This window comes from Nocardia sp. NPDC005366, from assembly GCF_040606855.1.
Classification (GTDB): Bacteria; Actinomycetota; Actinomycetes; order Mycobacteriales; family Mycobacteriaceae; genus Nocardia.
Map to the genome: position 1 here is coordinate 1 of NZ_JBEXFQ010000010.1, position 57,671 is coordinate 57,671.

At 66.9% G+C, this 57,671-nt stretch carries 55 protein-coding genes, 4 tRNA genes and 1 pseudogene (1 of these 60 running past the window's edge); 18 read left to right on the forward strand and 42 right to left on the reverse strand.

What is annotated here, in order from left to right; genetic code table 11:
* Positions 1-523, reverse strand: a pseudogene (locus ABZS43_RS13715) (protein translocase subunit SecD); the annotation flags it as partial.
* 179 nt (positions 524-702) lie between these two features.
* Entirely contained in the window at positions 703-1,080 is a 378-nt protein-coding gene (gene yajC, locus ABZS43_RS13720; protein WP_355036203.1) for a preprotein translocase subunit YajC, read from the reverse strand.
* A gap of 242 nt (positions 1,081-1,322) precedes the next feature.
* Here yajC and ABZS43_RS13725 point away from each other — a divergent pair, with 242 nt between their 5' ends.
* Positions 1,323-1,991 carry a hypothetical protein gene (locus ABZS43_RS13725; RefSeq protein ID WP_355036204.1) on the forward strand — a complete coding sequence of 223 codons (669 nt, stop codon included), beginning with the start codon at positions 1,323-1,325 and terminating at the stop codon, positions 1,989-1,991.
* A 58-nt stretch (positions 1,992-2,049) separates the two neighbouring features.
* Here ABZS43_RS13725 and ABZS43_RS13730 read toward each other — a convergent pair whose 3' ends face one another.
* On the reverse strand, positions 2,050-3,561 hold the full coding sequence (locus tag ABZS43_RS13730) for an NAD(P)/FAD-dependent oxidoreductase (RefSeq protein ID WP_355036205.1): 1,512 nt from the start codon (positions 3,559-3,561) through the stop codon (positions 2,050-2,052).
* Positions 3,562-3,611: 50 nt separating this feature from the next.
* Between ABZS43_RS13730 and ABZS43_RS13735 the strand changes: the two genes are divergently transcribed.
* The gene (locus ABZS43_RS13735) at positions 3,612-4,277 is read left to right on the forward strand and encodes a TetR/AcrR family transcriptional regulator (protein ID WP_355036206.1); all 666 of its coding nucleotides are present in this window, start codon (positions 3,612-3,614) and stop codon (positions 4,275-4,277) included.
* A 141-nt stretch (positions 4,278-4,418) separates the two neighbouring features.
* Positions 4,419-4,988, forward strand: a complete 570-nt coding sequence (locus tag ABZS43_RS13740; RefSeq protein WP_355036393.1) for a DivIVA domain-containing protein — start codon at positions 4,419-4,421, stop codon at positions 4,986-4,988.
* Between the two features lie 7 nt (positions 4,989-4,995).
* On the opposite strand, the gene ABZS43_RS13745 is transcribed toward ABZS43_RS13740, so the two are convergent.
* The 9 genes from ABZS43_RS13745 to ABZS43_RS13785 form a co-directional block, all read right to left on the reverse strand.
* Positions 4,996-5,511: a GtrA family protein gene (locus ABZS43_RS13745; RefSeq protein ID WP_355036207.1), complete on the reverse strand. Its 516-nt coding sequence runs from the start codon at positions 5,509-5,511 to the stop codon at positions 4,996-4,998.
* Between the two features lie 108 nt (positions 5,512-5,619).
* On the reverse strand, positions 5,620-6,702 hold the full coding sequence (gene ruvB / locus ABZS43_RS13750) for a Holliday junction branch migration DNA helicase RuvB (protein ID WP_355036208.1): 1,083 nt from the start codon (positions 6,700-6,702) through the stop codon (positions 5,620-5,622).
* A gap of 12 nt (positions 6,703-6,714) precedes the next feature.
* Positions 6,715-7,317: a Holliday junction branch migration protein RuvA gene (ruvA, locus tag ABZS43_RS13755; protein WP_355036209.1), complete on the reverse strand. Its 603-nt coding sequence runs from the start codon at positions 7,315-7,317 to the stop codon at positions 6,715-6,717.
* Entirely contained in the window at positions 7,314-7,907 is a 594-nt protein-coding gene (gene ruvC / locus ABZS43_RS13760) for a crossover junction endodeoxyribonuclease RuvC (protein ID WP_355036394.1), read from the reverse strand. The genes ruvA and ruvC overlap by 4 nt, the downstream gene beginning before the upstream one ends.
* Positions 7,908-8,016: 109 nt before the next feature.
* A complete protein-coding gene (locus tag ABZS43_RS13765) occupies positions 8,017-8,436 on the reverse strand; it encodes an MmpS family transport accessory protein (RefSeq protein WP_355036210.1) in 420 nt (139 codons plus the stop codon).
* A 46-nt stretch (positions 8,437-8,482) separates the two neighbouring features.
* On the reverse strand, positions 8,483-8,998 hold the full coding sequence (locus ABZS43_RS13770; protein ID WP_355036211.1) for an O-acetyl-ADP-ribose deacetylase: 516 nt from the start codon (positions 8,996-8,998) through the stop codon (positions 8,483-8,485).
* Between the two features lie 96 nt (positions 8,999-9,094).
* A complete protein-coding gene (locus ABZS43_RS13775; protein WP_355036212.1) occupies positions 9,095-9,850 on the reverse strand; it encodes a YebC/PmpR family DNA-binding transcriptional regulator in 756 nt (251 codons plus the stop codon).
* A gap of 171 nt (positions 9,851-10,021) precedes the next feature.
* Positions 10,022-10,621, reverse strand: coding sequence for a pyridoxal 5'-phosphate synthase glutaminase subunit PdxT (pdxT, locus tag ABZS43_RS13780; protein WP_355036395.1), 600 nt, complete (start codon positions 10,619-10,621; stop codon positions 10,022-10,024).
* A gap of 129 nt (positions 10,622-10,750) precedes the next feature.
* A complete protein-coding gene (locus ABZS43_RS13785) occupies positions 10,751-11,572 on the reverse strand; it encodes an acyl-CoA thioesterase II (protein ID WP_355036213.1) in 822 nt (273 codons plus the stop codon).
* 142 nt (positions 11,573-11,714) lie between these two features.
* Between ABZS43_RS13785 and ABZS43_RS13790 the strand changes: the two genes are divergently transcribed.
* Complete coding sequence (locus tag ABZS43_RS13790; RefSeq protein ID WP_355036214.1) at positions 11,715-12,335, forward strand: hypothetical protein; 621 nt, start codon at positions 11,715-11,717, stop codon at positions 12,333-12,335.
* A gap of 35 nt (positions 12,336-12,370) precedes the next feature.
* Here ABZS43_RS13790 and ABZS43_RS13795 read toward each other — a convergent pair whose 3' ends face one another.
* The 12 genes from ABZS43_RS13795 to ABZS43_RS13850 all read right to left on the reverse strand — a co-directional run bounded on the left by ABZS43_RS13795 (position 12,371) and on the right by ABZS43_RS13850 (position 25,968).
* Positions 12,371-12,868 carry a hypothetical protein gene (locus ABZS43_RS13795; protein ID WP_355036215.1) on the reverse strand — a complete coding sequence of 166 codons (498 nt, stop codon included), beginning with the start codon at positions 12,866-12,868 and terminating at the stop codon, positions 12,371-12,373.
* A gap of 237 nt (positions 12,869-13,105) precedes the next feature.
* Positions 13,106-14,026, reverse strand: a complete 921-nt coding sequence (pdxS, locus tag ABZS43_RS13800) for a pyridoxal 5'-phosphate synthase lyase subunit PdxS (protein ID WP_355036216.1) — start codon at positions 14,024-14,026, stop codon at positions 13,106-13,108.
* Positions 14,027-14,509: 483 nt separating this feature from the next.
* On the reverse strand, positions 14,510-15,553 hold the full coding sequence (locus ABZS43_RS13805; RefSeq protein WP_355036396.1) for an NUDIX domain-containing protein: 1,044 nt from the start codon (positions 15,551-15,553) through the stop codon (positions 14,510-14,512).
* Entirely contained in the window at positions 15,553-16,677 is a 1,125-nt protein-coding gene (locus ABZS43_RS13810) for a glycosyltransferase family 4 protein (protein ID WP_355036217.1), read from the reverse strand. The genes ABZS43_RS13805 and ABZS43_RS13810 overlap by 1 nt, the downstream gene beginning before the upstream one ends.
* Positions 16,674-17,645, reverse strand: coding sequence for a phosphatidylinositol mannoside acyltransferase (locus ABZS43_RS13815; protein ID WP_355036218.1), 972 nt, complete (start codon positions 17,643-17,645; stop codon positions 16,674-16,676). Before ABZS43_RS13815 ends, ABZS43_RS13810 begins: the two co-directional genes overlap by 4 nt.
* A gap of 52 nt (positions 17,646-17,697) precedes the next feature.
* Entirely contained in the window at positions 17,698-18,393 is a 696-nt protein-coding gene (pgsA, locus tag ABZS43_RS13820; protein ID WP_355036219.1) for a phosphatidylinositol phosphate synthase, read from the reverse strand.
* Positions 18,394-18,469: 76 nt separating this feature from the next.
* Positions 18,470-19,066, reverse strand: coding sequence for an HIT domain-containing protein (locus ABZS43_RS13825; protein WP_355036220.1), 597 nt, complete (start codon positions 19,064-19,066; stop codon positions 18,470-18,472).
* Complete coding sequence (thrS, locus tag ABZS43_RS13830) at positions 19,063-21,123, reverse strand: threonine--tRNA ligase (protein ID WP_355036221.1); 2,061 nt, start codon at positions 21,121-21,123, stop codon at positions 19,063-19,065. Before thrS ends, ABZS43_RS13825 begins: the two co-directional genes overlap by 4 nt.
* A gap of 238 nt (positions 21,124-21,361) precedes the next feature.
* Positions 21,362-22,000, reverse strand: coding sequence for a (2Fe-2S)-binding protein (locus ABZS43_RS13835; RefSeq protein ID WP_355036222.1), 639 nt, complete (start codon positions 21,998-22,000; stop codon positions 21,362-21,364).
* Positions 21,994-22,419 carry a TIGR02611 family protein gene (locus tag ABZS43_RS13840; RefSeq protein WP_355036223.1) on the reverse strand — a complete coding sequence of 142 codons (426 nt, stop codon included), beginning with the start codon at positions 22,417-22,419 and terminating at the stop codon, positions 21,994-21,996. The genes ABZS43_RS13835 and ABZS43_RS13840 overlap by 7 nt, the downstream gene beginning before the upstream one ends.
* 184 nt (positions 22,420-22,603) lie before the next feature.
* Positions 22,604-24,835: a SulP family inorganic anion transporter gene (locus tag ABZS43_RS13845; RefSeq protein WP_355036224.1), complete on the reverse strand. Its 2,232-nt coding sequence runs from the start codon at positions 24,833-24,835 to the stop codon at positions 22,604-22,606.
* Between the two features lie 311 nt (positions 24,836-25,146).
* The gene (locus ABZS43_RS13850) at positions 25,147-25,968 is read right to left on the reverse strand and encodes a SigB/SigF/SigG family RNA polymerase sigma factor (protein WP_355036225.1); all 822 of its coding nucleotides are present in this window, start codon (positions 25,966-25,968) and stop codon (positions 25,147-25,149) included.
* A gap of 856 nt (positions 25,969-26,824) precedes the next feature.
* Here ABZS43_RS13850 and ABZS43_RS13855 point away from each other — a divergent pair.
* Positions 26,825-28,282 (forward strand): aldehyde dehydrogenase family protein, encoded by a 1,458-nt coding sequence (locus tag ABZS43_RS13855; RefSeq protein WP_355036226.1) that lies wholly within the window; start codon positions 26,825-26,827, stop codon positions 28,280-28,282.
* An 81-nt stretch (positions 28,283-28,363) separates the two neighbouring features.
* Here the strand turns inward: ABZS43_RS13855 and ABZS43_RS13860 are convergent, their stop codons facing one another.
* The 10 genes from ABZS43_RS13860 to ABZS43_RS13905 all read right to left on the reverse strand — a co-directional run bounded on the left by ABZS43_RS13860 (position 28,364) and on the right by ABZS43_RS13905 (position 36,597).
* Positions 28,364-28,522 (reverse strand): hypothetical protein, encoded by a 159-nt coding sequence (locus tag ABZS43_RS13860; RefSeq protein WP_355036227.1) that lies wholly within the window; start codon positions 28,520-28,522, stop codon positions 28,364-28,366.
* A 23-nt stretch (positions 28,523-28,545) separates the two neighbouring features.
* Entirely contained in the window at positions 28,546-28,920 is a 375-nt protein-coding gene (locus ABZS43_RS13865; protein WP_355036397.1) for a carboxymuconolactone decarboxylase family protein, read from the reverse strand.
* A gap of 501 nt (positions 28,921-29,421) precedes the next feature.
* Complete coding sequence (locus tag ABZS43_RS13870) at positions 29,422-30,057, reverse strand: sigma-70 family RNA polymerase sigma factor (RefSeq protein ID WP_355036228.1); 636 nt, start codon at positions 30,055-30,057, stop codon at positions 29,422-29,424.
* Positions 30,058-30,426: 369 nt separating this feature from the next.
* A complete protein-coding gene (locus ABZS43_RS13875) occupies positions 30,427-31,236 on the reverse strand; it encodes an ABC transporter permease (protein ID WP_355036229.1) in 810 nt (269 codons plus the stop codon).
* Entirely contained in the window at positions 31,233-32,159 is a 927-nt protein-coding gene (locus ABZS43_RS13880) for an ATP-binding cassette domain-containing protein (RefSeq protein ID WP_355036230.1), read from the reverse strand. The genes ABZS43_RS13875 and ABZS43_RS13880 overlap by 4 nt, the downstream gene beginning before the upstream one ends.
* 620 nt (positions 32,160-32,779) lie before the next feature.
* The gene (locus ABZS43_RS13885; RefSeq protein WP_355036231.1) at positions 32,780-33,901 is read right to left on the reverse strand and encodes a site-specific integrase; all 1,122 of its coding nucleotides are present in this window, start codon (positions 33,899-33,901) and stop codon (positions 32,780-32,782) included.
* Entirely contained in the window at positions 33,901-34,119 is a 219-nt protein-coding gene (locus ABZS43_RS13890) for a helix-turn-helix domain-containing protein (protein ID WP_355036232.1), read from the reverse strand. The genes ABZS43_RS13885 and ABZS43_RS13890 overlap by 1 nt, the downstream gene beginning before the upstream one ends.
* Positions 34,120-34,178: 59 nt before the next feature.
* Entirely contained in the window at positions 34,179-35,882 is a 1,704-nt protein-coding gene (locus ABZS43_RS13895) for a replication initiator (protein WP_355036233.1), read from the reverse strand.
* A complete protein-coding gene (locus tag ABZS43_RS13900; RefSeq protein ID WP_355036234.1) occupies positions 35,879-36,181 on the reverse strand; it encodes a hypothetical protein in 303 nt (100 codons plus the stop codon). The genes ABZS43_RS13895 and ABZS43_RS13900 overlap by 4 nt, the downstream gene beginning before the upstream one ends.
* The gene (locus ABZS43_RS13905; protein WP_355036235.1) at positions 36,181-36,597 is read right to left on the reverse strand and encodes a hypothetical protein; all 417 of its coding nucleotides are present in this window, start codon (positions 36,595-36,597) and stop codon (positions 36,181-36,183) included. Before ABZS43_RS13905 ends, ABZS43_RS13900 begins: the two co-directional genes overlap by 1 nt.
* 121 nt (positions 36,598-36,718) lie before the next feature.
* Between ABZS43_RS13905 and ABZS43_RS13910 the strand changes: the two genes are divergently transcribed.
* Positions 36,719-37,561 (forward strand): sigma-70 family RNA polymerase sigma factor, encoded by an 843-nt coding sequence (locus ABZS43_RS13910; RefSeq protein ID WP_355036236.1) that lies wholly within the window; start codon positions 36,719-36,721, stop codon positions 37,559-37,561.
* Positions 37,562-38,332: 771 nt separating this feature from the next.
* Here the strand turns inward: ABZS43_RS13910 and ABZS43_RS13915 are convergent.
* Positions 38,333-38,404, reverse strand: a tRNA-Val gene (locus ABZS43_RS13915).
* A 349-nt stretch (positions 38,405-38,753) separates the two neighbouring features.
* On the opposite strand from ABZS43_RS13915, the gene ABZS43_RS13920 reads away from it, so the two are divergent.
* From ABZS43_RS13920 to ABZS43_RS13940, 5 genes are all read left to right on the forward strand, one after another.
* A tRNA-Gly gene (locus ABZS43_RS13920) sits at positions 38,754-38,826 on the forward strand.
* 46 nt (positions 38,827-38,872) lie between these two features.
* Positions 38,873-38,943: transfer RNA gene (locus ABZS43_RS13925), tRNA-Cys, on the forward strand.
* A 1-nt stretch (position 38,944) separates the two neighbouring features.
* Positions 38,945-39,019: transfer RNA gene (locus ABZS43_RS13930), tRNA-Val, on the forward strand.
* Positions 39,020-39,549: 530 nt separating this feature from the next.
* Positions 39,550-41,067, forward strand: coding sequence for an FAD-binding oxidoreductase (locus tag ABZS43_RS13935; protein WP_355036237.1), 1,518 nt, complete (start codon positions 39,550-39,552; stop codon positions 41,065-41,067).
* An 87-nt stretch (positions 41,068-41,154) separates the two neighbouring features.
* Entirely contained in the window at positions 41,155-42,354 is a 1,200-nt protein-coding gene (locus ABZS43_RS13940) for a sigma factor-like helix-turn-helix DNA-binding protein (RefSeq protein WP_355036238.1), read from the forward strand.
* Positions 42,355-42,407: 53 nt separating this feature from the next.
* Here the strand turns inward: ABZS43_RS13940 and ABZS43_RS13945 are convergent, their stop codons facing one another.
* Positions 42,408-43,364, reverse strand: coding sequence for a hypothetical protein (locus tag ABZS43_RS13945; RefSeq protein ID WP_355036239.1), 957 nt, complete (start codon positions 43,362-43,364; stop codon positions 42,408-42,410).
* 494 nt (positions 43,365-43,858) lie between these two features.
* On the opposite strand from ABZS43_RS13945, the gene ABZS43_RS13950 reads away from it, so the two are divergent.
* A complete protein-coding gene (locus tag ABZS43_RS13950; protein WP_355036240.1) occupies positions 43,859-44,959 on the forward strand; it encodes a hypothetical protein in 1,101 nt (366 codons plus the stop codon).
* 7 nt (positions 44,960-44,966) lie between these two features.
* Here ABZS43_RS13950 and ABZS43_RS13955 read toward each other — a convergent pair whose 3' ends face one another.
* Both ABZS43_RS13955 and ABZS43_RS13960 read right to left on the reverse strand, forming a co-directional pair.
* Entirely contained in the window at positions 44,967-45,896 is a 930-nt protein-coding gene (locus ABZS43_RS13955; RefSeq protein WP_355036241.1) for a LysR family transcriptional regulator, read from the reverse strand.
* A gap of 213 nt (positions 45,897-46,109) precedes the next feature.
* Positions 46,110-47,807, reverse strand: a complete 1,698-nt coding sequence (locus ABZS43_RS13960; RefSeq protein ID WP_355036242.1) for an NAD(P)/FAD-dependent oxidoreductase — start codon at positions 47,805-47,807, stop codon at positions 46,110-46,112.
* Positions 47,808-47,870: 63 nt separating this feature from the next.
* Here ABZS43_RS13960 and ABZS43_RS13965 point away from each other — a divergent pair, with 63 nt between their 5' ends.
* Positions 47,871-49,088: an MFS transporter gene (locus ABZS43_RS13965; RefSeq protein ID WP_355036243.1), complete on the forward strand. Its 1,218-nt coding sequence runs from the start codon at positions 47,871-47,873 to the stop codon at positions 49,086-49,088.
* Positions 49,089-49,093: 5 nt separating this feature from the next.
* A complete protein-coding gene (locus ABZS43_RS13970; RefSeq protein ID WP_355036398.1) occupies positions 49,094-49,624 on the forward strand; it encodes a GNAT family N-acetyltransferase in 531 nt (176 codons plus the stop codon).
* Between the two features lie 21 nt (positions 49,625-49,645).
* Here ABZS43_RS13970 and ABZS43_RS13975 read toward each other — a convergent pair whose 3' ends face one another.
* Both ABZS43_RS13975 and zapE read right to left on the reverse strand, forming a co-directional pair.
* Complete coding sequence (locus ABZS43_RS13975) at positions 49,646-50,443, reverse strand: tyrosine-protein phosphatase (RefSeq protein ID WP_355036244.1); 798 nt, start codon at positions 50,441-50,443, stop codon at positions 49,646-49,648.
* Between the two features lie 86 nt (positions 50,444-50,529).
* Complete coding sequence (zapE, locus tag ABZS43_RS13980; RefSeq protein WP_355036245.1) at positions 50,530-51,549, reverse strand: cell division protein ZapE; 1,020 nt, start codon at positions 51,547-51,549, stop codon at positions 50,530-50,532.
* A gap of 35 nt (positions 51,550-51,584) precedes the next feature.
* On the opposite strand from zapE, the gene ABZS43_RS13985 reads away from it, so the two are divergent.
* From ABZS43_RS13985 to msrB, 4 genes are all read left to right on the forward strand, one after another.
* Complete coding sequence (locus tag ABZS43_RS13985; RefSeq protein ID WP_355036246.1) at positions 51,585-52,346, forward strand: pyrimidine reductase family protein; 762 nt, start codon at positions 51,585-51,587, stop codon at positions 52,344-52,346.
* Between the two features lie 80 nt (positions 52,347-52,426).
* Positions 52,427-53,977, forward strand: a complete 1,551-nt coding sequence (locus tag ABZS43_RS13990; RefSeq protein WP_355036247.1) for an alpha/beta hydrolase — start codon at positions 52,427-52,429, stop codon at positions 53,975-53,977.
* A gap of 70 nt (positions 53,978-54,047) precedes the next feature.
* Complete coding sequence (locus tag ABZS43_RS13995) at positions 54,048-55,400, forward strand: glycosyltransferase family 87 protein (protein ID WP_355036248.1); 1,353 nt, start codon at positions 54,048-54,050, stop codon at positions 55,398-55,400.
* On the forward strand, positions 55,397-55,840 hold the full coding sequence (msrB, locus tag ABZS43_RS14000) for a peptide-methionine (R)-S-oxide reductase MsrB (RefSeq protein WP_355036249.1): 444 nt from the start codon (positions 55,397-55,399) through the stop codon (positions 55,838-55,840). Before ABZS43_RS13995 ends, msrB begins: the two co-directional genes overlap by 4 nt.
* Positions 55,841-55,952: 112 nt before the next feature.
* On the opposite strand, the gene hemQ is transcribed toward msrB, so the two are convergent.
* The gene (gene hemQ, locus ABZS43_RS14005; protein ID WP_355036250.1) at positions 55,953-56,648 is read right to left on the reverse strand and encodes a hydrogen peroxide-dependent heme synthase; all 696 of its coding nucleotides are present in this window, start codon (positions 56,646-56,648) and stop codon (positions 55,953-55,955) included.
* Between the two features lie 110 nt (positions 56,649-56,758).
* Positions 56,759-57,671, reverse strand: the 3' portion of a protein-coding gene (locus tag ABZS43_RS14010) for a globin domain-containing protein (RefSeq protein WP_355036251.1). The gene runs 323 nt beyond the window's last position; only the last 913 of its 1,236 coding nucleotides appear in the window; its start codon lies off the right edge, out of view; the stop codon is at positions 56,759-56,761.

The following is a 57,671-nucleotide window of genomic DNA, read 5'->3' on the forward strand; positions in this document are numbered from 1 at the left end:
CCGCGGGGACGTCGCCCGCGGGCGGGACGTCGGCGGGCGGCGGAACGTCGGCCGCCGGGGGCGCGGCCGGATCGGTCTGCACCGTGCCGGGTATCTGCGGGGTGCCCGTTCCCCCGGTACCCGTCACGACCTTCCCGTTCGCCGTCTGCGCGGCCTCGACCACCGGGCGGATGTACAGCTTGGCGGTGGTCGCCAGCGACCTGGCCTGCTGACTGTCGTCGCCCGGCACCGTGATCACCAGGTTGTCGCCGTCGATCAAGACCTCGGAGCCGGAGACACCGAGGCCGTTGACGCGGCTCTCGATGATTTCCTGCGCTTTGCGCAGACTGTCCTGGCTCGGCTTGCTGCCGTCGGGCGTGCGGGCCGTCAGCGTGACTCGGGTTCCACCCTGTAGGTCGATGCCGAGTTTGGGCGACGGCGAGTTGTCACCGGTGAAGAACACCAGCGCATAGATCACGGCCAGCACTGCGGCGTAGATGCCGAGCAACCGGAGCGGATGCGCCGATCCCTGAGAAGGTGGCACAGTAGGTATCTCCTAGGCGGGAAGTCGAGGGTGGAACAGGCGGGCGCACATCGACGCCGCGGGAACGAATTACCCGGCGGGGACATCGGGTGCGGGAGGCTCCGGGAGGCGCGCCCGCGAAGGCCGCGGGTCGGGTACCCCCGCGGCGGCGTCCGGCACGAGACGGCCGGAGCCGACGATCAGTCCTTGGTCAGCCGGGTTTCGGTCTGGGCGCTGGACTCCTCGACGGCGGCGGCCGAGGTGTCATCGCCGTCGCCGGTGGTGTCGCTGCTGTTTACTTCGTCGGCGGTCTCGTCGGTCGCTTCCGCGGTGCGCACATCACGGATGGCCTGACGCAACCAGGTGGTGACGACGTCTTCGGCGATCTCCAGATCGACGGTGTCGTCATCCAGGTCGACGATGGTGCCGTAAAGACCCGACGTGGTGGTGACCGAGTCGCCGATCTTCAGGCTCTCCTGCATCGATGAGACCTTCTCGGCCTCCCGCTTCTGACGGCGGACGCCGAGGAACATCGGCACGAGCAGGGCTACCAGCAGCAGCGGAAACAGGAGTTCCATCGTCGAAGTCAGTCCCTAGTGTTGGTGGGGATGGGCAGGTACCCCCACAGTCTGCCAGTTCGTATCGCCACCGCCACACCCGCACACCCTTCGACCTCCCGATGCTCGGGGCGGTCCGAGCCGGAACACCCTGGTTCCGCACCGGCCCGGTCTGTGACAACCGGACCCGGGTGGTGTCTACTCGGCACCGGATACCGCGGACGCCATTCGGCGTCGGCGGCACCGGAGGAGAGGGTGGATCGTTGTTGCGTAAGTTCCTCGATCGAGGCGCCGTGTCGCTGATCGACCGTGCTGTACACGCGCAGGCGCCGCTGGTCGACAAATACACCGGCTGGGTGCGCCGGACCAACCCCGGCGCCTCTGCCGAACAGATCATCGACCGTATGGAACGTCACTATTTGATCGCCGTCACGAGTAGCGGCGTACTTGTCGGCCTCACCGCGGCGGTGCCCGGAATCGGGACGCTGGTCGGACTCGCTGCGGCAGGCGCGGATTCGGTGTTCTTCCTCGAGGCGTCGGCGGTGTTCACCCTGGGCGCGACGTCCGTGCGGCGGGTCACGACCGCCACCGCGCTCGACGAGCACATGGTGACGGCGGTGGTTCTCGGTCAGGCCGGCGCCAAAGCGCTCGGCAGCGGCGCGAGCCGGTCGGCGCGACAGTGGGATCTGGAACTCGCCCGGCGACTGCCCGGCCTGTCGGATGTGCGGGAGTCGCCGGTCAAGCGCTTCGTCGTCCAATTCGTCATCCGCCGCACCGTCCTGGGATTCGGCAAGGTGGTCCCCGCCGGTATCGGCGCGGTGATCGGCGGCGTCGGCAACAACGCCATGGGCAGGGCGATCGTCGCCGCGGTCCACCGGTCACTCGAACATGGCGCGTCCGAGGCACCCGAGGCCGGACTTCCGGTGCACTGACACATTCCGTGTCGAGGGCCTGACCTGTCGTCGTCCGGACCGTGGACCGGAGGGGACCTCAGACGGACTCGGATCGCGACGCCCGCGCCGTACCGAAGGTGTAATCCTCGAGTGAGAATCCGACCGCACGCCGATGAGTGCTGACGGTGCTGTTGGGACGCAGCAGCGCGGCCTCGCCGTGCGGGTTGAAGTAGTAGCTGCGGGCGGTGGAGCAGTCGCCGCTGTAGAAGACCGAGGCCCCGAGGCGTTCGGTGACCTCCGCGAGGAACCGGGAGTTGGCCGCTTCGGTGACCTCGAAGGTGGTTTCGCCGCGGCGCAGCATTTCGCCGAAGAGGCGGCCGATGTGCTTCATCTGCGCCTCGATGGTGGTGAAGTAGGACAGGCCGCTGTAGGAGTACGGGCTGTTGAGGCTGAGGAAATTCGGGAATTTCGGCACGGTGATGCCCTCGTAGGCCTGGAAACGGTTGTCGCGCCACCACTTTCCGAGATTCGATCCGTCCCGTCCGATGATCTCGATGGCGGGAAAGTTCACATCCCACAGGTTGAAGCCGGTAGCCAGGATCAAGGTGTCGATCTCGGTCTTGCGCCCGTCGGCGGTGACGATGCCGTCGGCCTCGATGTGGTCGACGGAGTTGGTCTCCAACCGCACGTGGGGCCGGTTGAACACCTTGAAGTACTGATTCGAGAAGGTCGGCCGCTTACAGCCGAAATCGTAGTGCGGCGTGAGCTGCCTGCGAATCTCCTTGTCGCGCACCTGCGCTCGCAGATGGGCTTTGGCCAGCGCGCTCGCCGCCCGGTTCAGCGGCTTGGCCTGCTCGAAATGCAGCACACCCACCACCATCAGCGCCTCGAGCAGGCCGGTGTTGACCATCCGCGCGACCTTCTGCGTCGCGGGCACCTTGGCGAACAGTTTCTGCACCGGGGCCGGAATCGCCATATCGAGCTTCGGAACCACCCAGATCGGGGTGCGTTGGAAAACGGTCAGCTCGGCGACCTTGTCCGCGGCCTCCGGCACCAACTGGACCGCCGTCGCGCCGGTGCCGATGATCGCGGCCTTGCGTCCGGTGAGGTCGAAATCGTCCTCCCACGCCGTGGTGTGGATGATCTTGCCCGCGAACGATTCGATTCCGGGGAAGGGCGGGGTATAGGGCTGAGACAGGAAGCCGGTCGCGGTGAGCAGATAGCGGCCGGTGACCGATTCACCGCCCGCCAGTGTGACCACCCACTGCGCGCGTTCCTCGTCCCAGCGAGCGCCGTCGACGACCGCGCCGAAACGCATCCGGCGACGTAGGCCGTACTTGTCGGCCACGTGTTCGGCGTACTTCTTGAGCTCAGCGCCGGGCGCGAACAGCCGCGTCCAGTACGGGTTGGGCTCGAAGGAATACGAGTAGGTCACCGAGGCGATGTCGACGGCGAGCCCCGGGTAGTGGTTGACGTGCCAGGTGCCGCCGAGATCGTTCTCGCGTTCCAGGATCACGTAATTGCCCAGGCCGAGACGGTCGAGCTCGATGCCCGCCCCCATTCCGCCGAACCCCGCACCGACCACGACCGCGTCGTACTGAGGCGCCACGCCGAACCTCCAGCTTGTGAAGTAGCTATCACAGAATCACTTATCACAGAATGACACATCATTCCGTTAATGACGACTGTATCATCGTCCAGGTGACGAAGGCATCGACGCGGACCGAACGACGCAAGGCCGAACTGCGTCAGGACATCATCGACACCGCCTTCGCCTGTTTCGCGGAGAAGGGCTACCACGCCACCGGAATCGCTGATATCGCAGTCGAACTCGGCATCGGACACGGCACGTTCTACCGCTACTTCAGCAATAAGCGCGACATCATCGATCACGTCATCGACGATCTGTCCGCCCGTATCATCGGTGCGCTCGGTACCGAGAACGCACCGGACGCCGCGACGACACTGGACGAATACCGCGACCAGATCGACCGGATCGGCGTCGCGCTGACCCGCATCCTGCTCGAGGACCGTCGCGTCGCCCAGCTGTTGCTCTTCCACGCGACGGGTATCGACGACGAACTGACCGCCCGCCTGTATGGGCTACTGGACACCGCGGACACCCTCACCGCGGGCTATCTCGAACACGGTGTCGACCTGGGTTATCTGCGACAGGATCTCGACACGCTGAACACCGCACGGGCCGTCACCGGCATGTTGCTGGCAGGGGTCGTGCACGGACTGCGCGATCCGGACGAGGCGGCGATCGCGGCGCTCAGCGAGGCCATCCGCCGATTACTCGTCGACGGTGTCCGCAAGGACTGAATACCCCTGGGTGCGAGACCTACCAGTGTGCGCACAAGGACCGGTTCGTAAGGGAGCGAAGTGTTCACGAGCGACCGTGCGGTACCGAATACGGGTAACCGACCGGCCTCGAATGGCGAGCCTGACACAATATCGCGGGTGATGACTCCCGAGGACGTGAGCCGGATTCATTTCGCCATGCCATCGGTTGGCCATCGCGGGTACGACGCGGACGAGGTGGACGCCTTCCTGGAGCTGGTCGCGGCGACGCTGGACGGACGAGGCTCGATGACCGCCGACACCGTGCGCCGTGCCGTCTTCGACGCGCCCCGGTTCGGCGAGCGCGGATATCAGGCGGATCAGGTCGATGAATTCCTCGACCGCGTACACGTCGAACTCGAATACCGCCAGCGCGGCATCCGCCCCACGCCCGCGGGCGGGAGCGGATCGGGTCCGGCCCCGCTGCTCACCCCCGACGACGTGCGTCGGATGCGATTCACCCGGGCGCCGGTCGGACATCGGGGTTACCACGAGGAAGAGGTGGACGCCTTCCTCGATCTCGTGGCGGCCACGCTGGTACACGGCGGGCCGGGCAGTTTGACCATCCCCGACGTGCGGGCGGTGCAGTTCACCGACGCGCGATTGGGCACGCGAGGATATCAGCGCGACGAGGTCGACGCCTTCCTCGACCTGGTCGTCACCGCGCTCGAATACATGGGACCTCGTCGCTGAGGCGAATTCAGCCCTGAATGCTGTGTAGTTCCGCTTCGCGCAGGTCGTCGGGGAAGACGAAGCGCCGGAACGCCCAGAAGCGGAAGACCATCGCCAACAGGACGCCGAGGATCTGGCCGGTGATGAAATTCGCCACCGCCTGGGTGACGGGGCCGACATGCGGTACGCGAATATCGAAGATATAGAGCGAAATCGCCTGCGGGAGCAGGGTGACGCCGATACCGAGCGCGCTGACGGCGAAGAACAGCGCGGCCTCGTGGTGGCGTTGTCTGCCGCCCCTGGTACGGAACGACCACTCGCGGTTCAGGACGTAGGACGCGATAGTGGCGATCAATACACCGAGAAGTCGTGCGGTCAGCGGCTTTTCGCCCAGCACGGTCAACTTCGTCGCATACACCACTCCGGTATCGATGAACCAGGTCAGTGCGCCGACCACGGCGAACTTCAGCTTCTCCCGATGCAGGATCAGCTGGGAACGATACGGCTCGGGAACTCGCGCGAGAACTGTCTGGACCACGGCCACCCGATCGACTCTATCCCGCCGAGACCGACTCGGCCGCCCGGAGTGCGCACGCCGCCATCGAGTCCGACCGGAAACGACCTCGAAGCCACGCGGTGGCGCGCCACTCGATCAGTCGAACAGGTCGAGGGTCGGGTGGGGTTCGCGACCGCGTACCTCGATGGCGCCGAAGACGAGATCCGGGGGCGCGACCAGGCCGAGATGTTCCCAGGCGGCGGCGGTCGCGACCCGGCCACGAGGGGTGCGCGCGACCATGCCCGCGCGCACCAGGAATGGTTCGCACACCTCCTCGACGGTGGCGGACTCCTCGCCGACGGCGACCGCCAGCGTGGAGACGCCGACCGGTCCGCCGCCGAAACTGCGCACGAGCGCGCCGAGTACGGCGCGGTCCAAACGGTCGAGACCGAGGGAGTCCACGTCGTACACCTCGAGCGCGGCCCGCGCGATCGCGCGGTCGACGCGCCCGTCCGCGCGGACCTCGGCATAGTCGCGGACCCGACGCAGCAGGCGGTTGGCGATACGAGGGGTGCCGCGGGAACGGCCCGCGATCTCGGCAGCGGCCTCGAGATCGATCTCGACGCCGAGGATATGGGCCGAGCGCTGCAGAATCCGGAGCAGTTCGCTCGGCTCGTAGAAGTCCATGTGGCCGGTGAAACCGAAGCGGTCACGCAGCGGACCGGTCAGCGCACCCGAGCGCGTCGTGGCTCCGACCAGTGTGAACGGTGCGATATCCAACGGAATCGAGGTGGCGCCTGGCCCCTTGCCGACGACGACGTCGACCCGGAAATCCTCCATCGCCAGGTACAGCATCTCTTCCGCGGGCCGGGCGATGCGGTGGATCTCATCGATGAACAGCACGTCGCCATCGACCAGATTGCTGAGCATCGCGGCCAGATCTCCCGCGCGTTCCAGCGCCGGACCCGAGGTGATACGCAGCGCGGTACCCAATTCGGCGGCGATGATCATCGCCATACTCGTCTTGCCGAGGCCGGGCGGGCCGGAGAGCAGCACGTGATCGGGCGTGCTGCCACGCATTTTGGCGCCGCGCAATACCAGCGAGAGCTGTTCGCGGACTCGCGGCTGGCCGATGAAATCGTCGAGCGATTTCGGGCGCAGACTCGCCTCGACCTCCCCATCCGACCGCAGATAGCTCGCGGTGACCTGGGATTCGGCCGATTCTTCTTCGTGATCCATATCCATGGCGGCCTAGCGATTCTTGCCGAGCAGGCTGAGCGCGGCGCGCAGCGCGGTGGAGGTGTCGGCGGCGGGCTGTTCGGCCAGCACACTGTCCACGGCCTGTTCGGCCTGTTTGAGCGGGAAGCTCAGACCCGTCAGCGCGTCGACCACCTGATCGCGTACGGGGGCGATCGCCGGGGTCACCGCTCCGGGCGGACCCGCCTGCACCGGAACGAGATTCACCTTGTCGCGCAGCTCGACCACCATGCGTTCGGCGCCGCGCTTGCCGATGCCGGGCACGCGGGTCAGCGCCGCCACATTGCTTTCCGCGAGCGCCTTGCGCAGCGCCTCGGGTTCGAGGACGGCGAGCACCGCCATCGCCAGTCGGGGCCCGACCCCCGATACCGTCTGCAACAGGCCGAACAGATCGCGGGCTTCGGTATCGGCGAAACCGAACAGCGTCATCGAATCCTCGCGGACGATCATCGCCGTGTACAACCGGGTTTCCTCGCCACGGTTCAGCGTGGCGAGAGTGGCGGGAGTGGCGTTGAGCCGGTAGCCGACCCCTGCCGCCTCGATCACCGTGTGGTCGAGCGCGACCTCGAGCACCTCACCGCGTACCGACGCGATCACCCGCGCACCGCCTTCCGTTGTTCGGCGAGCCGCTGTGCCCGTTGCGCGGCGAGCCGTTCGGTGTACCGCCGCTGTGCCGCGGCGGCCTGCGCCTCGGCCGCGGCCATCCGCTCCAGCAGAGGCGCCCGCCAACAATGACAGATCGCCAAAGCCAGCGCATCGGCCGCATCCGCGGGCTTCGGTGCCACGGCCAGCCCGAGTATCCGGGTGACCATCGCCGTCACCTGCGCCTTGTCCGCCGTGCCGTTGCCGGTGACCGCCGCCTTCACCTCGCTGGGGGTGTGGAATACCACCCGAATCCCCCGGCGTGCGGCGGCGAGCGCGATCACTCCGCCCGCCTGCGCGGTACCCATCGCGGTCCGCACATTGTGCTGCGCGAACACCCGCTCGATGGCCACCGCCTCCGGTTCATGGGTATCCATCCAGAGCTCGGCGGCATCGGCGACCTGGAGCAGGCGGTGCGCCAGATCCAGGTCGGGCGGCGTGCGCACCACGTCGACGGCGATCGCGGTGACCTTGCGCCCGACTCCGCCGTCAACCACGCTGAGCCCGCATCGGGTGAGCCCGGGGTCGACGCCCATCACCCGCACGAAAACCCCTCTCGCAGACACGAACAACTGTTCGAGAGTCTAGTGGATGGGGTGCGCGACGGTCACCCGCGACACGGAGACGTCCTGGTCGCCCCGTGGACTACCGCGCTCAGTCCGCGTAGGAGCACGAGGCGAAACCGACGGCGGTCTCCTGGTCGACCACTTTGCCGTCCAGCAGAAGTCGGCAGGTGATGGTTCCGCCGCCGGTACCGGAACTGACGCTGATACTGGCCCACTGGGCAGATCCGGTGACCGATTTCTGCCACGGTAGCGGCGCGTCTTCGACCCTGCTGAGACCCGAGGGCCCGAGGTTGTACGAGATATCGGCCGTCGCGCCGACGCCGGTCACTTCGTAGACGAAGGTGACCTCGTCGTCCGCCCCGCCCGAGACGGCGAGATAGATGCCGAAGGCCGCGATCACGAGGACGATCGGCACCATTACCGCGGCGATCACGACCCCGCGCGATAGTGGTTCGCGCGGAGGGTCTCCCGCCTGTCCGAGTGGATGCGGCGGCTTGCGATTCTCCATCGAGTTCCTCCCTGGCTCACTCGATCGAGGCGACTGTACCCCAGCACTACGATGCCGACAGGCGATCTTCGAATATTCGAAAGGCGTTGTCGTCGAACAAAATAAAGTGAACTTCTCGCACCGCGGTCGGGGTGGATCGGACCGTGTCGACGGCGATGCGGGCGCCGTCGTCGACGGGCCAGCCGTAGATGCCGGTGGAAACGGCCGGGAACGCGACCGTCTCGGCGCCCAATTCGTCTGCCACGCGCAGGGCTTCGCGATAGCAGGAAGTGAGCAGGCCGGAACGGTCCTCGGTGGCCGACCAGACCGGGCCGACGGTGTGGATCACCCATCGCGCGGGCAGTCGTCCCGCGGTGGTCGCGACCGCCTGTCCGGTCGGTAACCCCTTGCCGTAGTGGGACGCTCGCAGTGCGCGGCACGCCGCGAGGATCTCGGGACCGCCCTTCCTGTGGATCGCGCCGTCCACTCCCCCGCCGCCGAGCAGCGAAGAGTTGGCGGCATTGACCACCGCGTCGACGGCCTGTTCGGTGATGTCACCGCGGACCAGCGTCAGGGAGACCATGTCTCCATTGTGCGGAAATCTCCATCGTGCGGAAATCGGGGTAGAACGCGATCAGGGGCGGTCCGCACGTCGCGGACCGCCCCTGATCGGTGCGAATCAGTCCTCTTCGAGCTGCGCGAGCACCTCGTCGGACAGGTCGACGTTGGTGTAGACGTTCTGCACGTCGTCGCTGTCCTCCAGCGCGTCGACCAGCTTGAAGACCTTGCGGGCCGCGTCGACGTCCACCGGCACGCTCACCGAGGGCTGGAAACCCGATTCGGCGGAGTCGTAGTCGATACCCGCGGCCTGCAGGGCCTTGCGGACCGGGATCAGGTCGGTCGGCTCGCTGATGACCTCGAAGGTGTCGCCGAGATCGCTGACCTCTTCGGCCCCCGCGTCCAGCACCGCCATCAGCACGTCGTCCTCGGAGAGACCGTTCTTCTCCAGCGTGACGATGCCCTTGCGGTGGAACAGGTAGGCGACCGAACCCGGATCGGCCATATTGCCGCCGTTACGGGTCATCGCGACACGGACCTCGCCCGCGGCGCGATTGCGGTTATCGGTGAGGCATTCGATCAGGACGGCGACGCCGTTCGGGCCGTAACCCTCGTACATGATGGTCTGCCAGTCGGCGCCGCCCGCCTCTTCACCACCGCCACGCTTGCGGGCGCGTTCGATGTTGTCGTTCGGGACCGACGATTTCTTCGCCTTCTGGATGGCGTCGTACAGCGTCGGGTTGCCATCCGGGTCACCGCCACCGGTACGAGCGGCCACCTCGATGTTCTTGATCAGCTTCGCGAAGAGCTTGCCTCGCTTGGCATCGATGGCGGCCTTCTTGTGCTTGGTGGTGGCCCATTTGGAGTGGCCGCTCATTCCCTACTTCCTTCAGGTCGTTGGCGCGTCTGGACGTGAGTACGTTACCCGCGGCGCAGCGGCGAACCCGGAGGGCTTCGGCCGCGACGGCCGAACGGACAACTCCACCAGCCTAATGGACGCGCCCGAACGCGATCCGCCCGCCGCCCACAGCGGGGGTGGCAGCCGCCGTCAGTCGCCCGACAGCGCGGCGCGCACGATATCGACGAACATCCGGTGCACCCGCAGGTCGCCGGTCACCTCGGGGTGGAACGAGGTCGCCAGGACATTGCCCGCGCGCACGGCGACGATACGTCCCGCGCACGGCCCGCTCGGCACCGTCGCGAGGACCTCGACCCCCGGCCCCGCCCGCTCGACCCACGGCGCGCGGATGAACACCGCACGCATCGGACCGTCGTCCAGACCGGCGAAATCGAGATCGGTCTCGAACGAGTCGACTTGGCGTCCGAAGGCGTTGCGGCGCACCGTCATATCGATGCCGGACAGATGTTCGGCATCGGGCCTGGTATCGAGCACCTCCGAGGCGAGCAGAATCATGCCCGCACAGGAACCGAAGGCGGGCATACCGTTTCGCAGCCGGGCGCGCAACGGCTCGAGCAGTTCGAAGGCCGTGAGCAGTTTGCTGATGGCGGTGGATTCACCGCCGGGCAATACGAGTCCGTCGACGGCGGCCAACTCCGATTCCCTGCGCACCAGTACGGGACGCGCGCCGCACTCGGTCAATGCCGCGATATGTTCGCGCACGTCCCCCTGCAGGGCAAGCACGCCGATGGTGGGGCGCGCGTGCTCCGCGGCGGTGTCGGCGGCGGTGTCGGCGGCGGATTCGGCGACCGAGGATGCGTTCACCCCGCAGAGCTTACGAGCCGCACCGCTGTGGCCCCGCTCACGGTGGCCGGGGATTCACTCCTCGCGAAGCTTGCGGATCAGACCTTCCTGGACGACGGCCGCCACCATTTCGCCCTTGCGGTTGAAGATCTTGCCGCCGGTGAGTCCGCGGCCGAAACTCGCCGACGGGGAGGACTGGTCGTAGAGGAGCCAGTCGTCGGCGCGGAACGGCCGCAGGAACCACATGGCGTGATCGAGCGAGGCGTTCTGGGTCCGTTCGTCGGGGTGGATGACCTTGGAGGAGCCGAGCAGCGTCATATCGCTCATATAGGCGAGGGTGCAGACGTGGAACAGCGGATCGTCGGGCAGCGCGTGCCGGTAGCGGAACCACACCTGCTGCGGCGAGACGACGCCGTCGCGCACCGGCACATCCTCCTGCGGCACCGGGCGGACATCCCAGTGCTCCCATTCCCGCATCGCCCACAGCCGCTCGGGACTCAGTCCGAATTGCACATCGGAGAGATCGTCGGGCAGTTTCACCACGGGCATCACGTCCTGATGCGTCGGACCCTCGTCGCCGACGTGGAAGGAGGCCGACATGGTGAAGATCGCGGCCCCGTCCTGCACACCGGTCACCCGGCGAGTGCAGAAGGAACGGCCGTCGCGGATCCGTTCCACCAGGTACACCGTGCGTTCCTGCGGGTTACCCGGTCGCAGGAAGTATCCGTGCAGGGAATGCACCTGGTAGCGAGGTTCGACGGTGCGCACCGCCGCCACCAGTGCCTGGCCGGCAACCTGACCGCCGAACGTGCGCTCCAACTGGGTCTTCGTGGACGCACCACGGAAGATGTCGCGCTCCAGCCGTTCGATCTCGAGCGCCTCTTCGATTGTCGCCATGGGCAGAGATTAACCCGCCGCGCCGGATTCACCCCGGTCGGCCGGTAGGTCGGCGATCACACCGCTACCCCGGAGCGCGGCCGGTCGGCGGCACGGGGTTGCCGCCCGACCCACTCGCGGATCGCTTTGCTGTGATGGACCGGTGCCGAATTTCGTCGCGATCACCCCGGACCGGCTCGCCGAGTCGATCGCCGCCGCCGTCCTCGACCGCACCGGGCACACCGTGATCGCCGTCGACGGGGCGGATGCGGCCGACCCGGTCGCGCAGGCCAGGCGTTTCGCCGACGCTCTGCGCGAGGTCGGCCGCAGCGCCCACGTGGTGGCGCTACACGATTTCATACGCCCGGCGTCATTGCGCCTGGAATTCGGCCGCAGCGACGAAATGTCCTACCGCACCGCGTGGTTCGACTATTCCGCAGTGCGAAGGGAAGTTCTCGACGCACTCCGCGATGGCGACCGCTGGCTGCCCGCGCTGTGGGACGAGCACGACGACAGATCCGCACGGGCGGCGATCCGGCGGGCACACCCCGGCACCGTGCTGATCGTCGCGGGCCCGATGCTGCTCGGACGAGATCTGGCGTTCGACCTGACCGTGCGGCTCGACATGTCCGAAGCCGCGCTACGCCGCCGGACCCCGGAACAGGAGCGCTGGACGATCGAGGCATTGCTCCGTCATCGGCGGGAACACCCGGCCGACGCGGATTTCTCGGTGCGGTGGGATCACCCGGACCGACCCGCGCTCCTGGATCGGACCGACGGATAGTGACTATCGACCTGTCCTCCCCCGCCGCATGTCGATCAGCTACAGGCGGCCGACTGTTGTCCCAGCGTCGTCAGCATCTGGCAGGCCCACGCCTTCTGCACCTTCCATTTACCGTTCTCCGCGACGAACGGCACGTCGGCGATGTTCTCCTGGCCGTTGAAGACCAGTTTCGCCTTGGCGTTGATGGTGTCGCCGAACGCGGTGACCTCGGTGATCTCCACCTTCGCGTCGGTGCTCTTGTAGGCCTCGGCCAGGCGGTTGGGTAGGTCGGGGTCGGCGTCGGCCCCCTGCACCATGTCCAGCTTCTCCGACGACGGGATACTCGGATCGAGCGCCTTCTGCAATTGCGCGTTCACATCGGCGGCGGTCGGTACCGGCGGCAGGTCGGCGGTCGCGGTGGCCTTCGCGCTGGTCGCGGTACGCGTCGGCGCGGCGCCGCTCGGGCTGTCGTCGCCACCGCAGGCGGTGAGGCTCATGGCTGCGGTGACCGCCAGGCCCGCGATCGCGATGCGTCCGGTCTTACGAAGCGTCAACTGCTCGTCCTTTGCGTTCGTTCGGTCCGATATCTCGTGCCGGAACGCCGACGAACGCGTCGCCGGATGTCCACGGCATCGAATCCCGAAGCTATCCAGCGGTTCTGTGGGAACGATAAGGCGATCGTGTGCCACCTCGAAGAGTCGAAATCCGGGCGGCGACTCGGCCGCGTGCCGAAGACAGCGAAACGACCGCCGACGAATCGGCGGTCGTTTCGGGTGGGGCTTCGCGCCCGGTTACCAGCCGCGCTCGGCGAGCCGGTGCGGCTGGGCGATCTCCTCGACATTGATGCCGACCATCGCCTCGCCGAGACCGCGCGAGACCTTGGCCAGCACATCCGGATCGTCGTAGAAGGTGGTGGCCTTGACGATGGCGGCGGCCCGCTCGGCCGGGTTGCCCGACTTGAAGATGCCGGAACCGACGAAGACGCCTTCCGCGCCGAGTTGCATCATCATGGCGGCGTCGGCGGGGGTGGCGATACCACCCGCGGTGAACAGCACGACCGGCAGCTTGCCGGTCTCGGCGACCTCGCGCACGAGTTCGTAGGGGGCCTGCAACTCCTTGGCCGCGACGAACAGTTCGTCGACGGGCAGCGACGACAGTCTGCGGATCTCCTGGCGGATCCGGCGCATATGGGTGGTGGCGTTGGACACGTCACCGGTGCCTGCCTCACCCTTCGACCGGATCATCGCCGCACCCTCGGTGATCCGGCGCAACGCCTCGCCCAGGTTCGTCGCGCCGCATACGAACGGAATCGTGTAGTTCCATTTGTCGATGTGGTTGGCGTAGTCGGCGGGGGTCAGCACCTCGGACTCATCGATGTAGTCGACGCCGAGGCTCTGCAGGATCTGGGCTTCCACGAAGTGACCGATGCGGACCTTCGCCATCACCGGGATGGAGACCGCGGCGATGATGCCCTCGATCATGTCCGGGTCGCTCATCCGCGAGACGCCGCCCTGGGCTCGGATATCGGCCGGAACCCGCTCCAGCGCCATCACCGCGACGGCGCCCGCGTCTTCGGCGATCTTGGCCTGCTCGGGGGTGACGACGTCCATGATCACCCCACCCTTGAGCATCTCGGCCATTCCGCGCTTCACGCGGGCGGTGCCGACGGTGTTGGTGGTTTCGGGCGTGGTCACGGCTAACTCCTGAGTCATTGGCGCCAATCGGGTCGCTCGGATGGAAATCGACCTAATTCTAGGCGGGCCAGGAAAGCCACTTGATAGCCAGTTGGGCACCACTGGTCTGGTCACCACGGAGTGTCGTCGCCGGAAACTCCGGCGCGCCCGAACGGAAACCGCAGCGCACCGGCCTTCGGCGCGACCTTGCGGCCCGCGAATTCGCCTGTCGGCCAAGCGAACCGCCCGCTACGCCGGATCGGTCAGATCGGATCGACGACCAGCAACTGCGCCCAGTACTCCGCGGCCGATGGACCGATGATCGGCAACAGGAAATCGAACAGCAGGTACGACATGAATGGGTTACCTCCACACCTCAGTGGACCGGCCCCCCGTCTTCGGGGAGCACCGACACCGGACATTCCGGGTAGATCCTGACAACAGGGCTACCCGCCGGAGCTCTATCCAGTCACGAAAGTATCACGATAGTGAATCACATCACAGTCAGATGCGGGACCGACACTACCGGATCGAACGCACTTCCGGATCCGACGCTTCCCAGGACGCCCCCGCCGCCTCGACGAGCAGTTCATCGAGGTGATACGGGTAGACGATCTCCCCCGTCGCCTCCAGCGCGAGGATATCGGCGGGCGCGCACCACCGGTGACCTGTGATCGAACGCCGTTCGATGGCGGAGAGATTTCCCGGTTCGGGTTCATACGACGGCACCCGCAGTGCGAAGAACAGCTCCTCGGCGCGAATCAGCTCGCCGTTGAACGGGAATACCGCGACCCGCCGCCAGATCGGCCCGCGCAACGCGGCCGGATCGGCGCGGTGGCCGGTCTCCTCCCACAGTTCGCGCACGGCGGCCTCGCGCAGGCTCTCCCCCGGCTCCACGCCGCCGCCGATGGTGAACCAGAACGAGACCTCAGGGTTCACCGGGTCGTGGCCGCGCATCAGCAGTACGCGATCGCGTTCATCGATCAGCACCACCCTGGCCGAGGTTCTGATGGTGTCGACGGCCAGACCCGTCGACGCGGCGGGGGTGGCGCGTTCGGTGATCTCGAAATAGGTGGGCAGCGGCGCGGTACCGCCGAGATGCAGGATGCGGACCGGACGGCGGGTGCGCAGCGCCAGGGTGTCGCGCACGGCGTCATTGTGGAAGCGACGGGCGATCAGCACCCTGGCCTCGGCGTCGGCGAGTTCGGCGACCAATTGCGGGCGCAACTGTGCGATATCGATGCCCGACAGTGCCACCGACAGCTGGTTCTCGACCGTCTCGCGCTCGGCGCGACCGGCGCGTTCGGCCCGATCCGCGAGGGCGGCGAGCCGCCTGGCCCGATCGGCGATCGCGGGATCGGAGACCGGTCCAGCGATCGCTATCGCGACAGCGCGGGCCACCACCGCGCGGCGCGCCAGCGCGCCTTCGAGTGCGTTCCAGGACTGGTCCGATCGCACATGCAGCCGGTCGAGCCGGTTGGCTGTCGAATAGGCCCACATGCCGATCGCGACGATCACCGCCGCGAGGAGCGCGAGAACGAGGACCGTGGTGGCGGAGAAAGTGATCATCCGGCGGCACGCACCCTGGTATCGCCGACGGTGACGGTTTCGTAGACGCGAAGGATCTGTTCGGCCACCACCGGCCAGTCGTATTCGCCGACCACCTGGGTCGCCGTCCGCACCAGTTCGTCGCGGCGCACCTTGTCGGTGAGGAGGGAATCGATGGCGGCGGCGAGCCGATCCGAATCTCCCACCGGGACGAGCACACCCGCCGCTCCGTCGCGCAGCACCCGGCGGAAGGCGTCCAATTCGCCTGCCACCACCGGAGTTCCCGCGGCCATGGCCTCGATCAGGATGATGCCGAAACTCTCCCCGCCGAGATTGGGCGCGACGTATACGTCCGCACTGCGCATCGCCGAGGCCTTCTCCTCGTCGCTCACCTGACCGAGGAAACGCAGATGTCCGGCGAGCGCGCCCGCCTCACGGCGCAATCGGTCCTCATCGCCCCGTCCGACGATCAGGATCTCGAGATCGGGATGCCGCCGCACCAGCTCGGGCAACGCGCCGAGCAGCACCGCCATCCCTTTGCGTGGTTCGTCGTAGCGACCGAGGAACAGCACCGAACGGCCCGGCCTCGGATAACCGGGCAGCATCGGCGCGCGGGCGAAGGCGGGCACGTCGACTCCGTTGGGGATTTCGACCGCGTCGGAGCCGAGCGCCTCCACCTGCCAGCGCCTTGCCAGTTCGGAGACCGCGATCCGGCCGCTGATCTTCTCGTGATACGGCCGAAGCACACCCTGAAAAGTACTGAGCACCAACGATTTCGTGGTCGATGTGTGGAAGGTGGCGACGATCGGGCCCTCGGCGATCTTGAGCGCGAGCATGGACAGGCTCGGCGCGTTGGGCTCGTGGATATGCAGCACGTCGAAATCGTTGCTCTCGATCCAGCGCCGAATCCTGTTGTAGGCCATGGGGCCGAAGGACAATCGGGCCACCGATCCGTTGTACGGGATCGCGACCGCCCGGCCCGCCGAGACGACGAAATCCGGCAGCGGTGTCCCCTCCGACGCGGGCGCGAGCACACTCACCCGGTGCCCGCGCTCGATGAAAACCCGGGCCAGCTCGACCACGTGGGCCTGCACACCGCCGGGCACGTCGAAGGAGTAGGGGCATACCATCCCGATTTTCACGGTGCGCCCTCCTCGGCGCCTCCGGCGGCGGCATTCCCCGCGACAGAGCGGTTGTCACTCCGCGCCTCGGCGATGCGGGCCAGCCGCTGCGGGGACAGGTCGCTCTCCCAGAGTGGTTGCAGCATATGCCAATCGGCGGGATGTTCGGCGATATTGGCCGCGAACCGATCCGCCAGCGCCTGCGTGGCCGTTGCCACGCCCCGCGAGACATCGATGGGCGATTCGGTTTTCAGGCCCCAGTCCTCGCGCCCGTCGGCGTCGACGGTGAACCACGCGTGCACCGGAATCAGGGCGGCCCCGGTCTCGACGGCCAGTTTCGCCGCGCCCGCAGGCATCCAGGTGCGTTCCCCGAAGAAGGTGACCGGCACCCCCCGCCCGGTGAGATCACGCTCCCCAAGCAGGCAGACGATCTTGTTGTCCCGCAGCCGGGCGGCCAACTGCCGGAACGGCGGTTCCTCGCCGCCGGTCAGCGGGAACACCTCGAAGCCGAGGCTCTCGCGATATCGCACGAAACGCTCGAACAACGATTCCGGCTCCAGCCGTTCGGCGACGGTGGAGAAACTCTGATAGTGCTGCACCAGCCACACACCCGCCATATCCCAGTTGCCGGAATGCGGGAGCACCAGGATCACCCCGCGCCCGGCCGCCAGCGCGGCGTCGAGATGTTCCAAACCGCCGACGTGGTACTGCACTGCGCTGTGATCCATCGATGGCAGCCGGAACGCCTCACGCCAGTACCTCGCGTAGGAGCGCATGGCGGCGCGCATCAACTCGTCGGGGACGGCTTCCGGCGTCGTCCCGACCACCCTGGCCAGATTGCGGCGCAACTGCCGCGGTCCGCCCTTGCGTACCGCCCGATCCGCACCCTTGTCGAACGCCCAGCGTGCCGTGGATTCCGGCAGCGCGCGCACCAGCCGCCACCCGGTCGCGTAGGCCCGATCCTTCAGCGCGGCCCTGATCTCGCTCATCCCCCGAATCCTCCCGTCGCGGCGCTACCCGTGGTGCCGCGGCACGGCGATCTCACGACGGCTGCCCCGCCGGGTCCGAATCTCCCGCGGCCGGGTTCTGCGGTCTCGCGGGCGGAATGACATCCCTCGCGCCCGGCGAATTGCGCACCGCGAGCACCCGCTGGAACACCGTCACGATGCTGAGCACCGCGAGCGTCCACATGGCGACGTGCACGGCCAACGTGAGCCACTCGATATCCCAGTAGCCTCCGATACCGGTGAGACCCGCGCCGACGAGCACGATGACCAGCCGGTCCGGCCGCTCGATCAGACCGCCGTCGGCGGAAAGGCCGCTCGCCTCGGCACGCGCCTTGGCATAGGAGATGACCTGCGAGCTCACCAGGACCACCAGCGTCGCGGCCAGCAGCGCCCTGTTGTTCTCGTGGTACACCGCCCACCAGGCGAGTCCGCCGAAGATCGCGCCGTCCGCCACCCGGTCGCAGGTGGCGTCGAGCACCGCGCCGTAGCGCGTGCCGCCGCCGCGGGCCCTTGCCATCGCGCCGTCGAGCATGTCGAACATGACGAACAGCCAGATCACCATGGTTCCCCAGAACAGATGTCCGCTCGGGAACAGGGTGACCGCGGCCGTGATCGAGGCGGTGGTGCCGATGACGGTCACCGCGTCCGGGGTGAGCCCGGTTTTGACCAACGCCTTACCCAGTGGCGCGGTCGCTTTCGCGAACGCCTCGCGGCCGAAGAAGCTCAGCACTTCTAGTCCGTTTCCTGGTGTGTCGTGCGGAACTTCCGCACCCGGTCGGCTTCGATGAGCGCGGCCACGCGATCGCTCACTCCGATTCCTTCCATGCCTGCGCGAGCAGCGCCCGTGTCTCCCGCAGTAGCTGCGGCATCACCTTGACCCCGCCGACGATGGTGATGAAATTGGCGTCGCCACCCCAGCGCGGCACGATGTGCTGATGCAGGTGGTCGGCCAGCGATCCGCCCGCCACACCGCCGAGATTGAGCCCCACATTGAATCCGTGCGGCCTCGACACGCTCTTCATCACCCGGATCGCGCGCTGGGTGAAGGCCATCAGCTCGGCGCCCTCGGCCTCGGTCAGATCTTCCAGATTCGCCACCACCCGGTAGGGCACCACCATCATGTGCCCCGGGTTGTACGGGTAGAGATTGAGCACGGCGTAGACGAGTTCACCACGGGCGATGATGAGGCCGTCCTCGTCGGACATCCTCGGGATATCGGTGAACGGGTGTCCGGTGGAATCCGCGGGACGGGCGATGGCCGCCTCCGCGATATAGGACATCCGGTACGGCGTCCAGAGTCGTTGCAGCCGATCGGGTTCGCCCGCGCCTCTATCGACGATGCTGCCGTCGTCCACGGTGTCGTCCAGTTCGTCCAACCCGTCCGGCGCCGCCCGCTCGCTCATATCCGCTCCGCCGACACGATTTCGAAACCTTCCGCTGTAGGCGAGGCGTTCTCCCTGTTGGCGATCCAGGCGACGACGGTGGCCACCGCGTCGGCCACCGGCACCCCGTTGACCTGGGTGCCGTCCCTGAACCGGAAACTCACCGCGTCCGCGTTCACGTCACGCTCGCCCGCCAGCAGCATGAACGGCACTTTCTGGGCGGTGTTGTTGAAGATCTTCTTCTGCATGCGGTCGTCGCCGCGATCCACCTGCGCGCGGATACCCGCGTCCTGCAACTGTTCGATCACCCGATCCAGGTGCGAGGCGAAGGCTTCGGCGACCGGAATGCCGACCACCTGCACCGGCGAGAGCCAGGCGGGGAAAGCGCCCGCGTAATGCTCGGTCAGTACCCCGAAGAAACGTTCGATGGAGCCGAACAGCGCGCGATGGATCATCACTGGACGCTGTTTGGTGCCGTCGGAGGCGGTGTACTCGAGCTCGAAGCGTTCGGGCAGGTTGAAATCGAGCTGGATGGTCGACATCTGCCAGGTGCGCCCCAGCGCGTCCTTGGCCTGCACGGAGATCTTCGGGCCGTAGAACGCGGCCCCGCCCGGATCGGGGACCAGTTCGAGACCCGAGGCCGACGCGACCTTGGACAGGGTTTCGGTGGCCTCTTCCCAGATCTCGTCGGAGCCGACGAATTTCTCCGGATCCTTGGTGGACAGCTCCAGGTAGAAATCATCGAGGCCGTAATCCTTCAGCAGGTCGAGCACGAACCGCAGAGTGGAGGTCAGCTCCGCGTGCATCTGCTCCTTGGTGCAGTAGATGTGCGCGTCGTCCTGGGTCATGCCACGCACGCGGGTGAGTCCGTGGACCACGCCGGACTTCTCGTAGCGGTAGACCGACCCGAATTCGAACAGCCGCAGCGGCAGCTCCCGGTAGGACCGGCCGCGGGCCCGGAAGATCAGGTTGTGCATCGGGCAGTTCATCGGCTTGACGTAGTAGTCCTGGCCGGGTTTGCGGACGGTGCCGTCCTCGTTGAGTTCGGCGTCGAGGTGCATCGCCGGGAACATGCCGTCGCGATACCAGTCCAGGTGGCCGGAGACCTCGAACAGGTGGCCCTTGGTGATATGCGGTGTGTTGACGAATTCGTACCCCGCGGCCACATGGCGGCGGCGCGAGTATTCCTCCAACTCCTTGCGGATGATGCCGCCCTTGGGATGAAACACCGGCAGCCCGGAGCCGAGTTCGTCGGGGAAGCTGAACAGATCCAGCTCCAACCCCAGTTTGCGGTGGTCGCGGCGCTCCGCTTCGGCCAGCAGATGCAGGTATTCGTCCATCGCCTCCTGGGACTCCCAGGCGGTGCCGTAGACGCGCTGCAGATCCTCACGATTCTGATCGCCGCGCCAGTAGGCGGCGGAACTGCGGGTCAGTTTGAAGGCGGGGATGAATTTGGTGGTGGGGATATGCGGGCCGCGGCACAGATCGCCCCAGACCTTCTCGCCCGTGCGCGGATCGAGGTTGTCGTAGATGGTCAGCTCTTTGCCGCCGACCTCCATGACCTCGGGATCGTCGATCCCGGATTTATCGGCGATCAGCTCCAGCTTGAACGGCTCGCCCGCCAGCTCGACCCTGGCGTCGTCCACCTCGACCACGCGACGCGAAAAGCGCTGCGCGCCTTTGACGATCTTCTTCATCCTGGATTCCAGCTTCGCCAGATCGTCCGGGGTGAACGGGCGATCGACCCGGAAGTCGTAGTAGAAGCCGTCCTTGATGGGCGGGCCGATGCCGAGTTTCGCCTCGGGGAACTCCTGCTGCACCGCCTGCGCAAGCACGTGCGCGGCCGAATGCCTGATCACGCTGCGGCCGTCCGCGGAACCGGCCGCGACCGGCTCCACCTCGGTGTCGACCTCGGGAATCCAGGACAGATCCCGCAGCGTCCCCTCCGCGTCGCGAACGACGACGACGGTGTCGGGGCCTTTCGTCGGCAGACCCGCCTCCCGCACCGCGGCGCCCGCCGTAGTCCCGGCCTGCACCCGGACGAGGGCAGCTGGGCTGATAGGGGCTGAGGTGGTCACGGCAGCGCACTCCTTGGCGTTCTCGTGGGCGGGTCTTTCCCGCGCGCGTCATCACCGGCGACAAATTCGCTCCGGCGCGACCATGCTAACCGTCCGCGCTCCGCGCGCATTCATGCCGTACGGCTGGACGCCGCAAGAATTGTGTTCCGGTCGTGCGCGGGATATGGAAGGAGTTTGCGTGTCCCCCGGAGTTATCCGGCCGTTCACGAAATGCGCGAAAGCGGGCCGGGCGATTTCCTCAGCTCTCGGCGGCCAGTGCGGCGAGCAGTGCGGCGCGCTGCGCGGCGGGACGTTTGGGGCAGCTGGTGCACATCTGACAGCCGGGCACCTCGAAGACCAGGCAGCACGAGATACGGCGGACGAAGGTCCGGCCTCCCACCTCGACGAAGCGCGGAACCGGGAGTTTTCCACCGATCTCGGCCGCGAGCCTGGCGCCGGCGACGGGATCGCCCGCGTCGAGTGCGCGATTGCCGATGGCGTCGGCGGCGATCGCCCACAGTGCCGCGACTCCCACGCCCGATGCCTCGGCCACCGGCGCGATCACCGCGGCGAGTGTGTCGTGCATCGCGCTGGCGGGCGCACCGGTATCGAGCGGGTTGCCCGCGGGCGTGTGCGCGCCGGGCAGCAGGTGGACACGGTCCACGCCGCCGTCCGGTCGCACCTCGCAGTCCAGGCTCCGCAACTCCGGTCGCGGCGCGGGCATGCCATCGACGTAGGCGCGGACCAGCTGTTCGACCAGCGCCGAGGCCACCATGCACCACCACAGCGTGCCCGCGACGCGCGGTGTGGCGGTACCCCAGGATCTGCCCATTTCCGCGATCCGCGCGGTCAGCCAATCCGCATGCGTGAGGGTGACTCCGGGGACGGAATTCACCACGCGAGGGGACTGTGTAACCATTCCGATTCGACTCCGATCCAGCCGCCGACAATTCCGAAAGTGCCGAGAACCCACAGCGTCGCGATTACCAGCGACATGGTAGCTATCGCCGCGAGCGCTCGTAGTGCCGGACCGCGCGCGGTGTACCAGGTCATAACGCGCCGATACGCCTCCCGCAGCCGACCGAGGGACCTACGCGCCCAAGCGAATTCGGTGGCGAGAATGCCGAGTCCGGCGAATACGATCGCCCAGCCGGGACCGGGGTACGGAATGGCGACGATCCCCACGACCAGCACCGCCGTGCCGCCGAACCCGACGCCGGCCCGGTAGACGAGGTTCAGCGTAGGGCGTTCGGCCAGCCCCGCACGGAAGGCACGCCAACCGGACGGCGTCGATCGGGGATCGAGCTCCGTACTCATACCCGACAGCGTACGAGGCCACCGCGCCCGCGCAATCGGACCGGAGTTCCCGCAAACGCGCAGAGAATCCGATGCGCGCGGTATGCCCACTCTCCGGCCCGCGTTATCCGACCCGGCCGATTCGGCCTGGACGGCGGCGCCCGTCCCTGACCCCGTTCGCGGGGACGGGTACCCAGCCGAGGGATCAGACCAGTTCCGGCGTCATCGGGTCCGCCACGGTGTCACCGATATGCGCCAATCCGTCGACGGTCACCTCGATGACCTTGGCGCTGGCGATATCGAAGAACAGCCCCGAAACCGTCACCCCGCGCTCGGCGACCGCCGCGCGCACGGCGGGATGGCGGCGCAGAGTCTGCAACTGCGTCGCCACATTGACCATGCCCAACTGGTCCACCTCGCCGAACCCGGCGGCACGCGCGGCGATCGCCACCGGATGGCCGTGGCGGAACCGGTCCAGGCTCGGCCGCGCGTGCGCGAGCCACGCGCCGATCCCAGGATCGGCCTCGGCGCCGGAATACAACGCCGCCATGGCTCCGCAGGACGAATGGCCGCAGACCACGATGGACCGCACGTTCAGCTCTCGGAGCGCGAACAACAGCGCCGCTTGCACCGAGGCGTCGCCCTCGGTGGGCACCAGATTGCCCACATTGCGGACCGTGAACAGATCGCCGGGGCCGCTGTTGGTGATGACATTGGGCACCACCCGCGAGTCGGCGCAGGTCAGGAAGAACGAATCCGGATCCTGTCGGTCGCGCAGTTCGTCCAGGTGCGGACGCACCACGTGGGCGTGGCTGCGGTGATAGGCAGCGACGCCCGCGGCCACCGGATCCGGATGCCGCCGATCCTCATGGCGCCACGGTCCGAGGATTTCCTCGAAGACCGCGCGCCCGAAACCGCGAGCGGGCGGCCCGGCCGTCGCGTCGGCCATCCGGACACTGCCGATCTCCACGAAATCGACACTGCCGCCGTTACTTTCCTGTTGACGCACGAAATCCTCGATGGCCTCGAACGCGGCGTGGTCCAGGAAGTCGACGGTCATCTCGACGGTGACATCCGCGTCGGAGGGCACCTTCGCGAATTCGGCGGACAGTTTCGGCAGGGCGAGAAAGGTGCACGAACCGTCGACGGTGATCAGCCAGCGCTGTGAGGCCGGAATCGGCGCGGCGACGATCGCGACCCGCACCACCCGCCACAGGAGCAGGCCGAAGGCGAGAGCGAGTCCGATGACGACGCCCTCGAGCAGGTTGAGCAGGACGACGCCGAGCACCGTCACCGTGTAGACCAGCAGATCGCCGGTGCGCCGCGCGAGTTCGATGTGGGCCAGCTTCACCAATTGCACGCCGATCACGATCAGCAGACCGGCCAGCGCGGCCTTCGGAATCCGTTCCACCAGCCCGACCAGCGCGACGGAGAACAGCAGAATCCACACACCGTGCAGAATCGCCGAGGCCCGGCTGCGCGCGCCCGCGTGGACGTTGGTGGCGCTGCGCACGATGACGCCCGTCACCGGCAGGCCGCCGATCAGTCCGGACAGCACATTGGCCGAACCCTGGCCGATGAGCTCGCGATCGAAATGCGTGCGCGGCCCGGTGTGCATCTTGTCGACCGCGACCGCGGAGAGCAGACTCTCGACGCTGGCGATCAGCGCGACGGTCAGCACGGTGACCGCGACTGCCGACCAGCCTCCCTCGGGGAGCCGGGGCAGCGCGATGGCGTCGAACAGCGAGCCGCTCAGCACGATCCGCTCCGCGCCGGTCGGCAGCACCGTCGCGAGGACAGTGGCGACGAAGACCGCGACCAGCGGACCCGGCACCACCCGGACCTTGGCCGGGACATAACGCCAGCACAGCATGATGGCGATGACCACGCCACCGACGAACGCGTCCCCACCGCGCAGCGACATCAGCCGACCGGGCAGTCCGATGATGTTGTGCCACGCCGAACTGTGCGATGCCCCGCCGAGCAGCACGTGCGCCTGTTGCAGCGCGATGGTGATGCCGATTCCCGCCAGCATGGCGTGCACAACCACCGGCGCGACGGCCAGGGCCGCGCGGGCGATTCGACTGAGCCCGAACAAGATCTGCAGCACGCCCGCCGCGACAACGATGAAACAGGTTACACGCCAACCGAATTGGTTGATGGACTCGGCCACCACCACGGTGAGACCGGCGGCCGGGCCGCTCACCTGCAGGGTCGATCCCCCGATCGCGCCCGCGACGATACCGCCGACGGCGGCGGCGACCAGGCCCGCGGCGACGGGAGCGCCTGAGGCCACCGCGATGCCGAGTGAAAGCGGTAGCGCGACAAGGAAAACCACGATCGACGCGGTTACGTCATGGCGTAGCACCCGGTGGTGTAGAACACGGCGGAACCGCGACGTCCGCGTTACGGGATCGGTGTCGGTGTCGGTGAACATAATTCTCCTTCGCCGGATCACGGATCCGGTTCATCGGTCGAACATGTACTGGCATCGAAAGCGAGTGGCGGACGAAGCCCGTGGCCCCTCGTGAAGCGCGACCCGGTGGCGCATAGGTCACCGAGATAGTAAAGACTTCGCAAAGCATATGAAAAGGTTTTGGGGGGCAACCGGGCCAACCGCTATCGAACTGTGACTTATGTCACAGTTCATCGGCTGAATCCTCGCCCCGAAGACCGGCGCGGATACCGTTGCCGCGCATCAGGAAACCCGGCGGGCACACACACCGCCGGGGACGTCGACCGCCCGCGTCAGTCCCCGAGGGCGCGGTCGCGCAATCCGGTGAGGATTCGGGTGAGCGTGCGTGAGATGTGCATCTGCGACACCCCGAGATGGTCGGCGATCTGGGATTGACTCTGCCCCTCGAAGAACCGTAGGCGTAGCACCGCGCGCTCGACATCGGGCAACTCGACAAGTAACGGCGCCACCGTGAGCGCGTCCTCGGTCAGCCCATAACCGGGATCGTCGTCGCCGAGCGTATCGGTGACCGAGCCCGTGTAGGTATCGGAGTCGGAATTCTCGACGGGAGATTCCAGGGAATTGGTCCGATAGGCGTTGGCGGCCAGCAGCGCCTGGGTCACCTCGGTCAGATCCGCGTCGAGTTCGACGGCGACCTCCATGGCGGTCGGCGGACGCTCCAGGCGTTGCGACAGCGCTTCGACGGCCGGGCCGAGAGTGAGCTTCAATTCCTTGATCCGCCTCGGCACCCGGACCGCCCAGGTGTGGTCACGGAAATGCCTGCGCACTTCACCCATGATCGTGGGGACGGCGAAGGCGAGGAAATTCGCTCCCCGCCCCGGATCGAACCGATCCACCGCCAGCACCAGACCGAGCGAGGCGATCTGACGCAGATCGTCGTAGGTTTCGCCGCGACCGGTGAATCTGCGGGCGATATGGTCGGCCAGCGGCAGACACCTGCGCACGATCTCCTCACGCAGCGCCGCCCGCGCGGGGTCGTCGTGCCGCATCGATACCAGCGTCGCCAGTCGGGGCTCGATATCGTCGTAGCTGTCGCCGCGGCGGCGCGGTATCTCCGGTGCGGCGTCGCTGTCGTTCGCGATCGTCGATGCCATGAGTCCCTCATTCCCGGACGCCGCGCTCTGGTTTCTCGACGCGCCCCCGGTTCTTCGAGGGCGCCGTTTCGAACGTGCGACCGCTGTGACGACTCGAGTCGGTGCGCCGACCAACCTCTACGACCCCGAACCGGTACGACCGGCCCCTGATATCGGCGCGCCGAACGCGAACCCGATTCATTACACGAATGCACCAGCGGTACGGGCCGGTGCGGCATATTCCCGAACATCCGTCAACGTTCATCACGCAATGTCGCGAGACGATTCCGCTCGCCGTGGCGAGACAGACGATCATGCCACAAACCGCGCAGTCGGTAAATGCCGCCGCGAGCTGCGCAAACCGTCGACAGCTTTCGACAAACACCACAAAATGCCAGGTCAGAGCGATTCTCGACCCGCGTTCCTCGCGTTCCGGCAGATGCCGTAGCGAGAAATCCACACAAGTGGTGACCAATTCGAAATTTCCCCGGAATGGTTCGGACCGCCGCATACCAATGGGTCGATCCGCCGATTTCCCACGGGTACTCGGCGCTATTATGCCGAGCCCCGAAACTCCACGACGCCATTGCCCGTGCCGGTAGCCGATATCGCGCCGCGGAGAGTTTCCGGCACGGCCGGATGGCGGGGCCTGCGACCGCCCCTCGGGCCGCCGCCACAGGTCGATGCCGGGCCGATCGCGGGCGATCTCCGGCGCGGCGCAATCGGCGACCGCGACCGGCCCGACGCCCGAATCCCAGGAACCGGCACGGCATCTCGTCCGCGACCGAAGCCCTTGACCGCGCCTCCGCCGCAATGCTAAGCAAGTGCACAGCATTCGAATCGCATCGATTGCCTCGGCAATGAGAAGGAATCCACGATGACGCTGCAGTCGATTTTGGACGAAATACAGAAGCGCCCCGGCACGGGTGAGGTCATTCCGATCATCGATCCCGTGACCGAAGCGCAGATCACCGAGTTCACCGACTGCGGGGAGGACGCGGTCAACGAGGCCGTCGCCCGCGCGAAGGCTTCCTTCGAGTCGGGTGTCTGGGTTGGCCTGCCCGGGCGCGAGCGGGCCAAGATCATGTGGCGCATCGCCGATCTGATGGATCAGCACCTGGACGAATTCGCCGAACTCGATTCCCTCAACACCGGCATGCCGCTGGCACAGGCGAAGATGATCGTGCCGACCTGTGCCGAATTCTTCCGCTACTACGCCGGCTGGTGCACCAAGATCAACGGCACCGCGCACGAAGTGCAGATGACCGGTGGCGTTTCCGGCGCCTACGCGAATATGCACGCCTACACCCTCAAAGAGCCCTACGGCGTGGTCGGCCTGATCTTCCCGTGGAACGGCCCGATCTTCAACGCGTGCGCCAAAATCGCCCCCGCCCTGGCCGCGGGCTGTAGCAGCATCGTGAAACCCGCCGAGGAAACCCCGCTGTCGGCGCTGCTGCTGGACCGGATCATCAAGGAAGCGGGCGTCCCCGACGGCGTCGTCAATCTCGTGACCGGCTACGGCCACACCGCCGGTGCCGCGCTCACCGCGCACCCCGATGTCGAGAAGATCGCCTTCACCGGATCGACCGAGGTCGGCAAGATGATCGTGCAGGCCTCGGCGGGCAATCTCAAGAAGGTCATGCTCGAACTCGGCGGCAAGTCACCGGTTCTGATCTACGACGACGCCGATCTGAACATGGCCATCATGATGGCGTCGATGGGCATCTTCGTGCACTCCGGCCAGGGTTGCGTCTGTGGATCGCGCATCTTCGTGCAGAGAGGCGTGTACGACCAGGTCGTGGAAGGTATCGCGAATGTCGCGAACAACCTGAAGCTGGGCGGTCCCAAGGAAGAGGGCACCATGATCGGTCCCCTCATCAGCCAGAAGCAGCTCACGCGGGTCATGGGCTATATCGATGAGGGCAAGAAGGACGGCGTCGACGTGGTCACCGGCGGGCATCGGCTCGACCGGACCGGTTACTTCGTCCACCCCACCGTGCTCGCCGGTGTCGACCCCGCCACAAGCAGGCTGTACAAGGAAGAGATCTTCGGCCCCGTGGTCACCGTCCTGCCGTTCGATGACGACGACGAAGCCGTGGCGTTGGCCAACGACACGACCTACGGGCTCGCCGCCACCGCGTGGACGACCAACCTCGGCCGCGCGCATAACCTCGCGAAGCGTCTGGAGGCGGGAACGGTATCGCTGAACTGCCAGCTGGTCTTCGACCACGGCGTGCCCTTCGGCGGCTACAAGCAATCCGGCTGGGGCCACGAGTTCGGTAGGGAGGGCATCGAGGCCTACATGAAGACGAAATCGGTCTGGGTCCAGCTCTGACGCCTCCGCCCCTCGCTCGACGACGGTGAGCGAGGGGCAGGAGGTGTTCGAATCTGCACACGCGGAAAAGGACGGTCCTCCTCAGCCGAGGATGCGGCGCAGCCAGGTTTTGCCGGCGGCGTCCCGGTGGCCGGAGCACCACTGGTCGGCGGGGACGGCGGCTCTGACCTGGGCGATGTGCTGGCCACAGCCCGACCAGGTGGTCTTGCCGCAGCTCTTGCAGCGGACGGGTCGACACATGGGGTGATGTCTTTCGTGAGTGGTCAGGCCGGAGTCTCACCGGCGTCGACGGCGTCGGCGAATTCGCAGAAAGCGTCGTAGGCGCGGGCGCCGTGGATGGTGGCGGGACCGCCGTGCATGAGGAAGGTGACCCCGATGGCCTCGGCCGCCTCCTGACGGGTGGCCCCGGCACGGGCAGCCGCTTGTCCGTGCGAGGCGATGCAGCCATCGCAGCCCTCGACAACGCCGATGGCCAGTGCGATCAGTTCCTTGGTCTTGCGGTCGAGAGCACCGGGAGCGAAGGCCGCTTTGCTGAGCTCGCCGAAGCCCCGGTACACGTCGGGGATGGCGCGGCGGAGTTCGCGGTGCAGCGGGGAAAGCTCGCGAAGCACGTCCTTGCCGTGACCGGAGGCCTGCATGGTTTCGCCGACTGACGACATGGACTGTTTCCTTTCCTCACATCCCGTCGGGGGATACACGGCAAGCATAGCATCCCCCCGGGGGTATATTCGCCGAGGGTGGCCGGCGGGCGGCCCGCCGCGAAGTACCCAGGACTACCCAATTCCTCGGGTGCGTCCTTTCCTGTTCTCCTACGTCTGTCCTGGTGCCTATCCCCCACGGATCGAGGAGTCACCATGACCAACCCCAACGAGTTCGAGTCCACTGCGACACATCGCCCTGTGACACATCGCCCTGTGACACATCGGACAGACGCACCACCGCAGCCTGCGGCGCCCACGTGTTGCGGCACCGAACGGCGGACCACGTGCTGCGATCACAGCCACAAGGCGACGTGCTGCGGTCCGGCGGCGACAGCCGGCGGTGGGTGCGGCTGCCAGTAGCCCTCACCAGGTGCGGTGCGAGCCCCGAGCGGCTCGCACCGCACCTCCGTCGGGTCGTGGTGACGTTGCGGTGCCGGTCTACTCGTCCGATGTCGGTGTGGCCCCACAGGCGCAGGCTCCGCGGCGGGGTTGATAGTCGTGCACGTGACCGGTTCGGTCCTGGCTGATCCGACAGCAGGCGCGCAACTGGGCCTGGAGCGCGGCGCGGCCTCGTTGGACGCGGGACTTCATCCCGGACACCGAGATACCCGCCGCACCGGCAGCGGCGACGTGCGTGCGGCCGTCGAGGTCGACCATCCTCACCGCGGCCGCCTGCTCGGCGGGCAACCCGGAGAGCATCGGCACCAGGCACGAGGCGAGCTCTCTCTGCGCCGCCTCGTCGGTGTCGGGTTCACCTCCGCCCGCGGACGGGTTGTCCGGGACGACATCGACGGGTAGTTCGCGGCGATGGGGCGCGGACCGGTAAAAGTCGGTGATCGCGTTGCGGGTGATGGCATACATCCAGCCCAGGATCCGGTCCTGATCGCGCAGAGTGTCCAGGCTCTCGGCCATCCGCAGGAAAACGATCGACAGGATGTCGTCGGCGTCTTCCCGGCGCGAGACCCGGCGGGCGATGAAGGCCCGCAGATCGCTGGAAAAGCGACGCCAGAGCCGGTCGAGATCACCATGTTTCGGCTGTGGTGTGGTCGCGGTGCCGGCCCTTGCCTCGCTCATGATCCTGGTTCCTTTCCCTCTTCAGCATCCTCGCCCGGCGGCGCGCTGGCGAGCCTCGGTTCTCGTCACAGGTACCGACGACGGTGACCGCGATCGGACGCATCCTGCGTCCGAATCCGTGGTGTCACGTCTGTATGAGCGCCGATGTCGGGTTCTCCGATTCGACGTATCGGTCAGCGCGGTGAGGAGGTGAGAGCGATGCTGACGACACATCTGTTGTCGGGTCTGACCAGCGAAGAGGTCGATCTGATCGTGGCAGAGGAACTGCATCTGCTCGACGCCGCATGAGCGCCGTCGAGGCCCGCACACGCCGACCGCGCCCGCCCTTTCCCTACCGGAGAGAAAGGACTGGGCGGGCTGCCTCCTCGTTCAGCGAGCGCGTGCCTGCCGACCCAGGCGGGTGAGGACGGGGACAGCGGTGACCGCGGCCCACAGTCCGATCGCCGCGACCAGGGCAGTGGCGGTGTCCCCGGCGGTGGCGGTGCCGAGCACGTGCCCGCGCAGGGCGTCGGTGGCGTGTGCGACCGGATTGACCAAGGCCATGGCCTGCATCCAGCCCGGCACGGTCTCGATCGGCGCGAACGCGCTGGAGATGAACATGAGCGGCATCATCACCATCATTCCGGCGAACTGGACTACGTCCGGGCGGCGTAGCCGGTCCCCGATCAGCCCGAACAGCGCGCTCATCGCCCCCGCCAGCACCACAAGAACCACGACCGCGGCCACGGCGTCGACAGCGGTGCCGTGAAAGCCGAAACCCAGCAGCACCGCGGCGATCCCGAGCAGCGCTGCTCGGGCGAGAGTGAAGACGGCCTCGTTGATGGTGCGAGCCATCCCGGGCAACGTCGCCCGCATCGGCAGGGCCGCGAAGCGGTCATGAAGGCCGTTGGTGTGATCGATCGCGGCGGAGACTCCGGCATTGGTGCCGGCCATCACCGTCGAGACGGCAAGCATGGCCGGGGTGAGGAAGTCGATGTAGCTGACCCCGGCCGGGAAGCCCGGTCCGGCGGCGACGCTGCGGAACACCTGACTGAACAGCACGAGCATCGCCATCGGCATGGTCAGCGAGAACATCAACAGCTGCGGGACGCGGGCGCTGGTGCGCAGGTTCCGGACAGTCAGGGCGGTGAGCTGGTTCCCGATCGGGGAACGCCCGATCGCGGTCGTGGAAGTGGTCATCGGTGGGCTCCGCTGGTGTGGGCGAGGTGAGTGAAGACGTCGTCGAGGCTCGGGGACGTCACATCCAGGTCGGTAACGTCGATGCCGCCGCGGTGCAGTTCCGCGACCAGCGCGATCGCGGTGGGGGCGTCATCGACGGTGACGGAGATCCGCACTCGGGTGCCGTCGACCCGATCGGCGTCCGGGATGAACGGCAGGTCGGCGAACTGGTGGGCGGAGATCGTGGCGTGCAGGATCTTGCCGCCGACAATCCGTTTCAGCTCGGCGGGGGTGCCGCGGGCGGCGACCCTACCGCCACTCAGGACCACGATATGGTCGGCGAGCCGGTCGGCTTCCTCGAGGTACTGAGTAGTGAGCACGACGGTGGCGCCCGCGGTGGTGAGCTCGTCGACCACGTCCCACAGTCCGGCGCGAGCGAGGGGGTCGAGGCCGGTGGTCGGCTCGTCGAGAAAGAGCACCGACGGGTCGCCGACGAGGCTGGCGGCCACATCGACGCGGCGGCGGGAGCCGCCGGAGAGTTCCCCGACCCTCCGGGTCGCGTACTCGTGCAGCCCCAACCGGTCGATCAGCGCGTCGGCTCGTGTGCGGGCGGTGCGGCGCAGCCCGGTCAGGCGGCCGATCAGCTCCAAGTTCTCACGGGCGGTGAGGAATTCGTCGAGTCCGGCGTATTGACCGGTCACCCCGATCCGGCGGCGAACCTCGGTGGCGTCGGCGACCACGTCGAGACCCCCGATCTCCACGCGGCCGATGGTGGGCCGCACCAGGGTGGTGAGGGTGCGGATCAGGGTGGTCTTGCCCGCACCGTTGTGGCCGAGCACCCCGAGCGTCGTCCCAGCAGCAGCGTCCAGGTCGATACCGTCGAGGGCCCACGTCTTGCCGTAGGCGACGTGCAGGTCCTCGACCACGACGGCCGGGGCGGTCATAGCAACCCCTCGCGGTCAGAGACGTGATCGGGCAGATGGATGGTCATCCGGGTTCCTCTCGGAAGAAGGTGTGCTCACACCCGGGGCGGATGGGAGTTCGCTTCCTCAGACGACCCAGCCGCGAGTTGGACGCACCGGACCCGCTACGTCTCGATGGGGTTCGCCACCCATCATGCGAGCGTCAGTAAGGACACGATCAGACGGATGATCACCGACGGCACTCTGCCCGCCTACCGATTCCCGGGGCGAGATACGAATCGCGATCGAAGACATCGACAAGGCGATGCGTCCACTCCCTTGAGGTATCTCCATGTCCACTGCGGAGCACCAGGACTCCCGCAATCGCCCCCGATGCCTCGCACGCCCACCCGGTCACCGAGCGCTTGAACCGAGATCACATTTGACGGCACAGTGAAGGCTCACCCTTTGTCGCGCCTACACACATGTGACCTGGTCAGCTATTGCACGCGATGAGATAACTTCACTCGAAATCGCCCTGACCTGTAAAAATAGAGTGGTCCCAGCTGGTTTCGAACCAGCGACCTTCCGCGTGTGAGTCAGGCACATCCGACCAGGTCAGCGTATGAAAATACACGCGCGTGCCCCATACGTGCCCCGAATCAGTGCCGGACGATGATCGTTCGCGGCAGCTCGACGGCGTTCCCCCGAGCCGCGAGCTTGCTCAACTCGGCGGCTACTTCCTTGTCGCGACCGTCGACCGCGTGCAGGTACCGCAGTGCCGCCGCTGTGGAGGCATGACCGAGTCGCTTCTTGAGATCGGCGAGCGTAGCTCCCGTGCTCGCGGCAAGGGTCTGGCCGGTGTGACGCAGATCGTGAAAACTGACCTCGACGCCGACGCGATTCCGGGCACGGACGAACGCCTGATAGATCGCGTTGCCCTTCATCCGCTCGCCGTCCTGGCCGACGAACAGCCACGTCTTGCCCGCCCACTTGTCCAGGTGCTCAACGAGGAACGGTCGCAGGTGCGGCGGGATGGACACCGGACGCTTACCGGCGTCGGTCTTCGGGTCCTTGTCGAAGGCTTCGCCGGTCTCGAGCAGTTCGACACGGTTGCGACGAACCCGCACCTCATCGGCCACCAGGTCCAGATCCACTCTCGCCAAACCGATTATTTCTCCGCGCCGCAGCCCGCACCAGGCAGCCAGCAGAACCGCCGCCCGGTACCGCGGAGTGATGTTTTCCACGAGTTCGGCGACCTGAACCGGCGACGCGATCGTACGTTCCTTCGCCCGATCGGTACCAGCGCCCTTGATCGAGCACGGGTTCACCGAGATCGCGCCGTCGCGCTTCGCCTGATTCATCACTGTCCGCAGGAACCGGTACGACTGCGCGATCGACGTACGCCCGCCCGAGCCCGCCAGCGCCTTGCTGTGCCAGGCCCGCACCACCGGAGCTGAGATCGCGATCAGCGGTCGGTCGAGGAGGTCTCCCATGTGCAGGCGCATGTTTCGCCGACAGGTCTCTTCCCAGCGCGGCCCTACGTCGGGGTTGTCGCGCAGATAGGCAGAGGCGTACTCCTCGAAGCGTTCCCGTCCCAGCTGTTCATCCAGCCAGGTCCCGCGACTGATGTCGGACTCGACGTTGACCAGCCACCGGTCCGCGTCGGTCTTCGTACGGAACGTCTGAGGAGCGTTCTGCCGCTTGCCATTCGGCGCGAGGAACGACGCCTGAAACTTGCCCGAGGGCAGCTTTCGGACCTTGCCGAACCGTCGACGCGCCATCAGGCCACCGCCCTGCCGCCGTGCCAGCGAACCTCGATCGGCGCGACCCGACCGGCCTGCGCGTACGCCTCCAGATCCGAGACCTTGAACCGGACGTGACCGCCGACCTTGTAGAACACGACCCGCCGTTCCGCGACCAACCGCCGAATGAACCGCTCCCCCGTCCCGAGGTACACCGCAGCCCCCGCCACATCCAGATATTCCGGTCGAATGTCCATCTCTCCCACTCCCCTACGCTGCCATCTCGATATCCGAATCTTGTTGTGCTGCAACGGTTTCACTGTGAAACCGTGCCGTCGCCCGGTGGTCCCTCATCCCGCGCGAGACGAGCCATGTCGTACTGAACGCGCTGCGCCTTCTTCGCCGAGACCAACGCGATGATCAGGTGCGAGATCGGTGGCGCGTCACGGTCACCCGGACCGACAGGCGTGATCCGCAGATGCGAGGTGTCCGGTGGGATGATCCCGACCGCCGCCAACTCCTGGCGCACGAACTCCAGACGTTCGGCCTTGTGATCAGGCAGTGTCTTGCCGGACCACTGCCCGGAGGTGAGGCAGCGCTTCCCCGGTACGCCGAGCAGGTCACGGCGATGGTTCTTGCCCCGGCAACGGCCCGGTTGGGTCTTCTCCGTGGCGCCCTTGGGCACGATGCCGTAACGCAGCCACACCGCGCACTTGTCCGAGCACGGGGTTCGTTGGAGTTCGGCGTGTAGGCGGTCGTAGTGGCGGTTCACGCGGTCGCTGTCGGACTCCAACACCTCCGCGACGGACTTGGTGAGGTATTTGGTGAGGTAGCCGACCTTGCGGTTCATCTCCGGTGTGCCCGCGAGGATCTGAATCGGTTTGGACTGCCCACCGAACCGCATCGTGTGCGCCGGTTCGATCTCATCCACCGAATCGATCATCGCCAGCGCGTCGTCCCAGTAGGTCAACGCCCGCTTGGTTTTCGGGTCCACGAACGTGCCCGCGGAGTGGTCCCAGATCGGCCAGTGATCCCCGCCGTACACCTCGTTCTCCGGGTCGAAGTGCGGCCACCAGATGTTGACGTAGGTCGCGTCGGTGACGGCGTAGAGCAGGTTCTTGGAGATCGAGCCCCGGATAGCGATATGCAGGTGCGGGGCACCGCGTTTCTGGGGCTCGACCGTGGCGAAGTACTGCACGTTCCAGCCGACCCCACGCCGCAGGTTCTGAATCCAGCGGTCGAACAGCCGTTTGGTGTGCATGATGTCGCGAGCCGCACGGGCGTAGTCGTAGCCATCCGGGTCGACCGGAGAACCATCCGACACCCAGTCGCCGCGCTTGTCCTTGCCCGCTGTCGGGTCCCACACCCGGTTGATGCCGCCATAGGAATCCATGGTCAGGGTCTGGAAGATCGAGGGCCGGTACTTGCCGCCCGCGTACGCGGCACCGATCGTGGTGCGCTCGACCTTCTTACGCGGCAGGTCCGGCAAGCCATCGCGCCGCCTGGTCGACTTGGCCTTACGGCGTGGTGCCCCATCCAGGGCGGGCAGGCGGCCCCGCACGCCGAGTTCGCGCAGTTCGACATCCAGGTCAGCCACCCACGTCTTGATCTCTTCGGCGAGTGCGTGATCACCCTCACGGCGAGCATCGTGATACTGGCCGAACAGATCAGCACGCGCCGCGAACACCTGCGACTGCGCTTCGGTGACGACCGGTTCCGGCTGCACCGGTTCGTGTTCGGCGCACCAGCCCTCATTGAGCTGGGTCACCCGCACGTACTTGTTCGCCCTCGCACACGCCGGGCACGTCGTCGCCACGGTGGCCTTGCACGGAGCACCGACATAGGACACACGGCCGGTATTGGTGTCGAGGGCGCGCATCGGCACCACGCGAGCGCACACGCCCTCCTTCTCGGCGTACCCTTCGGCGACATCGGACAAGTCCGGCATGGCGCGACGCTCGGCCGCTGTCTGACGGTTCGGCGGTACGGCCCCGACCGGTTCGGTACCGAGGGCCGTCATGCTGGCACCAACGCATCGGTATCGACCCAGTCCAGCCCGAACCACGAAATCTCCGTGTTCGTCACCCGCAGCAGTTCCACCACCGCGTCCACCACGTACTTGGGCGGACGCATCACCGTCTCCCACACCTCGATCGCCCGCCAGTCCACCGGCACCGGGTACTGCATCGGCCCATCGCGGTAGATGATCTCGTTGAGCCGCGCCGCGAACGTGCCCCGGCCCACACCCATCGCCGCACGAGCACGAACCAGAATCCGACGCTCCCGAGTCTGCGAATTCGGCACCTTGTAGTCAGCCATCAGAACCACTGCTCCGGATCGTTGCTGTCGAAGACCTCGTGAACCTTGCCGTTGATCCGTTCGAGCGGACGGCCCTCCGCCGAGTAACCGATCACCTTCGAGCGGCGCGTGTTCTTCTTCGGCACCACGAGCGGCTTCACGTCCGGCACCGCCGACAACGCAGCCCCCGCCGCCTTCGACAGCATCAACCCGCCCGAGCACGAGCACGGCTCGTAAGACGTCTCGCGGTCGAGGTGAGCGCCCACGGTTTCGGTGCCGCCGCAATCGGTGCACACCTCCCACGCCGACCGGGTGTGACGCTTCACGCACCGCGACGACAGGCAGCCCTGCGTCAGGCACCACATGCACCAACCCGCGAAATTCAGCCGGGACGGTTTCAGGGCCGGTGCCTGTCGGATCTTGGTTTGCGTTGCCATGACGACCTCCGGTTTATGGGTATAAACCCCGAGCCGCTGAAACGGTCAATAGCGGTTTATGGGGGGTAAATTCAGTTTAGGGGGTCTCGCCCAGCGGGTCAAGTACCTCTAAACTGGGCATATGGCTGAAGTGGACGACTTCGAACAGGTCCGGAATGACCCGGACCCGATCCGACGCGGACAACGAGCCACGAGCTTGATGACCGTGTACCAGCAGCGCGCAACCGAACTCGCTCGCATCCGCCGAGCCGCAATCGACCAGGCGCATGACGAGTTCGGCCTCCCCTACAAGGACATTGCCGAACAACTCGGACTGACGAAGGGCCGAATCACCCAGATACGAGCGACGGCCCCGCCAGCTGAGCGCGCATTCTTCGGAGTAGGCCCCGTCTCGGTCGGGATTCCCCGACGGGTGGGATTCGAGGAGGGACGGCAACGCCTCTATTTCGACGCCTCAGACCAGGCGAGCGCCGACGCGATCGACACGACCCTTGCACGCCTTGCGCTCGCCACAAGCCGCTTTCCGATCGACAGCAACCTTGCAGAAATCCCCGAGGGGGACTGCGTAGTGATCTGCGGTCCCAAGTCCGCGCCGATTGCACGTCACCTCCTCGAAGGTGACACGTCATTCAATATCGAGCAGGATGACAACGGATGGTGCATCGTTGACGCCCGAACCGACCTTCGGCACTACTCGCCATTTCGGGAGAACTCCGCCAATCACGTTGACCTGGGCTACTTCTCACGCCGAATCGAGGACAACGGCCGGGTGATCGTTCATATCGCCGGTCTCACCGCCGTTGGTTCACTCGGCGTTGCTCACTGGCTGGATACGAATATCGCCACTCTCTACGACCCCGCCAGTCGAACACTGGTTTCGGGCGTTGTTCGGTGCGAGTTCGACAGCAGTCACACGATCACAGGCAGCACGTTGTCTGTCGGCCCATACTCGTCGCCCGAGTAGCACAGAGCACCAAGCATCAGCTGAGCCACGAGAGCTCAGTACCAAAGTGGTTGCTGAATTTCGCTATATAGGATCAAGAGCGCCGCGGCGGCGCGCCGCGCCGCCGCCGCGCGCGCCGCACGACCCGGCCCTTCGTCGCACGCTCCTCAGAACCGGGTGCGTCGGCGCGGCGGCGGCGGGAGCGCCGTCGAGGCGCATTGGGTCCTCTTCGCGTGTTCTGGCATCCGCTTTGGCGACGTGGCATCACGCAGACTTCTCAGAGCTGGCCGCTTTTTCGTTCACGTGAGCAGTGCTGGGCACTCCGTGAGCCGTCCCCGACCTGGTCTCCCGCAGCTGTCCATCAGATCCACCAGCGCCGTTCGTGGGGCCTGGCTGTGGTCCGGTCGCAGGAACTTCGAGAACCGTCTGACCTGCACGGATGAATTGCTGAACAAAAATCCGTCGATCGACAGCCGGAACGTGGCACCTGGCGACGGGGCATCGAGTGGTTGCGAAACCCCTGCCTCCTCATGGCCCGATTGTCTGACCTCACTCGGACGAGTCAAGGGAAAAAGCGCCCTTGACACGACCTCCCTCAGCTCAGGGATGGCCAGGACGAGGAAGCAGGGGAAGGGAAGTCACCCGGACATGCCGGAGCGCCGAGACCGTGCCCCCAACGTGCCCCAAGCGCCGGATATCAGCGGTCAAATGGAGACAGATTTGGCTACAGTGCCCGGCAAACCAAGAAAGGCCCCGACCGCGTTATTGCAGGTCAGGGCCTTCTTTCATCTGTGGTCCCAGCTGGTTTCGAACCAGCGACCTTCCGCGTGTGAGGCGGACGCTCTCCCGCTGAGCTATGGGACCGTACTGCTGCGTTGTAACAGCTGTTCGACTAGCACCGAGGCGCTCGAACGAGTTGGAACATTAGCACGCACTACCGGTCAGGCACCAAATCGGCACCCCGGCGGGCAACTACAGGCTCCGGACACCGATCGACAGGATTACAGGTGTGCACGATCTCCTGGCGACGATCCGGCGCTCTCACCCCACGCACTCGGTTGTCACAGCACGCACCGCAGCCGCCACGGCGGCCCCACCCGTAACATGCCCGTTTCCAGCCGTTCTACCAGCGGATTTGTACCTTTCACCGAGCGTCCGCTAATGTTCTGTCTCGCACCACGGAGGCCGAACGAGCCCCCGGGGATCGCAAAATGCGGATGTAGCGCAGCTGGTAGCGCATCACCTTGCCAAGGTGAGGGTCGCGGGTTCGAATCCCGTCATCCGCTCGAGAGGTAGGGCTTTTGCAGTAAGAACAGCCTTTCCCCTTCGCACGGTGGAGTGGCCGAGTGGTGAGGCAACGGCCTGCAAAGCCGTGCACACGGGTTCGATTCCCGTCTCCACCTCGCGCGATTAGCTCAGCGGGAGAGCGCTTCCCTGACACGGAAGAGGTCACTGGTTCAATCCCAGTATCGCGCACCACCGTTCTAGCAGGTCAGCCCCGGTTTTCACCGGGGCTGATTTTGTTTGTGCCCAACGCGTGCCCCATCTCGCCCGATGCTGCGGCCCGCTTCCGATCGGTCGTCGGCGGTTGGCGCTCCGGAGTCGAAGCCGGCCACCAGTCGCCCCCACAATGCCCAGGTCCTCCGGCGACAGCTCGAACAGCATGGTCTGCCCACCCCGGCGACACGATGATCCGGAGCGGTTCAGCGGCAGCGGTTGGGGTCAAGCACGACGCACAGTGCCGACAGGGCCTCACGCTCGGCGTAGTGGACCACGTTCACTCCGGCGCGTTCGGAATCGACGAGTCCGCCGGTTTCGCGGAGCCGGCCGACACCGCCGGGAACCTCGTTCGGGTGTCGTCATCGTCCTCGATTGGCGTGTCGGGACACACCGTCGCCTCATCCCGTTACCGTGCGGGGGTCGACCACAAAGGACTGCCTCGCGGCTGGCGGGTAGGAGTTCCCTTGGCAGCCGGGTACTGGCGTAACCCGATTGAGAGGATCTGGACCTTGAGCGATCTTTCTCGCCGTGACCTGCTCAGAACGTCGGCGGCCGCTGGCGTCGGAGCAGTCGTTGTCTCGGGCCTTACGGCCGCAGACACGCCGGATATCGCGGACGCGAGCGCCGCGGGAATTGTGGCCGCGGACCAGCCGAGTAAAAGCCCGGAATGCCAACCCGCGACGCTGACCGGCCGCATCGTCCGCCCCGGTGACGCGTCGTACACGGATGCGCGACTCGGGTGGGACCAGCTCTTTTCTCACTATCCGCTGGTCATCGCCTTCGCACAGGAAACCAAGGACGTGGTGAACGCCCTGACGTGGGCGCGGCAGCACGACATGGCCCTGCGGGTGCGAAGCGGCCGCCACGCCCTCGAGGGCTGGTCGAACGTCGACAACGGCATCGTCATCGACGTCAGCCAGCTGAAGTCGGTACAGATCGACCCTGGCGCTCGTACCGCGACGGTCGGTGCCGGGCTGAACCAACTGGAAGCGGTGACGACGCTCGCGAAGCAGAACTTCGCGGTCACGACCGGGAGCGAGGGCAGCGTGAGCTTGTGTGGTGCGACGCTCGGCGGTGGCCTCGGGCCTCTCAACCGCTGGCTCGGCATGGCCTGCGACAGCCTGATCGCGGCCGAGGTCGTCGTCGCGTCGGGTCACGACTGCGCCGAGGTGATCAACGCGGACTCGCAGCACCACTCGGACCTGCTCTGGGCGCTTCGCGGGGCGGGAAACGGCAACTTCGGGATCGTCACACAACTCACCTATAACGTGCATCCGCTCGACCATCTCGCCTATGTGCAGGCGACATGGGATGGACTGGGGGACCTGCACGGGGTCTTCGAAGCGTGGCAGCGTACGGTACCGTCCGCCGACAGCCGTCTGGGATCCGAGCTCGAGATCCACAAGTCCCAGATCCTGCTTTCCGCGTGGCTCGTGGACGGGGCAGCGGCACAGGCCACAGAGATGCTGGCTCCGATCCTGTCGGTCGGCACGCCCGATGTCAGGGTGCAGGTCGGTAACTGGGGCGACTTCTTCGCGGGAGCCCAGGTCCCGCTCGCGCAAGAGCCCGCGAACTGGAAGTTCTTCTCGGAGTTCGTCAAAGAGCCGTTCCCGAAGAAGGCGATCGACATCATCGGCGACTTCATGCGCAACGCTCCCACCGAGGAGAGCAACTACTTCGTCGATGCCTTCGGTGGGGCGATCAAGCGGGAGCCCCCCGGCGGCACGGCGTTCGCGCATCGCGACGCGCTTTTCTACGGCGAGATCGGCGCGGCCTGGGGGACTCGTTCAACACAACCGGGCGTCGGCGACCCGCTGACGTCGCAGGCCCAGGCCTGGACCGCTGAGTTCAGCCAGGCGCTGCGGCCCTACGCGGACGGCGCCTACGTCAACGTGCCTAACGTCGGAATGCAAGAGTGGGAGACCGCCTACTGGGGGAGCCAGCGCTTCGAGCGGCTGTGCCGGATCAAGGCGAAGTACGACCCCCACAACGTCTTCCGGTACGAGCAGAGCATCCCGCCCGGGTAGATCGGGCCACGGCCTCCCGCCGCCTGTCGGTGGACGGGGATAGTGTGACCGCGCAGGTGGTTGTCGGGTGCGAGACAGGGGTGTGGTGTGACGGCGAGTCAGGATGCGGTGGAGCCCGAACTCCTCGACGACGTCGCCGACGATATCTCGTTCGGACTCGAGGAAATCAACGAGTTGCTGGCCGAGTTGATCGAGTGGCAGGGTGAGCGGCGGCGCAGGGACGCCGAGATCATCGCGTTGCGGCTCGGGGTTTCCGGGGAGCGCCCCGAGACGTTGGCGCGGATCGGAGCGCGGTTCGATCTGGCGCGTGACCGGGTGCGGCAATTGCATACCCGGGCTGTCGGGCAGCTGTTGCGTGACGCGCACGCGAGCGGGCATCGGGCGGCGGGGATATTCGCCGCACGGTATCCGCTGGACGCGCGGGATCAGCGGCTGGTGCGCGCGCTGCTGATCGAAACCTATGCCACCGATACCGATTTGGCGGCGAATGAGCTGTCGTACCTGAAATTGCGGCTGGCGGGTCACGCGCCGGAGGACGCGAAACGGGTCGCCGGATATGTCATGCAGCGAATCATGGCGTGGCAGAAGAAGACCAGGCGACGGCTGGCCAAGCTGCACGATACGGAAACGACAGGGGCACTGGGTTCGTGGCTGTCCCAGGTGGAATGGCCAGCTTCGGGTGCGCCTGCCGCGCTCCCCTCGCGGTCGGCGCGCACCGTCGACGGCGACGACGAGGCCCGAGGACGTTTCTACCTGGGCAAAGTCGGCCGTGAGGTGGCGTTCGATTCCGCGTTGGAGGCGAGGCTGCTCCAGGAGTTGACCGCGAGCGAACTGGTGGACACGTTCCAGGAGGAGCCTGGTGCGGTCGGCTACGAGATCGACGGCGTGCGGCGGGTGGCCTATCCGAGCGTCGTGGTCCGACTGGCGAACGGTCGTGTCGTACTGATCGACGTGCAACCACTGGGGCATGTCGGTTTTCACGTCCAGCGGACGCGGTCCGCGGCCTCGCGAGAATACGCGCACGCCAACGGCTGGGGATGGCTGATCTGGACGGGAAGCCGGACCGGGGTCGGCGAGCTGCGGCGTCGGGAGGTCGATCCGGCCGTCGAGGAACGGCTGCGGGAACTGTTGAACAGCGGACCGGTGTTCTGGTCGGCGCTGCGTGGACTCGTCGCCGAAACCGATATGGAACTCATGGATTTCATCGCACTGGTCCTGCGCAACGAGTGGCGATGGGATCGTGCGCCGTTTCGGCTGCGGGCCGTCGGCGAACCGCGCGCGGTATAGACCATCCCCGACCGAGTCGATACCGCGCGACGGTCACCGGAGCCGTTACCGGCTCACTTCACCACCATCGCCCCCGCGACGAAGGTGACGATCAACATCATCGAACAATAGGTGATGAGCTGCCAGTGACTGATGGTTTGCTGCAAACTGGTGATGGTGGCACGCAGGCTGGTGTCGACTCGATTGTGATCGGCGAGTTTACGGTTCACCTCGGCCAGCGAATCGGCCTGCGCCTGGGCGTCGAATTCGGCACGCTCCAGCCGGGTGGTCAACTTCATCACCTGTTTCTGTTTGTCCCGCACCGATTTACGGGACAACGCCAACGCGGTGCGCTGATTGACCAATTCCTGTCGCTGACGGCCGATGACCGCTGCCTGCGTCCTCGTGTGATGCTCCCAATCCGTCACAGTCGCCCAACCTCCCGTCACCTCGTCGCGATAACCCCACGCGATCTCGCCCGTCACCCAACCTCGAATGAACTCGCGCAGTTCGAAGGGAGAGCGCTGCGGCACTGCCAGCGCGGTGTCCGTCGCGTCGAGCATTCCGCACTCGGCGAGGTAATCACAGGCGGGCGGGGCGAAATCGGCTATGCCCAACGCGGGCACGTGTGCCACCCAGTATCCCGGCTGGCACAGCCACAGCACTCCGTCACAGCCCGCCTCACGCAGGCGGGCCGTATGTTCTTGCGCGAGAACCCGATCGAGCGGGCCACCGCGCACTTCGATCGCGTACTTCCGGTCGCCGACGCGCCAGACGATATCGACGCGGTGGATTCCGATCCGTTGATCGACCTCGGCGGTGTCGGCCCCGAAAGCCACGAGCCGGCCGCACAGCCAGTATTTGAGTCGCTGAATATCCCATTGCGCGTCGGCGCATCCCGGGCAGCGGCAGCTGTAGCGGGATTGTGTGCTGGTCGCGCCGGGCTGTTCGGCGTCGAGTTCCCCCATCCCGAGTTCGGCGAGCATCGCCCTGCGCCCACAAGCTCGAACCGCTCGCTGCTGCGTACTCACGTCACACCCCTAGCCCATACCACCGCCGGCCGGCCTCGCGACCTAGTCCATAGATCAAGAGTGCGCCGATCTTCGCCGGACCGCCAGCCCCCTAGACCACGCGCCCGCGCGCGCCACATCGGACAAGCACCTCTCCACCAGGGAAGGGGTGCTGGGTCACATGGGATTTCGCAGCGACATGCGAGAGGATAACCACAGAATTTACTGTCGATTGACCTTTACAGCCAATCCTGCGGACACGGCCCCGTCCGATCCATTGCTACCAGCGCGGACACCTCCCCCGCTCTCCGGGCGCGACACCCGCCCGCATACCCTGGGTGCACCTCGCGCGAGCCCGGGCCCGCGCGGCTACGCGAAAGCCTGTGCGACAGCTGACCGATCCGAGCATCTGGACGGGTCGGTCGCGGGAATCTCACCCCGCGCATCGACCGGGCGACGGATAGAATCGGCCGGCCACGGCGGAGTTCCTGGCATCGACGGGGAAGAAGGTACGGATGGAGCACGGCCAGCGCGGCGCCGAGTCGATCGGCGCGATCTTGTCCGGCATCGCGGAGATCCTGCGCGAGGTCAGCGACAAGTTGGATGCTGTGGCGGCCCGGGTGGAAGAAGACCGCCCCGACGACGGCGCGCTGGCCACACGGCTGGCGAAGCTGGAGGCCTGGGCATTCCGGACCGAACACGATGTCACGAAGCTCGGAACACGGGTGGAGGCCATCGAATCCGGGCAGTCCCGCCCCGCCGAGCCCGCCGTCCGCGCCGACAGCGCTCCCCGCCCACAGCCCGGCAGCCGTGCCGAGCGCCGCGAGCTCGCGGCCCGCGCGGAACAGGAGGCTCCTGTCCGTGGCGAACAGGAACCCGCACCCGAACTCCCCGGCCGCGGCGAGAGTCAACTCCCGGTCCGCGGTGGACACCAGCTGCCCGTGCGTGGCGAGAGCCAGCCCGCCGCCCGCGTCGAGCACGAGCTGCCGACAAGGGATAAATCCGCCGCGCCCGCCCGTGAACGTCTCCTACCGCGCGCCGCGGCGAGCCGCGGCGACCGGACCGAGGCGCCCGCGAACGCCGACGCGGCCGAATCGGCGCCGACCGTCGCGCGTACCGCGCAGACCGAGGTGAGCGGTGACCGCCGCATCCCGCCGGTGCCCGCGGCACTGCACGATTGGGTCGAGCCGCTGACGCCGACGATCGCGCCGACCGAACCGGTCTCGCGCGCCGAGCCCCCCATTGCCCCGCCGCCGATCACCACACCGTCCGCCGAACGCACGGATTCCTTCACCCCGCGCTACGAACCCGTTCCGGTCGAAGCCCCGGTATCGAACGGCCAGTACGGGGTGGACTACAACTCGCACAGTGAACGCCTCGAGATCTCCTCGAGCCACAACGGGCGGCTCGAAGCGCCGACACCGGCACTCAACGGCCACGCGAGTTCCGCGATGACCGCCTCCCATACCGAGGGCGAGTCCAACGGCTCCCACCGATCGGTCATCGAGGACACCGGCCACGTCGACAAATTGCAGGCGATGCTCGACGAACTCAAACGCAACCCGCACGGCCCTTTCGGCCGTCCTCTCGGTAGTCCGGGTGAAATGCCCGCTTAGCGGGGCACTACCGACGTCGGCGTCGACCGCCCGCGCGATCGGCGGACGGGGTGAGGATGGAACGGATCAGTTCGCGCAGCCATCGGTGCCCGCCGTCGGCGGTATTGCGCGGATGCCATGCCAGGGAGACGGTGACTTCCGGCAGCGGCAGCGGGATTTCGAAGGTGCGCAGGTCCATGGCCGCCACCGCGTTCGCGCTGAGGTGGCCGGGAGCCGGACATACCAGCACCCCGGATCGGACGGCGAGCAGCGCCGACGCCATATCGGGGACCGTGGCCACCACGCGCCTCGTACGCCCGTGCAGCGCGAGACGGTCATCGATGGGCCCGTGGGCGCGGCCGTGCCGGGAGACGGCCAGGTGCGCGGCTCCGGCGTAACGGGCGACGGTCACGCGTTCGCAGACAAGGGGATGATCGGGGGCGGCGACGCCGAGCACGCGGTCGCCGAAAAGCCGGTGCACCATGGTTTCCGGATCGGTGCGGTCGATGACGCCGACCTCGATATCCACGCGGCCGTCGCGCAACGCGGCCGTGTCCTCCGGTGCGTCGGGGCGGAAATGCAGGGTCACGCCGGGGGCCTGGGTCCGCACGGCGGCCAGTAACGGCGCGATGAGCGCGGGGCCGACGCTGTCCCCCGCGCGGACCGCGAAGGACCGTTTCAACCCGGCCGGATCGAGGCCCCCGCGAGGGCGCAGCAACTCTCGGCCCTGTCCCACAAGGTTGTTCACTTCGTGCCGCAATTCCAGGGCGCGCGGGGTCGGGACCAGGTTGCGTCCGGCGCGGACCAGCAGTGGATCATCGAGCACGCGGCGCAGCCGCGCGAGGGTTCGGCTCATCGCGGGCGCGGAGGTGTTGAGCCGTTCGGCGGCCTTGGTCACGCTGTTCGTCTCCAGCAGCGCATCCAACGCCACCAGCAGGTTCATGTCCAACGTGTCCATCGCTGGATTATCACCAATGCAATGATCAGCGACCAAAATCGCAACGCCGGTAATCCGCGGACGGCGCGCGCGCACATCGCGCCGTCACAGCCCGGTGCGCCCCGCACCGCGCACCGGAACCGCCGAGCCAACCGGCGGACAGGCCGCGCGCGGCCGGTCCACATCCACCGAAATCCTCGCCGGAATCAGCGAGGCTACTTCTCGGCTAGCGGTTCAGCTCAGGTCGGCCCGCGTCCGCTGCGGTTCCGGTCGCGGTTCGACCGACGGCAGATCCGTCCTGGGCGGCGCGGCAGGTGTCTGCCCACCGAGACCCCGGTAGGAGGAAGGCTTGATGGGGCTGACCCACTGCGCCAGCCGCGTCCGCAGCGGTAGTCGGAACTTCAGGTCGCGCAACAGTTCATCGATAGTGTGGATGGCGAACGGGGTGATGGCGGTGCCGTGTGCGTGATGACCGTTGGTGCCCGCGTCCATCCAGCGCAACCGCTCGTCGACCTCGGCGACCATCTCCTCGTGTGAGGGCAGCGCCACCCGGCCCCGCAGCATGGCCGCGGTCCAGTGCGCGGCGACTTCGGCGTTGAGCACGCTCAGGACCGAGGAGTTGTAACCGGCGAAGCTCAGGTTCGGCACCTCCACCGGCACGATGTGACGGTAGAGACGGAAATTGCCGTCCTCGTCGGTGAGCATGCGCTGCACATACGGGGTGAGGAACGGCACCCGCTGCTGGAATCCCGTAGCGCACAGGACCACATCGGCCTGGACGCGCTGCCCGTCGGACAGATCCACGGCGGGCCCGGCCTTGGTGCTGAGCATATCGGTGATGGTGGTGTCGCGGTGCACGACGATCTGCCCGTCGCGAACCTGCTCGTAGAACCCCTCGGTGGTGAGGCTCACGCTGCTCTGCGCGATCTCCTCGAACCGGCCGTCCGGCACCAACCCGAGTTCGCGCAGCAGCATCTTCTTCGTCGCGAGTTCACGCATGACGTCGAAATTGCTGTCGCGGAACGAACGACCCCGACCGTGCAGGAAACGTTCGAAACGGTTCAGCTTGTGGTAGCGGAAGTGCGCCTCGCCCAGGCGGGTCAGCGCCAGGCGCTCGGAGTCGAGACCGAGTCCGGGTTTGCGCGGCATCTTCCACAGCAACCGGCGGGCCACCACTCGGGTCGAGGCCGCGACGTGGCTCACGGCCTCGGCGATGTCGCAGGCCGACTTGCCGTAGCCGACGACGAGCACGGTTTTGCCGCGGACGGATTCGACATCGTGGAATTGCGAGGAGTGCAGCAGTGTGCCGCCGCCGACCCGATACAGGTCCGCGCCACGGAAATCGGGGATCGCGGGATCGCTGAAGACTCCGTTCGCGACCACCAGATGGTCGCAGGAGGCACGGTGGATACCGGTGTGATCGCGGATCTCCAGCAGCCAGCCGCTGTCCACCGGATCCGCGGCGACGACCTCGGTCCCCAGCCGCAGACTGTCGCCGAGCCCGAAGTGCCGGACGTAACCCTCGAGGTAGGCCTGCATCTGGGCGCCATCGGGTACGTCCGGGTAGTCCTCGGGCATCGGGAAGTCCGAGAAACGGTAGGTCCGCTTCGTGTTCTGGGTGTGCAGGCCCGGGTAGCGGCGTGTGGCACTCCACACGCCGCCGACATCGGGTGCCTTTTCGAACACCTCGATCGGAAAACCTTCCCGGCTCAAGACCTTCGCATAGGCCAGGCCTGCAATGCCCGCACCTACGATCGCGATGCGGTTCCCGCTCGTCATGGGCACCGAGATTACCCGTACGCACGCGACAACAAAGCCCGCGTGCCCGATTTGCTCGGATCCGGCGGTGTCCAGCCTGGTGAACGTCGACCGATCGCGCGGTGTGACCACCGAACGAACCTTGCCCACCGACGCCATGGTGATGTTGCGCACCCGCGATCGTCGGGGTTTCACCGTCACGGCGCGAGGGCGTGTGCGCGCCGCTACCCTCCTTGGATGAGTTCGATCGCACCCGACCTGCGGCGAGCCCGGATCGCCGACTCGTTCGCCTTCGGGACGCAGGGTTTCTTCTTCGCCGTCGTCCTCAGTCACCTCCCGCAGCAGCAGGACAAGTTCGGGCTCTCGGACGGGACTATCGCCGCGGGAGTCCTGCTGGCCTCACTGCTGGCGGGCGGCGGCAGCGTCGCGGCCGAGAAACTCGCGACACACTGGTCGAGCCGGACCACGCTGCGCCTCGGACTGCTGCTGATCACGGTGACCGGCTGCGCTATCGCGCTGGCGCCGAATACGGCGATGCTGCTGGTGACGCTCGGCTGCTACGGGATAGCACTCGGCATCGTCGACGCGAGCACGAATATGCAGGCGGTGTTCATCCAGCACGGCTACGGCACATTCATTCTCGCGTCGTTCTACGCGGCGTGGAGCGCGGGATCGATCGGCGGCGCGCTGTTCGTGGCGACCACCGAGGCTCTCGACATCTCCCTGCGCCTGTCGCTGCTCGTCGCCGCCGCGCTGGTGCTGGTGGCCGGATTGCTCGTCGGGCCGCGTCTGCTCGGTCCGAGCGCGGCCGAACAGGCTCCGACGGAACGGGCAGCGGCGACCGGCGGCCCGGTCGCGCTGCCCGCCTTTCTCGCGCTCGGTGTCGCCATCGCGTTGGTCTTCGCCATCGATCTGGCCGTTGGCAGCTGGTCCGGGCTCTACCTGACCGACGAATTGCTCGCGAGTTCGGCGACCGCGGCGCTGGCGCTGGCCGCGTATCAGGGCGCGGCGCTGCTGGCCAGACTCACCGGCGATATCGGGGTACGCCGCTTCGGGCCGCGTCGCGTGGTGCGCGCGGTGGCCGTCCTCGGGGTGACCGGGATGACGGTGGTGGTCGCCGCGCCGGGCCCGGCACTCGCGATCGCGGGATTTCTGATCGCCGGACTCGGCATCGGGGTGATCGCTCCGCTGTGCTTCAGCGAGGCGGGGCAACTGGCGAGCGGACCGGCGCTGGACGCGCTCATCGCGCGGCTCAACCTGTTCAATTACGCGGGAACACTGATCGCCGGGGTGGTCGTCGGCGGCATCACGGCGGCGCTCACCTATCGGGTCGGTTTCGTGGTCCCGCTGATCTGCGCGGCGGCGTTGATGATGCTGGCCTGGGCCTTCCATTCCGGAGCCGAAGGGGGCGAGCAGCCGGAATCGACGGCAGGACATGCTGTACTGGACACATGAGCAACATCCCCGTCACCGTCGACCGGGCCGGACTGTGGGACGCCGAAGCCCTCAGTGACGTTGCGGCCGCGACCTTTCCGCTCGCGTGCCCACCCGATGCGACGCCGGACGACATCGAGATCTTCATTACCCAGGTGCTGTCCGGTGAACGTTTCGGCGAATATCTGACCGACCCCACCATCACCGTGCTCAAGGCCGTCGCGGACGGGGCCATCGTCGGCTACGCGATGCTGCACGCGGGCGATCCCGAGGACCCGGACGTCGCGAAGGCGGTGGACCTGCGGCCGACGGTCGAGATCTCCAAGTTGTATGTGCTCCCCGGCCACCACGGCAGCGGCATCTCCACGGCGTTGATGCGCGCCGCCCTCGACCGCGCTCGCGAGGACGGCGCGAAAAGTGTGTGGCTCGGCGTCAACCAGAAGAACGAACGCGCCCAGCGCTTCTACGCCAAACACGGATTCCGAAGGATCGCCACCAAAACCTTCCCCGTCGGCAATCAACTCCACGACGATTTCGTGATGCAGTTGGTGTTCTGACCCAGGGGCGACTCCCCGAAATCAGGCCAGCATCGCGGTTTTCAAGGCGGCGATATCGGCGGCGCTCAGCTTCAGACCGTCGCGGACATAGTTCTCGAAACTGCCGTAGGTCCGCTCGGCCTGATCGAAGGCGGCATCGAGCCAGGCCGCCTGCACACCGTTGAGCGGATCGGACTCGTCGGCGCCGCGATACTGGTTGGACAGCAGGTAGTCCTGACGCACGGTGTCGCGGTCGACACCGAGAATGCTCAGCAGCACCGCCGAGGTCCAGCCGGTGCGATCCTTGCCCGCGGTGCAGTGGTACAGCACGGCGCCGTCCGTGGTGGCGATGATGTCGCGCAGCACGGACGCGAAGGCCTGGTTCGCGCCGGGGGCGGTGATGAAGGCGCGATACAGGTCGTCACCGCCGGTCAGGGTGGTGACCAGGGTCTGCGGCGGGGCCTGGCCGATGACGTCGTCCCAGTGCTCGGTGACACCGGCGGGCACCCGGTCCGCCCCGGCGGCGCGCTCGAGGCCGGTGCGCAGATCGGCGACGACCCTGACGTTCCGCTCGGTCAGCACCGCCAGGTCCGCGGGGGTGGCGTTGTTCAACTGGCCGGTGCGGTAGACCCGCCCGGTCCGCACCCAGCGGCCGTCGGTGGTGCGGTAGCCGCCGGCGTCGCGGGCGTTCTGGACGCCATGCACGCCGAGCGCGCGGTCGAAGACCGTCTCGGAGGCGGGCGCCGGTGCTGCGACCGCGGTGGCGAGCACCGGGCCGAACAAGATCGCCAAACCTGTCGTTGCGGCGACGGACGCGCGGATGACGCGATTACTGACCACGGTGGTCGGCTCCCTTCATTGTCCCCGGGTACTCCGACGTCCCCGGTACCCCGACGTCCCCGGTACTCCGACGATGTCAGCGGCGTTCACGCCGGAGCGGCCTCGAAGCGCGACAGCGCCAGCAGACGGGAGATCGCGCGCAGGTACTTCTTGCGGTACCCGCCGTCGAGCATCTCCTGGGAGAAGATCTGATCCAGTTTGGCGCCCGAGACGGTGACCGGCACGCTGGCGTCGTAAAGCCGGTCGGCCAGCACGACGATGCGCAGCGCGACGGCCTGATCGTCGACCGGGCGCACCCCGCCGATGAACACCGCCGACACCCCGGAGATCAGCGCGCCGTATTTGGACGGATGCAGCGTGCTCAGATGTTTCAGCAGCGCGTCGAATTCGTCGAAGGTCGAACCCGGTGTGGCCGCGGCCCGATCGGCCAGTAGTTCGGGCGAGGTCGGCTCGGGGGCGGGCGGCAGATCGCGATGCCGGTAATCCGGGCCGTCGACGCGCACGGCTTCGAAGATCGCGCCGAGTTTCTTGATCTCGCGCATGAAATCCTGTGCGGCGAAACGACCTTCGCCCAACTGGCCGGGCAGTGTGTTGGAGGTGGCGGCGATCGAGACGCCGCGCGCGGACAACTCGGTCAGCAGTCGCGAGACCAGCATGGTGTCGCCCGGATCGTCGAGTTCGAATTCGTCGATGCAGAGCACGCTGTTGCCCGCCAGCCGTTCCAGGGCATTGTTGAAGCCGAGCGCACCGACCAGGTTGGTGAGTTCGCCGAAGGTGCCGAAGGATTTCGGCGCGGGCGCACTGTGGAAGATCGAGGCGAGCAGATGTGTCTTGCCGACGCCGAAGCCGCCGTCCAGGTACAGCCCCGCCCCGTCCACCTGCTTCTTCTTGCCGAACAGGTTCTTCTTGTTGGCCGCGTGCTGGATCTTGGCGACCTGCTTGGAGAAGTCCTCGGCCTTACCCACCGCGGCAGCCTGACTCGGCTCGCCCGGATCGGGAATGTAGGAGGCGAAACTGACCTCGTCGAACGTGGGAGGCGGCACCATCTGAGCGACGAGTTGGTCCGCCGGAACCTCAGGGTGGCGATCGACGAGGCGTTCTTGCATGGACGAAGCCTAATAACGTGGTGTGATGTTGTTTCATGCAGCGTATCCACAATGCGATCCAGCTCACAGAGCTGAACGCCGACGACCTGGCAGAGCTGTACGCCTATCCATCGTCCCTCGACGCCCCCTGGGTCCGTGCGAATTTCGTCTCCAGCATCGACGGGGCCGCTACCAGCGGTGATCTGTCCGCGGGTCTCGGCACCGCGGCCGACAAGACCGTGTTCATGATGTTGCGCGACCTCGCCGACGTGATCCTGGTCGGCGCGGGCACGGTGCGCGCGGAGAACTACGGCGGTGCCAAGACCGATGCCGATCGCCGCCGCGCGCTCCACGCCAGGGGTCTCGGCGGACATCCCGACGGCACGCCCCCGCCGATCGCCGTGGTCACCGCGAGCGCGGCACTCGAACCAGAATGCCGGTTGTTCAACGACACCACCGTCGAACCGCTGATCCTCACCACGGCCACCGCGCCCGCGGCGCGCAAACGTCAACTCGCCGACGCGGGCGCCCAGGTGATCGAAGCGGGCGGCGTCGCGGTGACGCCCAAGGCATTACTCGCCGCGCTGGCCGAACGCGGTCTGTATCGGGTGCTGTGCGAGGGCGGACCGCATCTGTTCGGCGAACTGCTCGAGGCGGACGCGGTCGACGAGTTGTGCCTCACCACGGCGCCACTGCTGGTCGGCGGTACCGCGCGGCGAATCTCGCTGTCCGCGCACGAATTCCAGCGACCCATGCGACGCAGGCATACGCTGTTCGACACCGACGGCACCATCCTGACCCGCTGGGCCAGGTACTGACGACCTCGACAGCACGACGACGGCGGCGCATCTACGCCCGCTGTGTGAAACCCAGGGCCGAACCTGGCAGGCTGTAGCCCATGCGCTGGACTCGAGCCGCCGTCGTGGCCTCGGCACTCTCGATCATGATCGCCGGTTGCGGTGCTGGCCCCTCCGACCGACCCGGCGTCGCGGTCGAGCGTCCCGCGGTCGCGAGCGAGCCGACCACCTCGGCCGCCGCGGCGCCGCCGGTGGCCGAGGTGCCCAAGACCGATTTGAGCTGGCGTGACTGCACCGCGCCCACGCTGGATCTGCTCGGTCTCGGGCCTGCCCCGACGGGCCTTGTGCTCGACTGCGCCGAATACTCGACACCGATCGATGCTTCGGGCGGCGTCCTCGGCAGTTTCCGCACCGGGGCGATGCGGGCGCGGCTGGCACAGACACCCACCGATGTGCCGCCGCTCGTGCTGAGCTCCGGCACGGACCGTTCGTCCACCGCGACCCTGGCCGGGCTCGCGGTCGGCGGCGGCGCGGTGCTGGCCGATCGCCCGATCGTTGCCGTGGACCGGCGCGGTCTCGGCACTTCCCAGCCGATCGACTGCCTGCCGCTCGATATCCGTCGCGGCCTCGCCGACAACGCCCAGTTCGGTCCGGGAGCGAACGATCCGGTGGCGGCGGTCACCGAATTCAGCCAGGACGGCACCATCGCCTGCCGAGACTTCCTACAGCCCTACGAGGGCACCTTCGACGCGCCGCACGCCGCCGACGACATCGAGCAGCTGCGCAAACAATGGCAGGTGGATCGCATCGACCTGCTCGGCACCGGCAACGGCGCGAAGGTCGCGCTCAGCTACGCCCGCAAATTCGGCGATCACCTGGCCAGGCTGGTTCTGGACTCCCCCGAATCCGTCGGCACCGACGCCGTCACCAGGGAAGAACAGCGGCTCCAGGGCGCGGAGGCGGCGCTGAACGGTTTCGCGCAGCGCTGCACAGGACTCGGTTGTTCGCTCGGCGCCGACCCGCGCGCCGCGGTGGCCGATCTGGTGAAGCGGGCAGGCGACGGCGGACTCGGTGATATTTCGGCGAATGCCCTCCTCACCGCCGTCACCGGATTCCTCGGCGGTCCGCGCGCCGATCAGGCCGTCCGGGTCACCGAACTCGCCGACGCGCTGTCGGCGGCCGGGCGCGGCGATCGCGGCGCACTCGGCAAGCTGATCCTGCGTGAATCCGCCGCGACCGCCAGCGACGGACAGTTCGTCAACCGGTGTACCGACACCCAGCAACCCCCGACGCCGACCAAGGCCCAGGAACTGATGACCACCTGGGGACAGAAGTATCCGGTCTTCGGCGAATCCGCCGCCGTTGCGCTGCTCGCCTGCGCCGCGTGGCCGGTCGCGGGCGCCCCGGCGCTACCGACGAAACTGAATCTCCCGGTAATGGTCATAGGTGGCATAGCCGATCCGGTGGTCGGCGGCGCGGGCCCCGCCTCGGTGACCGGCGTGCTCGGAGCCGCGGGGGCCCGGCACGCCACCGTGACCTGGCAGGGCTGGGGCCATCCGGTCTTCACCCATTCCGGCTGCGCCCAGCGCGCGCTGCTGGACTATCTGAAGACCGCGAAGCTGCCCGCCGACGGGACGGCCTGCCCGGCCTGAGGCCCCGTCCGGCACGTTCGCAAACGATCCCGGCAACCTGTCCGCCACGGATCCGGTGTACCGTGCCCCAGTGTTACTTCGACAGATCGAGCCGCGCACCGCTCGTACCACCGCCGAGGTGATCAAGTTCGCATTGTGGCCCATCGCGGTCATGACCGTGCTGAACCGGGTCTTCATCAAGGCTGTCAACGGGTTCGTCACCGATGACTACAGACCGGTGTACAACGCGTCGAAGGCCTTCCTCAACGGCCTCCCGGTGTACACGGCGAATTTCGATTCTGTCGATCCGCACTACCTGTACCCGCCCGGCGGCACCCTGCTGATCGCGCCGCTCGCGATCATCGATCCGGAGAAGTCGCGGTGGTGTTTCATCCTGCTCAATGCCGCCGCGATCCTGCTCGCCTGGTATTTGCTGCTGCGACTGTTCAAGTACACCGTGAATTCGGTGGCCGCGCCCGCGCTGCTGCTGGCGATGTTCATGTCCGAAACAGTCATCAACACCCTGGTTTTCACCAATGTGAACGGCTGCATCCTGCTGGCCGAACTGCTGTTCATCCACCTGCTGTTGCAGCGCCGTGATCTGTGGGCGGGTGTCGTGCTCGGTTTGAGCATCACCGTGAAACCCACGCTGGCGCCATTGATCTTGATCGCGGCTGCCCGCGGGCAGTGGAAGGTGTTCATCACCGCGATCGGCGTACCCGTGGCGGCGACGGCGATCGCCTGGCCGCTGGTGAAGGACGCGGATCAGTTCTTCTCCAGGACCCTGCCCTACATTCTCGAGACCAGGGACTACTTCAACAGCGCGATCGCGGGCAACGCCGCCTACTACGGACTGCCCGAATGGCTGACGTGGGGCATCCGCGTGACGATGGCGGTTCTCGTCGCCGTCTCGCTGTGGCTGCTGTACCGCTACTACCGCTCCGACGAGCTGTTCTTCGTGACGACGTCCTCCGGCGTGCTGCTGACCGCGTCCTTCCTGCTGCCAGGACTCGGGCAGATGTACTACTCGATGATGCTGTTCCCGCTGCTGATGACGGTGGTGCTGCGCAATTCGGTGCTGCGCAACTGGCCGGCCTGGCTCGCGGTCTTCGGGTTCATGTCCTACGACAAATGGCTGTCGGACCGGTGGCAGAACATCGGGCGCAACGTGGAATACCTGCGCATCACCTTCGGCTGGACGCTGCTGCTACTGGTGATCTTCTGCGTACTCGGCGACCGCTACCTGGCGGCCCGCAGGGAGGGACGTCTGTCCACCGGCACCATCGATCCGCCGTGGATGAGCGAAGCGCCGGATTCCCGCACTCAGGACAGCGCCGAACCCGAGGTGGCCGGAACCGTCGCGGAGCTGCCCGCGACTGATACGCCGAGGCCGCGCAACGGGTCGGCGCCCCTGGAGGAGAAACGTATTAGCGTGGAGTCATGAGTGCCGACGCCGATACGTCACCGCCCAGCCCGAAAATCCAGCTGACGCCCCAGGAATGGAAGGCCAAGCTGAATCCCGAGGAGTACGCGGTGCTGCGACAGGCCGCGACCGAACGTCCCTTCGTCGGTGAGTACACCGACACCAAAACCGAGGGCGTCTACGCATGTCGTGCCTGCGGGGCCGAATTATTCCGCAGTACCGAGAAATTCGATTCGCATTGCGGTTGGCCGTCGTTCTTCGACCCGGCGAAATCGGAGGCGGTGATCCTGCGCTCCGACGACACACTCGGTATGCACCGGGTCGAGGTGCTGTGCGCGGAATGCCACAGCCACCTCGGCCATGTGTTCGAGGGCGAGGGGTACAGCACGCCCACCGACAAGCGCTACTGCATCAATTCGATCGCGCTGCGGCTGCACCCCGCGGACACCGCAGCGCAGTGAGAACCTGCTGCGCTCTTGCCGCAGCGTAGGTGTTGACGAACCAGGTGCGCATGCCCCGACTTGCCGGGGCATGCGCCGCACGAGCCGCGGGATAACGCGGGTGTGACGGTGGTCAGGGCAGCGAGGCGATGAGCTTATCCAGTTCGACCCGAGGTCCGGTGAAGAACGGGATCTCCTCCCGCACGTGCAGTCGCGCCTCGGTGGCGCGCAGATCGCGCATGAGATCGACGATGCGATGCAGTTCCGGCGCCTCGAAGGCGAGAATCCACTCGTAGTCGCCGAGCGCGAAGGAACTCACCGTATTGGCGCGCACATCCGGGTAGCCCCTGGCGGCTTTCCCGTGATCGGCGAGCATCTTGCGCCGCTGCTCGTCGGGCAGCAGGTACCACTCGTAGGAGCGGACGAACGGGTACACGCAGATGTAGTTGCCCGCGTCCTCACCGGCCAGAAAGGCCGGGATATGACTCTTGTTGAATTCGGCCGGACGGTGCACCGCCACATTGCTCCACACCGGGGTGCTGGCGCGGCCGAGTTCGGTGGTACGGCGGAAATCCGCGTACGCGGCCTGTAGATCCTCCACGCGCTCGGCGTGGGTCCAGATCATGAAGTCGGCGTCGGCGCGCATGCCCGCCACGTCGTAGATGCCACGAACCACCACCTCACGATCGGCGAAGCCGTCGAAGAACGCCTGTGCGTCCGCGATCGCCTTGGCACGATCCTCACCGAGCACACCGGGCTTCACTTGGAACACCGAGAACATCAGGTAACGGATGGTGGAGTTGAGGGCCTGGTAGTCGAGTCGCGCCATGATTCCTATCGTGCCACTGGGCGGAGTCGGGGTATATGGGTGGGCCGTTCGCGGCGCCGAAATCCTCGGATTTCGGCGCCGCGGCGGACCGATTGCCGTGCCGGGCGGGGCTACGCCGTCTCGATGCCGACCCGCCAGTCGGTCGGGCTGAACTCCTCGACGTGGACGCGATGGTCGGCAATTCCGGCGGTGCTCAACTGGTTTCGCACCGCGCGCAGGAATTCCGTCGCGCCACAGAGGTAGATGTCGGCGTCGACAGGCAGGTCGAGTACCGACAGGTCGATCCAGCCGTGGTGGGCGCCCTCGGTCGGTTCTTCGTACCAGATTTCCAGGGTCGACTCGGGCAGTCGGGCGCCGAGGTCCAACAGCCGGGCACGCAGCGGATGCGTCTGCGGGGAACGGTCGGCGTGGACGACGAGCACCTGTCGGTGCGGTGCGCGTGCGGCGAGATACTCCAGGATGCCGATCATCGGGGTCGCGCCGATACCCGCCGAAATCAGCACCAGCGGTGTCGTCGCGTCGGTGTCGACGGTGACATCGCCGAAGGGCAGGGTGATCTCGAGGGTGTCCCCCACGCCGAGATTGGCGTGCAGCCAGGACGATACCTCCCCGGCCGGACGTTCCTGCAGCGCCTCGACACGCTTCACCGCGAAGGCGAGGCGGCCATTACCGGGTGCGTCGACCAGGCTGTACTGACGGAGTTGACGTGCGCCGTCGGGCAGCCGGACGCCCACCGAAATATATTGTCCGGGAAGGAATTCGGGCAGCGCGGTAGCCGAATCGGCGGATTCGACGGTGAATACGGTGACACCGGGAACATCCTCCACGCGGGACACCACGGTCACGTTGCGGAAGACCGCACCCGGTTCGACACCGGCCTCTACGTAGAGTTCCTTCTCCAGATCGATCAGCGCGTTCGCCATCAACCAGTACACCCGGTCCCAGGCCTCGGCCACAGGCTCGGTCACTACATCGGCGCCGAGTACGGCAACGATCGCGGCGAAGAGATTGTCGTGCACCACC

Coding starts and splice junctions, on each gene's coding strand:
- ABZS43_RS13880 (WP_355036230.1), bottom strand. CDS start 32,159: ATGACCGCCCCGGCCGTCGTGGTCGAGGACCTGCACGTCGCCTACGGC.
- ABZS43_RS13840 (WP_355036223.1), bottom strand. CDS start 22,419: ATGAGTACGGAGCTCGATCCCCGATCGACGCCGTCCGGTTGGCGTGCC.
- ABZS43_RS13740 (WP_355036393.1), top strand. CDS start 4,419: ATGACTCCCGAGGACGTGAGCCGGATTCATTTCGCCATGCCATCGGTT.
- ABZS43_RS13845 (WP_355036224.1), bottom strand. CDS start 24,835: ATGTTCACCGACACCGACACCGATCCCGTAACGCGGACGTCGCGGTTC.
- ABZS43_RS13865 (WP_355036397.1), bottom strand. CDS start 28,920: ATGCAGGCCTCCGGTCACGGCAAGGACGTGCTTCGCGAGCTTTCCCCG.
- ABZS43_RS13770 (WP_355036211.1), bottom strand. CDS start 8,998: ATGGTCTCCCTGACGCTGGTCCGCGGTGACATCACCGAACAGGCCGTC.
- ABZS43_RS13785 (WP_355036213.1), bottom strand. CDS start 11,572: ATGGCGACAATCGAAGAGGCGCTCGAGATCGAACGGCTGGAGCGCGAC.
- ABZS43_RS13815 (WP_355036218.1), bottom strand. CDS start 17,645: ATGAGCGAGATCAGGGCCGCGCTGAAGGATCGGGCCTACGCGACCGGG.
- ABZS43_RS13875 (WP_355036229.1), bottom strand. CDS start 31,236: ATGACCACTTCCACGACCGCGATCGGGCGTTCCCCGATCGGGAACCAG.
- ABZS43_RS13855 (WP_355036226.1), top strand. CDS start 26,825: ATGACGCTGCAGTCGATTTTGGACGAAATACAGAAGCGCCCCGGCACG.
- ABZS43_RS13895 (WP_355036233.1), bottom strand. CDS start 35,882: ATGACGGCCCTCGGTACCGAACCGGTCGGGGCCGTACCGCCGAACCGT.
- ABZS43_RS13990 (WP_355036247.1), top strand. CDS start 52,427: ATGCGCTGGACTCGAGCCGCCGTCGTGGCCTCGGCACTCTCGATCATG.
- ABZS43_RS13900 (WP_355036234.1), bottom strand. CDS start 36,181: ATGGCTGACTACAAGGTGCCGAATTCGCAGACTCGGGAGCGTCGGATT.
- hemQ (WP_355036250.1), bottom strand. CDS start 56,648: ATGGCGCGACTCGACTACCAGGCCCTCAACTCCACCATCCGTTACCTG.
- ABZS43_RS13735 (WP_355036206.1), top strand. CDS start 3,612: ATGACACATCATTCCGTTAATGACGACTGTATCATCGTCCAGGTGACG.
- ABZS43_RS13860 (WP_355036227.1), bottom strand. CDS start 28,522: ATGTGTCGACCCGTCCGCTGCAAGAGCTGCGGCAAGACCACCTGGTCG.
- ABZS43_RS13950 (WP_355036240.1), top strand. CDS start 43,859: ATGGAGCACGGCCAGCGCGGCGCCGAGTCGATCGGCGCGATCTTGTCC.
- ABZS43_RS13850 (WP_355036225.1), bottom strand. CDS start 25,968: ATGGCATCGACGATCGCGAACGACAGCGACGCCGCACCGGAGATACCG.
- pdxS (WP_355036216.1), bottom strand. CDS start 14,026: ATGACTCAGGAGTTAGCCGTGACCACGCCCGAAACCACCAACACCGTC.
- ABZS43_RS13955 (WP_355036241.1), bottom strand. CDS start 45,896: ATGGACACGTTGGACATGAACCTGCTGGTGGCGTTGGATGCGCTGCTG.
- ABZS43_RS13965 (WP_355036243.1), top strand. CDS start 47,871: ATGAGTTCGATCGCACCCGACCTGCGGCGAGCCCGGATCGCCGACTCG.
- ABZS43_RS13905 (WP_355036235.1), bottom strand. CDS start 36,597: ATGGCAACGCAAACCAAGATCCGACAGGCACCGGCCCTGAAACCGTCC.
- zapE (WP_355036245.1), bottom strand. CDS start 51,549: ATGCAAGAACGCCTCGTCGATCGCCACCCTGAGGTTCCGGCGGACCAA.
- ABZS43_RS13985 (WP_355036246.1), top strand. CDS start 51,585: ATGCAGCGTATCCACAATGCGATCCAGCTCACAGAGCTGAACGCCGAC.
- ABZS43_RS13890 (WP_355036232.1), bottom strand. CDS start 34,119: ATGGACATTCGACCGGAATATCTGGATGTGGCGGGGGCTGCGGTGTAC.
- ABZS43_RS13825 (WP_355036220.1), bottom strand. CDS start 19,066: ATGAGCGAGCGGGCGGCGCCGGACGGGTTGGACGAACTGGACGACACC.
- msrB (WP_355036249.1), top strand. CDS start 55,397: ATGAGTGCCGACGCCGATACGTCACCGCCCAGCCCGAAAATCCAGCTG.
- yajC (WP_355036203.1), bottom strand. CDS start 1,080: ATGGAACTCCTGTTTCCGCTGCTGCTGGTAGCCCTGCTCGTGCCGATG.
- ABZS43_RS13885 (WP_355036231.1), bottom strand. CDS start 33,901: ATGGCGCGTCGACGGTTCGGCAAGGTCCGAAAGCTGCCCTCGGGCAAG.
- ABZS43_RS13765 (WP_355036210.1), bottom strand. CDS start 8,436: ATGGAGAATCGCAAGCCGCCGCATCCACTCGGACAGGCGGGAGACCCT.
- ruvB (WP_355036208.1), bottom strand. CDS start 6,702: ATGGATCACGAAGAAGAATCGGCCGAATCCCAGGTCACCGCGAGCTAT.
- ABZS43_RS13775 (WP_355036212.1), bottom strand. CDS start 9,850: ATGAGCGGCCACTCCAAATGGGCCACCACCAAGCACAAGAAGGCCGCC.
- ABZS43_RS13910 (WP_355036236.1), top strand. CDS start 36,719: ATGGCTGAAGTGGACGACTTCGAACAGGTCCGGAATGACCCGGACCCG.
- ABZS43_RS13870 (WP_355036228.1), bottom strand. CDS start 30,057: ATGAGCGAGGCAAGGGCCGGCACCGCGACCACACCACAGCCGAAACAT.